Genomic DNA, 54,263 nt, shown 5'->3' with positions numbered 1-54,263 from the left:
AGGCGAAACTCAGTGCGCCGATGGCCTTTTGGGCCGCCATCTGGACGCTGGCGGGCCGCGTGCAGGCGACCCAGACCGGGGGGTGCGGCTTTTGCATCGGCTTGGGGATGACGTTGCGGGCCGGCATCTGGATGTGGTCACCCTGGAAACCGGAGAAGGGCTCCTCGATCATGCACCGGATCGCGACCTCGAGGGCCTCCTCCCACTGCGCGCGCTTGTCGGCGGGGTCGATGTTGAATCCACCGAGCTCACCGACGGAGGAGGATTCCCCGGTGCCGAACTCGACGCGTCCGTTGGACAGCAGGTCGAGGGTAGCGATGCGTTCGGCCACCCGGGCGGGGTGGTTGACGGCTGGCGGCAGGTGCATGATTCCGAAGCCCAGCCGGATGTTCTTGGTCCGCTGACTGGCCGCGGCCAAGAAGATTTCCGGCGCGGTGGAATGACAGTATTCCTCGAGGAAGTGGTGCTCGGTGAGCCAGACGGTGGAGAATCCCGCCTTGTCCGCGGCCTCGACCTCGTTCAGGCAGTCCTGCAACAGGATCCGCTCGTCATCGGGGACCCAGGGCCGAGGTAGGGCGAATTCGTAGAACAGCGAGATCTTCATGGTTACCTCCTATGAGAACTAAAGGGTCTGCTTCGCAGTCTGGGCCGCAACGTGTTTCGCTGCGACAAAACCGAACGTCATGGCCGGGCCGATGGTTGCCCCGGCCCCGGCGTAGCTGCGGCCCATGACCGGCGCGGCGGTGTTGCCCACCGCGTACAGTCCCCGCACCACGGTGCCGTCGGCCCGCAGCACCCGGGCGTGTTCGTCGGTGCGCAGGCCGCCCGACGTACCGAGATCGCCCAGCACGATCCGGAACGCGTAGTACGGCGGGTCGCCCAGCGGATACAAGTTGGGGTTGGGCAGGGTCGGATCGCCGTAGTAGTTGTCGTAGACGCTATCGCCGCGGTTGAAGTCGTCATCGTGGCCCTTGCGCGCGAGTTCGTCGAAACGGCGGGCAGTTTCGGCGAGTTGGCGCGCCGGTACACCGATCTTGGCCGCCATCTCGTCCCAACCCGTTGCCGCCTTGACCACGCCCGATTCCAGCCAGGCTTGCGGAACCTTGCGCCCGGTGGGAACCGGTGCCCCGGGGACTTTCGGTATCGGCAGATGACCGGCGACGACGTAGCGATTCCACGACCTGTGGTCGGTGATGAGCCAACACGGGATGTGGGTGACGCCGGACTTCTGGCCGTCGATCATGGCGTGACCGAAGTCCATGTAGGGCGCGGCCTCGTTGATGAAGCGCTTCCCGTCGCCGTTGACGACGAATTGCGCGGGCATCATCCGTTCGTTGAGCATGAATTGCATGCGCCCGTCCGGCCATTGGATGGCGGGGAACCACCACGCCTCGTCGAGCAACTCGGTTGCGGCGCCCACCCTTTCGCCCGCGCGGATGCCGTCGCCCGTGGCGGCCGGGTTGCCGAAGCTCCAGTCCTGGTCGACCACGGGCAGCTGTTCCTTGCGCCAGGCGAGGTCGTGGTCGAAGCCCCCCGACGCCAGGATGACCGCGTGGCGCGCGCCGATCCGCCGTGGCCTCCCGCCCTTGTGCACCACCGCGCCGGTCACCGAGCCGTCGGCATCGGTGAGCAGCTCCTCCATCGGCGAGTCCAGCCACAGGGGGATGCCGCGTTCCCTCATGGCCAGCCGCAGCCGCGCCGCCAGCGACTGCCCGATGGCCGCCATCCGCTCGCCGAACACCCTGGCCCGCACCATCCGCGAGATCAGTTTCAGCAGCATGCCTTTGCCGGCCCACGACTGCCTGATCCGGTAGAACGTGCGCAACTCCTTGGGGCCCAGCCAGATTCCCCTGGGTGCGAGGGCGAGCGGCTTCAGCAGCAGCTGTTCGTCGTCGCCCAGCGTGCGCAGGTCGATGGGCGGCACGTTGATCGTGCTGCCGAGTTCGGAGCCGCCCGGCAGTTCCGGGTAGTAGTCGGCATAGCCGGGCTTCCAGACGAACTCGAACCATCCCGAGAGGTTTTCGAGGAACTCGAGCATCTGCGGCGCGGACTCGACGTACTGCCGTATCCGCGCCTCGCTGACCAGGCCGTCGGTGATCTTCAGCAGGTATTCGACGACGCCTTCGGCCGAGGGGGTGTAGCCCTCCCTGCGTTGCGCGGGCGCCCCGGGCACCCAGATGCCGCCGCCCGAAAGAGCCGTGGAACCGCCGAAATACGACGACTTCTCCACCACCAGCACGTCGAGCCCGGATGCCTGGGCCGTCAGCGCGGCAGCCATGCCCCCGCCGCCGGACCCCACGATGAGCACGTCGACTTCGTGGTCGAAGGCGCTCATTTCGGCACCGCCGCGCGGATGGCGAAGCCGGCAATCAGCTCGGCCGCCGGCTTGTAGTAGCGCAGCTCCGTCCGGTACGGGCCCGCGGCTTCCAGCGCCGCGAAGGCGGCCACCCACGGCCTGATTTCGTGCGCCGAGCTGCCGCCCTCGTAGACCACGAACGCGTTCGACCACTGGTCAACGTCGGCGAGCCTTCCGTCGTCGATGATCTCCAGGAATCGGTGGTCCCACGCGGGATTGAGCGGTTGCAGGTCACTGTCGCCGGCTGCGAATTTTTTGGCCGCCTCGATGACGGCCTCCTGCCGGGCCCGCCGCTGGTCGATCGTCATCGGCTGTCCCTGCACGATCCGCTCCAGCACGGCGGGGGCCGCCGTCGCCAAGGTCGGCACCGGCGGGCTGTGCGAGAGCCCGCCGGATCCCACCACCAGCACCCGCTTGTCCAGGGTGGCCAGATAGGCGCCCACGGCGGTTCCCAGTGCGCGGCAACGATGCAACGGGCCCAGCGGCACGCCGATCGCGTTGACGAAAATGGGGATCACCGGGCGCGCGGTGGCGTCGCCGAAGAGTTTCTCCAGCGGCTGCACGGTGCCGTGGTCGACGTCCATGCTGGCCGATACCGCAACGTCGACACCGGCACCGAGGATGGCCTTCGCGCAGTCGGCCGCGAGGTCCTCGGGAACGTCGAGCGGACCGGCGTGGGTGCCGTAGTCTCCGACCCCGTTGGCGCGCATGCCGATACAGAACGGCGGCATCACCTTGTAGAAGAAGCCGTTGTAATGGTCCGGCGAGAAGATGACGACGAGTTCCGGGTCGTAATCCTCGACGAAGTCGCGCGCCCGCGCGATCGCGCCTTCGATGTCGTCAAGCAGGTCCCGCGACGGCCCCGGAAGATTCAGCAGCGGGCTGTGCGACATACAGCACAGAGCCAGTGACACTTTGACGATCACCCCCTCCCGGCGTGAGGGTGAGGGCGTCGAGCACCGACGCGCTCAGCTCGGGTGCCAGCTGGGCGATGCAGGCGCCCGCGATGCACCGATCGGGCCGCAAGAACAGCACCGACTCCGCATGGGTGTCGAACCAGGCCTTGACGGCGCCGCCGCGGTCCCCGACCACCACGACATCGGGATCGTCGTGGCCGGGCCAGTGCAGCTGCGTCAGCGGCCGCAGCGCAACGAAGCGCGCCCCCACCGCTTTCCAGTTCGCGAACGCCTCCTCGCCGAGGATCTGGCGCGGGTTGTTGTTCCAGCACAGCACGGCGAACCAGTCGCCCAGCACGTCGTCCAACAGCACGTCCCGCTCGGTGCGGGTGTCCACCCGGGGCTGGATGAACAGCGTGCCCACCGGCGATTCGGCCCGGCGCGGTGACGCGTGCACGACGGCGCCCTGCTCGTAGCGCGGCATCGGCTTGAACCGCATTTCCAGCACATATCGCTTGAGGGAGGGCACGATTGACGCCGACCGCACGAGCAGATCCCGCGCGGTGGCGATGCGGCGGTCGGTCGGTGAGATCACGCGGCCCACCATGGTGGAAAGGTCAATCATCGCCCGCGCGTGCTTGCGGCGCTCGATGTCATAGGTGTCCAGCAGGCGGTCGTCGGCGCGGCCGGACACCACCGCGGCGAGCTTCCAGCCCAGGTTGGCGGCGTCCCGGATGCCGCTGTTGTAGCCCTGGCCCTGCCACACCGGCATCAGATGAGCCGCGTCTCCGGCCAGCAAGAGGCGCCCGCTGCGGAACGCCCCGGCGATCCGCGAGTGGTGCGTGTAGACCCGGCGCCGGATCACGTCGACCCGGTCGGGATGCGGGACCATCCGTGCCAGCATCCGCTCCAGAAACGCCGGATCCTCGGCCTGCTCGTCGGTCTCGTCGGCGTGAATCATGAACTCGAACCGGCGAATTCCGTGCGCGATCGAAATCGACGCGTACGGGCGTTCCGGGTCGGCGCCGACCTCGCTGTTGGGGTGGCCCAGCGGATCGTTGGCGATGTCGACCACCAGCCAGCGCGTCGAGGACGTCGTCCCGTCGAAGGACACGCCCATCATGCGGCGAGTCATGCTGCGGCCGCCGTCGCATCCGACGACGTAGCGCGCCCGCACGGTGGCGGCGTCGCCGTCGGTGCCGCATTCGACGGTCACCGCGTCGTCGTCTTGCGCGCACGACACCATCGGACGGTTCCAGCGCACCTCGACGTGGTCGAACCTGTCCAAACCGCGGAGTAATTCGGCGTCGACGAGCGGCTGCACGAAGCCGTTGCGCTTGGGCCAGCCGAAACGCGCGTCGGGCGGCGCCATTTCGGCCAGCACCCGGCGCTTGGCGTCGACGAAGCGCAGGATCTGATTGGGCACGGTGTGCGGCAACACTTGGTCCACCAGGCCGATCGACTGGAAGGTGCGCAACGCCTCGTCGTCCAGTCCCACGCCGCGCGGGTAGTCGATCAGGGTGTCGCGTTCGTCGACGACCAGCGTTCGCACCCCTTGCAGGCCAAGGATATTGGCCAAGGTCAGGCCGACCGGGCCGGCGCCGACGACGACGACGTCGACGTCCGCCGGTTGGCCAGTGGCGTCCATCACCGGCCCAGCAGAAAATCGAGGTGCAGGCGGTTGAAGGTCTTGGCGTCCTCGTACTGCGGCCAGTGACCGCAGCCCGGCATCAGCTCGAACCGGGCGCCGGGGATCATCGATGCGATCCGGCGGCCTTCGGTCACGTCGGCGGTGGGGTCGTCGCTGGTCCACAGCACCAGTGTCGGGGCGGTGATGGCGCCGTATTCGTCGGGACCGAGGAGGTTGCGCGCGCGAATCTCGGTATGCTGCAACGCCATAATGTCGCGCATGGCCGCGACAAACCCCGGCTGTCGGTATACCCGCTGGCGGCTGGCGACCAGGTCGTCATAGTCCTTGGACTTGTCGGCCATCAGCCATTTGATCCGGGCTTGCACCGTTTCCCAGGTCGGGTCCTCGGCGGCCGCCATGGATAGCGTGATGATCCGCTGCATCACCGCGGGGTCGGCCTGGGACCCACCGGCGGTGTTGAGCACGAGCCGGTCGACCACGTCGGGGTGGTCGACGGCCGCGCGCGCGGCGACCCAGCCCCCGAGCGACTCGCCGCTCAAACAGGCGCGGTCGACGCCCATGGTGCGCAGCACGGCCATCAGGTGCTCGACGTAGTGGCGAACTTCCAGCGGGTGGCCCGGCTTGTCGGTGTAGCCGTGCCCGAGCATGTCGATTGACCACGTCCAGAAGTGCTCCCCGTGCGCGGCCAGGTTACGCACGTAGGCCTCGGCGTGGCCGCCGGACCCGTGCAACAGCACCAGCACCGGCTTGCCGGGATCGCCGGCGCGCAGGTAACGCGTCCGCACTCCCCCCGCCTCGAGGTAGCCCTGCTCAAACGCGACGCCCTGGAGGTCGCTCCAGATGCTCTCGAACTCCGCCACGGTTCCTCTCTGACCCTAGACGCGTGGAATCGTTGTGCTAATATCGCACACTAATGTGCGTTATATATAGAGCTTCGCTCTCGCGTCCGGGTATGTCAAGGCTGTGACCGGTTCCGGAACGGGTTCTCAGACGCTGGCCAGGGGGCTCACGGCGCTGCAAATGGTGGCCGACTCCCCCACCGGGATGACCGTGCAACAGCTCGCCGACCAAGTCGGGGTGCACCGCACCATCGCCTATCGATTGCTGTCGACGTTGGCCCAGTTCCGGTTGGTGGCCAAGGGAGAAGACGGGCGCTACCGCCCCGCGGCCGGCCTCGCCGTGCTGGGTGCGTCGTTCGACCGCAACGTGCGCCTGCTCAGTGTGCCGACGCTGCGCGCGCTGGCCGACGAGCTCGGCGCCACCGTGTCGTTGCTCGTCGCCGAGGGCGATCAGCAGGTGGCGATCGCGGTGATCGTGCCCAGTCATGTCGCGTACCAACTTTCCTTCCATGAAGGCAGCCGGTATCCGCTGGACCGCGGCGCCGCCGGGATCGCCTTGCTCGCGAGCATGCCGCCGCGCCCCGGGGAACGAGAGCTCGTCGCGCGCACCCGCGAGCGCGGGTGGGTGGTGACGCACGGGGAGATCGAACCCAACACCTACGGTCTGGCGGTGGGGGTCCGCCGCCAGGCGCCGTCCCCGCCGACGTGCATCAACCTCATCTCCCATCGGGAGGACGTCGTGATGCGCGGCAAGGACGCGGTCATCAACGCCGCCCGGCAGTTGTCCGAACTACTGAGCTGAAGGGATACCCGTGCATGCCTTTCGACCATGAAGTCGATGTCGTCGTGCTCGGCAGCGGCGCCGCCGCGCTGACGGCCGCACTCACGGCCGCGGCCGCCGGCGCCTCGGTGGAGGTCTTCGAGAAGGCCGCGACCGTCGGGGGCACCACCGCGGTGTCCGGCGGCATCGCGTGGATCCCCGCCCACAACCGTTCTCCCGAAGGGGAATTGACCGTCGCCGACGCCCTGCGTTACCTGCACGCGCAGTCGCTGGGCTCGATGGACGAGGCCCTGGTCGAGACGTTCGTGCGGACCGGGCCCGCGATGCTCGACTTCGTCGAGGCGCACAGCGGTTTGCGCTTCGAGATCGCGACCGGCTTCCCCGACTATCAGCCGGAGTTGCCGGGCGGGCAGCCGGGTGGGGGAAGGTCGCTCAGCGCGGCGCCGTTCGACCTGACGGAATTGGGCGAGTGGGGCACGCGCATCACGTCGTTTCCCGCCGATTGGTCCAACGTCGGTTTCGACGCCGAAACCAGGGCCCGCCTGCACGCGGCGATCGATGAGCGAACCAGCCACCTGTGCGTGGCCGGCACCGCCCTGATCGCGGGCCTGCTCAAGGGGCTGCTGGACGCCGGCGTGACGCCGCGGGTGAACGCGCGGGGCGAGCAGCTCGTCGCCGAGGGCGGCGAGATCACCGGGGTGCGGGTGGCGTTGCCGGACCGAAGGGTTGACGTGCGCGCCCGCCGCGGGGTCATTCTGGGCACCGGCGGCTTCGAGTGGGATCCCGTTCTGGTGCAAGCGTTTTTGCGCGGCCCCATGCACGGGTCGGTCTCGCCGCCGAACAACACCGGCGATGGGCTGCGCATGGCGATGACGCACGGCGCGGACCTGGCCAACATGGGCGAGGCCTGGTGGGTACCGATCGTGCAGATCCCGGGCGACACCATCGCGGGCAAGCAGCGCAGCCGCAGCGTCCGCCTGGAACGCACCCGGCCGCGCAGCATCATCGTCAACGCCGCCGGGCGGCGGTTCGTCAACGAGGCATGCGACTACAACTCGATGGCCGGCGCGTTCCACTATCTCGATCCCCGCGGAGGGTACGTCAACGACCGCGGCTGGATCGTTTTCGACTCAGTTCACCTGCAGCGCTACGGGTTTCTCGGCATCGCGCCCGGGCACCCCGCCCCCGACTGGTTCTGCGAATCGGCGGACCTCGCCGAGCTGGCCGCCAAGACCGGCATCCACGCCGACGGCCTCGCCCGCACCGTCGAGGACTGGAACCGCTACGTGGCGGCCGGCGTCGACCCCGAGTTCGGGCGCGGCTCCAGCGCTTACGACGGCTACTGGGGCGACGACAGCGCCACCACGCTCGCCGGAAAGACCCTCGGCCCGATCGACACCGCGCCGTTTTACGCCGTGCCGGTAAGCATCGGCGCGATGGGCACCAAGGGCGGCCCGCGCACCGATCCCGACGGCCGCGTCCTGCACGTCAACGGGGAGCCGATACCGGGCCTGTTCGCCGCCGGCAACGCCATGGCCGGCGCGACCGGGCGCGCCTACGGCGGCGCCGGCGGAACCATCGGCCCCGCAATGGTTTTCGGCTACCGCGCTGGCCACGCCGCTGCTACCGGGAAGTCGGTCGATTTGAAGTAGTCGTGGCAGTTGACTCTGCGCCCACGTAGCAGAAGTGCGAGTAGGGCCCGCCATAGGCGCAGAGTCAACTTTGCGGCCAGGACACCGGGTGAAGGCTCACGGTTGGCACTATGGGTGTATGCCGTTGCTGCTGTGGGACCAACACACCTGTCTGCCGCTACGGCCGGACGCGCCAGTCGATCCTTTAACGCGATTCCGGCGCGGCGGTGGCGCATTTGTGTCGGTCAATGCGGGGTATTCGCCGCACTCCTTCGACGACGCGATCACGCTACTGCGGCACTACCGCGCCGCGGTGGACGCCCACCCGGACATGGAGTTGGCGGACGGCCTCAGCGATGTCGATGCGATCACCGGTGCCGGCCGCATCGCAGTGGCGTTCGACCTGGAAGATTCTGGCCCCCTCGACGACGATCTCGACAACCTGGCCACCTTGGCCAGATTCGGCGTGCGCACGCTGCTGCCGACGTACAACCATGCCAATCGCGCCGGTAGCGGCTGCCTGGATACGGTGGACGGCGGCCTCACCGGCTGGGGCCGCGACATCGTTGCCGAGATGAACCGCGTCGGCATCGTTCCCGACGGATCACACTGCAGCCCCCGCACGGGACTCGACATGTGCGAGATATCTAGCGGTCCAGTCGTTTACAGTCACTCCTGCATGCGCGCGGTGTGGGATCACCCGCGCAACATCACCGACGACCAGGCCCGCGCCTGTGCCGCCACCGGCGGCGTCATCGGAATCACCGGCGTCGGAATCTTCCTGGGGCCCAACACTCCGAGCCTGGAGGCGATGGCGCGGCACCTGGAATACGCCGTCGAGCTCGTCGGCGTCGACCACGTCGGCGTCAGCACCGATTTCTCCTTCGACTTCGCCGACTTCCACGACGAGCTCATGCGCAACCCCCACCTGTTCGACGACAGCTACACCCGCTGGGGACCGATCCAGTGGATGCCGCCTGAAACCTTCCTAGGGCTCGAGGACCACCTCCGCCGACGGGGCTGGAGCAATCCCGACATCCAAGCCGTGCTCGGCGGGAACTTCCATCGCGTCGCCCGGCAGGCCTGGCACGCCTGATCAGCCCGCCGCAATCGACTGCCTTCCAAGCGCTCTGCGCCCGCTGCCCGCGGCTGTTTATTAGCCGAAAAGTAAGCTAGTTGTAGGCTAGAATTCCGGCTAATATGGGTGCATGAAGACGGTGCCGCTCAGCGAAGCCAAAGACAAACTCTCAGCATTGGTCGATGAGGCCGACGCCACCCACGAGATCATCCAGATCACGCGCCACGGCCGCGCCGTCGCCGTCCTGATGTCGGCCGATGACCTCGACTCACTCAACGAAACGCTGCACGCGCTGCGCATACCGGGCCTCGTCGACGAACTCAACCATGCAGACGCCGATTACGCCACCGGCAACACCATCACCGGCGAGGAATTGCGTAAACGCTACGGTCTGCCGTGAGCGGCGACCAGTCATGGACAGCCCGAGTGGCACCGAGCGCGGTCCGGGCGCTTGATCGACTTCCACATAAGGTTGCAGCCGCGATCGCCGAATTCGTTACCGGAACATTACCTGCGGATCCCTACCGGATGTCCAAGCCGCTCCGCCACGAGCTCACCGGCTGGCGGGTTGCGCGGCGAGGCGACTATCGCGTCACTTTTCGGATCCTCGAAGACGACCACGTGCTCCTCATCGGTCGGGTAGAGCACCGCGCGCACATTTACCGACCCACCTAATCAGTCGCCGAAATAGCCCGTGCCGCTTGGGCTATGGCGTCCGCCGAGCGGTCGATGTCGGCGTCGGTCGTCGACCAGTTCACGATCGGCACCCGCAGCACGACCCGGCCTTGCCAGGTCATGCCGCCCAGCCAGCAGGTCCCGTCGCGCTGGATGGCCGCCAGCGCGGCCCGATTGGCGTCGTCTCCACCCGGGAGGCGCACCAACACCTGGTTGAGGACGACGTCGTTGACGACAGTGGCGCCGGGAATGGCGGCCAACCGCTCGGCCATGCGCCGCGCTTGCGCGCAGTTGCGTTCGATCAGTTCGGCGATACCGGCGCGACCCAGCGATCGGATGGCGGCGTAGACCGGCACTGCGCGGGCGCGGCGGGAACTTTCGGGCACGTAGTTGGTGCTGTCGCGCTGGCCGGCATCGAGCACATAGTAGTGCCCCGCCGATCGCATTGCGGCGACGTGTGTTTCGGGGTCGACGACAATCGCCATGCCCGCGTCGTAGGGCACGTTGAGCCATTTGTGCGCATCGACGCCCCAGGAATCGGCTCGCTCGACGCCGCGGGTCAGGTGTCGGGCCGCCGGTGCGGCGGCGGCCCAGAGGCCGAACGCCCCGTCGATGTGCAGCCAGGCGTTGTGGGCGGCGCAGGCGTCGGCGATCGGCTCGAAGGCGTCGAAGGCGCCGGTGGCGGCGTTTCCGGCCTGCGCACACACGATCGTGGGTATGTCGGCCTGCGCGAGCGCGTCGCGCAGCGCGTCGGGTTTCATCCGGCCCTGGTAATCGGCGGCGATGCGGATGGGCGTGTTGGACCCGAGTCCGAGCAGTCGCAATGCGCTGTCGATGGTGTCGTGGGCCCGCTCACCGCACAGGATGCGTATCGGCGGTGCGCCGATCAGCCCGTCTCCTTCGGCGTCCCAACCGGCCCGGGCCAGCACCGCGTGGCGCGCCGCGGCCAAGCACGTGGTGTTAGCGGCCTGGCCACCCGTGACAAAGCCGACCGTCGCCGTCGCGGGCAAACCGAGCAATTCGAGTACCCACGCGGAGGTCACTTCTTCGATGGCGGCGGCTGCCGGCGACAGTGGATGGACGGCCGCACACTGATCCCACGCCGAGACCAACCAGTCCGCCGCCAACGCGGCGGGCAAGGCGCCGCCGGTGACGAAGCCGAAGTAGCGCGGCCCGGCGCTGGCCACGAGACCGTCCTCAGCGCCGGCGGCCAGCGCATCGATGACAGCGGTCGGATCCTCGCCGTGCTCCGGCACGGGCCCGCCAAGAGCCGCGCGGACACGGGACGCATCGGCTCGGGCCGCGACCGGGCGTTCGTCGAGCGAGCCGAGGAACGTGTGGGCGTGCTGCGCGGCGGCGGTGAGCCCAGCGGTGCGATCGGGCATGGTCCAAACACTAGTGGCGGAGTTCGTTGTGATTCCGTCATTCTGAATCGGTGGTTGCCTACGACCGGATCGGCACCGGATATCTCACGACACGCCGCCCCGATCCGCGGATCGCTTCGCAGATTCACTCCGCGCTGTCCACGATGGGCAGCGTCGTCGACGTCGGCGCCGGCGCCGGCTCCTACGAACCTGCTCAGACCGTCGCCGCCGTCGAGCCCAGCGTGGTGATGATCGCCCAGCGGCCACCCGGATCGGCCCCATGTCTACGGGCCGTCGCGGAGGCTTTGCCGTTGCGGGACAAGTGCGTTGACGCCGCAATGGCGATTCTTACCGTGCACCACTGGAGCGATGTCGCCGCAGGGATCGACCAGTTGCGCCGCATAGTCCGACACAGAATAGTCATCTTGACGTGGGACCAAACGGTATTCCGCGACTTCTGGTTGCTGCGCGAATACCTGCCCGCGGCCGCGCGAATCAACGACGCCTTATACGTGCCGGTAGACCGACTGGTGGAGCTGTTGGGAGGCGCACAGGTGCAGGCGGTCCCGGTGCCGCACGACTGCACCGACGGTTTCGGCGCCTCCTATTGGCGACGACCGGAGGCCTACCTCAATCCGGCGGTCCGCGCAGGCATCTCCATGCTGGCATACGCCGGCGACGCCGACCTCGACGAGGGCTTGACGCGGCTGGCAAGCGACGTCCGTTCAAGGCGATGGCATCGACACCATGCGGACCTTCTCGAGAAAGAGCGGATCGACGCCGGCTACCGCCTTCTGGTCAGCGATTAAGCGAGTTGATTCTGCACTCACGCAGTAAAAGTGCGAGTGAGCCCCGCCATGGCCGCAGAGTCAATGCGAGAGAGGTCAGCTGAACGCGCTGGTGATGGCCGCCATGTCGAAGTAGTCGCGCCACGCGACGATCCGGTCGTCCTGCACCTCGAAGACGCCCATCACCGGCAATGGGATCGTCCCGCCGTCCTTGCGGCGCATCACGTCGGTGCGTTCGTTCATCACCAGTGCGCCGTCGCTGACCTGACGGTGAACGTTGAAGTCGATCCCGTCGAACGCGGCGACGAACCCGGCGATGAATTCCCGTATCGCGTCGCGGCCTCGCACCGGGTCCATCGGGATGTTGTGGTAGACGGCGTCTTCGGTGAAATAGCCCGCGATCTCGTCCGGATCGGGGGAGGCCCACTTTTTGCAGAATTCGGTCACCAGCTCGTCGGCAGAACGTGTCATGCGTTCATGCAACACAGCGACGGGAAGCAAATCAAGGGATGTCGCTGTGAAGCCATGGCTTCGGCAGTGAATCCAGGGCGGAGAAATCGCCGAAGTCCCGCCCTACGTTCACGCTCGAAGCCATAGCTTCACACCCGATGCCCGGTCCTACTCAGACGTGGGAGAGAGCAGCTTTTCGGCCGCCGCATAGGGATCGTCGTGTCCGTCGACCACGGCCTCGGCGAGCTTGTCGAGATCCGGCTGGGTCCGCAGCCGGGTCTGGGCCAGCGACAGGATCTGCGCCCGCGCCCGCGCCAGCCGGCGCTCCCGGCTGTCGGTGCGGTGGTGGTCGTCGATGGCGGCCACCAGATCCGCGACGCCCTCGCCCCGGACGGCGACAAGGCTGACGATCGGGGCCTTGGTTTCGGCGCGCAGGTCGCGCACCGTCTGTTCGGCACCCTCCCGGTCGGCCTTATTGACGGCCACGATGTCGGCGACTTCCAGCACGCCGGCCTTGGCCGCCTGCACCGCATCGCCGGCCCCCGGGTTGAGGACCACGATGGTCGGGTCCGCGACGGCGGCGATCTCGATCTCCGACTGCCCCACCCCGACGGTCTCCAGCAGAATCACGCCATAGCCGATCGCGCCCAAGAGCCGGATGGCCGCCGGGACCGCGGCGGCCAGTCCGCCGATGTGACCGCGGGCCGCCACCGAACGGATCAGGACCTCGGAGTCGTTGATGTGCGCGGTCATTCGGATCCGATCGCCCAGCAGCGCGCCGCCACTGAACGGCGACGACGGGTCCACCGCCAGCACGGCGACCCGGCACCCACGTTCCCGGTAGGCGCCGACCAGGGCACCCACCGTCGTCGACTTACCCGCGCCCGGCGGCCCGGTGATGCCGACGACGCGGACCTCCGATGGTCCGATGCTCGCCAGCACCTCGTCGCGACGCTCGCCTTCGACCAGGCTGAGCAGCCGACCCGCCGCGCGCGGAGATCCCTTGCGCGCTCGCGCAATCAGGTCGGCGATCGTCATTTGCGCATTATGGCGCAGCGACCTCGATGACCGTCGCCGAACCCATTCCACCGCCCGCGCACATGGCCGCCACGGCTATTCCGCCGCCGCGGCGGCGCAATTCGTGCACCAGGGTGACCAGCATCCTCGCCCCGGTGGCCGCCACCGGATGGCCCAGCCCGCAGCCGCTGCCGCTGACGTTGACCTTGCCGGGGTCCAGATCGAGCAACTTGATGGTGGCCACACACATCGCCGCGAAGGCCTCGTTGATTTCGAACAGGTCCACATCCGAGGTCGAAAGCCCAGCGCGGGCAAGCGCTTTCGGTATCGCCTCCACCGGCGCCAGACCGGTGATCGCGGGATCGACCCCGACCGAGGCCCAGGACCGCACCGTGGCAAGCGCGGGCAGCCCGAGCGCGTCGCTCGCGATGGTCAGCACGGCCGCACCGTCGTTGGCGCCGCACGCGTTGCCGGCGGTGATGGAGAAGCCCTCGATCTCCGGGTGCAGCGGCTTCAGGCCCGCCAGCTTCTCCAGGCTGGTATCGCGGCGTGGGTGCTCGTCGACGGAGAACAGCCCATGCGGCGTCTCGATCGGCACGATCTCTTCTTTGAAGCGGCCCTCGTCGATCGCGGCGATCGCGTTGCGGTGTGACCGCAGCGCCCACGCGTCCATCTCCTCGCGAGTCACGCCCGCCTTGACCGCAGCGTTCCACCCCACGGTGATCGACATGTCGAGGTTCGGCGCGTCGGGGCGGTCCGGGTGGGTCGGCGGGAACCAGTCGACCCATTCGCCGTCGGCCTGGACGCGCGATCGCGGCGATGTGGACGCGGAATTGACGCCGCCGGCGATGACGAGCTGGTCCATCCCGGCGCGCACGCTCGCCGCCGCGCTCTGCACGGCCGCCTGACCCGCCGCGCAGTGCCGGTTGTTGGCCAGGCCGGGGACGTGGGGCAGCCCCGCGGTGATGGCCGCGTGGCGGGCGATGACACCGCCGCCGTAGAGCCCCTCGCCCAGAATCACGTCGTCGACCTGCGCCGGGTCCAGGTCCTTCGCCGCCTCGGCGACCACGTGGTGCCCGAGGTCGAACGCGCTGGTGTCGCGCAGCGTGCCCTTGCGGGCGGTGCCGATGGGGGTACGCAGGGCGGACACGATGACGGCTTCAGGCACGGGTCTTCTCCCAGTTCGACGAACGTTTCGCAACAAGAGAATCTTATTCTCTCATTTCGAGAGTACGAGTTGCAACAACGGTGTCGCCGATCAGTTGGAGCGGTCGGACCACCCCGGCGGCAGCTTTTCCGGTGCGGTGTCGATGACGGTCTCGTCGTCGGCCCCGACGTATTCGAACAGGGTGATGTAGGCGAACTCGGGGACTTCGAAGATGGGGTAGGTCGGCCCCTGGTCGCGGTAGGCGCGCATCTGGTCCAGGTGTTCGTTCTGGAAGCACACCGTGCGCTCACCGTGCATGCGGATCCACTGCGGAAAGAAGATCACGCCGTGGATGCGGCGCTTGGCGGGCAGAACGTTGACGGCCACACACGTACCAGTGGGTTCGGTCCACGAGATTTTGAAACTGCCTTCGTCGAGTTGGACGAGGTTCACCCGCTGGCCTTTGACCCAGCGGCCGCCCACATGTCCGGAGTGGATCCGGTAGTCGATGGTGGTGGCGTTCTTGACGTACATCTCGTACTGCCACCCGTTGGCGTAGGTGTAGATGAAGCGATGCCCGACGATTCCCGAAAAGTCCTGCGGTGGAACCGGGTTCGCGACGGTCGTCATGGCCGCTCCTCTCGAATGTGGCCCGCGGTCGTGGTGGATACCCGTCACCTGCCTACACTGCTCGAATGGCGGGCGCAATGAGTCAGGGAATGATTGCGGTCCCCGGGGGCAAGGTGTGGTTCAAGCGGGTCGGCGGAGGGGCAGGCCTGCCACTGCTCGCCGTCCACGGTGGGCCCGGGTTACCGCACGACTACCTGCGCTCGCTGGAACGGTTGGCCGACGAGCGCGAGGTGATCTTTTGGGATCAGCTCGGCTGCGGGCATTCCGAGTGCCCGCCGGACGCCGCGCTTTGGACGATGGAGCGCTCGGTGGCCGAGATGGACGCGGTCGTGCGGGCGCTGGGACTGCCCCGTTTTCATATCTTCGGTAATTCGTGGGGCGGCATGCTTGCCCAGCAGTACGTCCTCGACGTCCCGTCCGCGGCCGCCAGCCTCACCATCTCGAACAGCATCGCGTCGATACCCGAATTCTCGAAAATGGTGGCGCGCTTGAAGTCCGAGCTGGACCCGGCCACCCAGTCCGCGATCGACTGGCACGAGGCGGCGGGCACCACCTACTCGGCCGAATACCAGGCCGCCATCCGCACCTGGAACGAGACGTACCTTTGCCGCGTTCGGCCGTGGCCCAGGGAACTGGAGGACGCGTTCCGGCGCATGGGCGCCGAGATCTTCGAAACGATGTTCGGCCCCAGCGACTTTCACATCGTCGGGACCATCCGCAACTGGGACGTGTTCGGCCGGCTTGGCGAGATCGCGCTGCCGACCCTCGTCCTGGCCGGCCGTTTCGACGAATGCGTGCCCGAACACGCCTGGGAAATCCACCGGCGCATACCCAGCTCGCGCTTCGAGCTGTTCGAGTCGAGCGCTCACCTGCCGTTCATCGAGGAGCCGGACAAGTTCGATCGGGTGATGCGTGACTTCCTACGGTCAAACGACTCGCGAGCGTAACGGCACTGCGAAAACGAGGCTTGGAATTCGCAGTGAGGTTACGCTCGCGGCATTTGGCAACTCAGTTCTTGCCCTCGTTCAGCTTGGTGACGATAGTCCGGAAGTCGTCAGTCGTCATCGACTGGTGCTCGGCGGACAACGCATAGTCCAGGCTGGCCAGCACCGCGCGCTCGAGATGGATGTTGAGCACCCGCTTGGTGCTCTCGACCGCCTGCTGGGGGAGCTCCAAAATCTTTTTGGCGCAGGCGATCGCCTCGGCGACGGGGTCGGCGACCACGTGGTTGGCCAGCCCGAGTTCGACGGCGCGCTCGGCGCGAATCCGGGTGCCCGTCAGCGCGTACTCCTTGGCCAGCAACAGGCTGATGTGCAGCGGCCAGGTCAGCGGTCCGCCGTCGGCGGCCACCAGGCCCACCTGCACGTGCGGGTCGGCGAGAAACGCGTCCTCGGCGATGTAGACGATGTCGCTGAGCGCGACCAGGCTGCAACCCAGCCCCACCGCGGGCCCATTGACGGCCGCCACCACCGGAATTCGGCACCGCGCCATGCCCAGCACGATCTCGCGCCCGTCCCGGATGGTCTTGGCGCGCAGGTCGGCGTCTTGAGACAGTTCCTTGAGGTACGCGAAATCGCCGCCGGCCGAGAAAGCCTTGCCCGCGCCGGTGATGACGGCGGCGCGCGCGGTGGCGTCGTCGGTCAGTCGTTGCCACAGCCGCGCGAGCCCGACGTGCAGGTTGTCGTTGACCGCGTTGAGATCGTCGGGCCGGTTCAGGGTGATGATCCGCAGCGGTCCGTCGGCGCGGACGTCGATTTCGGCTGGCATGTCGTACATTTAGACTCCTTCGATGGTCGTGACCCGCTTCACCCGGGCTTCGCCCGCGTTCGCGATCACTCCTCCTTCAATGGTCGTGACCCGCTTCACCCGGGCTTCGCCCGCGTTCGCGATCACTCCTCCTTCAATGGTCGTGACCCGCTTCACCCGGGCTTCGCCCGCGTTCGCGATCACTCCGACAATCCCAAGATGCGTGAAGCGATGATGTTCTTCTGTATCTGCGAGGTACCGCCCATCACGCTCTGCGCGCGGCTGTACAGGTAGGCGCTGAGCAGGTCCGGATCGCGGGTCCCGGTGACCGCCAGCGCGGCGTGCCCGACCGACTGCTCGACCCAGGTCATCAGGAGTTTGTCGAGCGACCCTTCCGGGCCGTGGGAGATGCCGTCCAGCTGCTCGGACAGGCGCCGCCGCACGTGATGGGTCAGCATCTCCGACTGGACCGCCGCCCACGCGAGCTCTTCGGGAACCTGTCCTTCGTTGCGCTGGTAGAGATTTCGGACCAGTTTTCCGTACCTGGCCGCGTAGCCCAGCGTGGACGGCTCGCGCTCGTGGCCGACGACGGTCATCGCGACGGCCCAGCCTTCGCCCGGAGCGCCGACCATCCGGTCGGCCGGCACCGTCGCGCCGTCGAAGAACACCTGGCCGAACTCGTTGGTGACGCCGTTCATCATCTGCAGCGGGCGCTGCTGCACCCCAGGCTGTTTCATGTCCAGCACGAACGCCGACAGGCCCCGATGGCGTTTCGCCTCGGGATCGGTGCGGGCCAGCAACAGGCACCGGTCGGCGACATCGGAGTAGCTCGTCCAGATCTTGTGCCCGTGCACCACATAGTTGTCGCCCTCACGGGTGGCGGTGGTGGTCAGCGACGCCAGATCCGAGCCGGCGCCAGGTTCGCTGAAGCCCTGGCACCACCGCTCGCTGCCGCTGATGATGCCCGGCAGAAACCGCTTGCGCAGCTCGTCGCTGCCGTGCCGCCCGATGCCGAAGACCAGGTAGCCCACGCTGGGCCGCGGCGGGGCCCCGGCGCGGACCAATTCTTCGTCCACGATGACGTCGTACACCGGCGGCAGGTCCTGTCCGCCGTAGTCGCGGGGCCAGGACAGCCCGAAGAAGCCGTTGTCGTACAGGGCCCGGTGCCAGTCGGCCATACGAACCCAATACTCATCTCCGGAGCCCGAATATTCCTTGGCGTGCACCGAAAGCCAGGAGCGCAGCCGCTCCCGGAAGGCGGCCTCGTCGGGTGAGTCACGAAAGTCCAAAGTCGATCTCCTTCAGCGTCACGGGCCACAGCTCGGTCGATGTCAGCGCACGGCGCAGGTAGACATGAGCCAGGCACTCCCAGGTGTTGCCGATGCCGCCGTGCACCTGCACGGCGGTCTCGCAGACGGTGCGCGTGGCGCGCGCGCAGTAGACCTTGGCCACCTGGGCGGCCCGAACGGCCTCGCCCGGCGGCAGTTCGTCGACGGCCCACGCGGCATGGCGCGACACGCTCACCGAACCTTCGATCAGGGCGAGGCTTTCGGCCAACAGGTGCGCGATGGCTTGGTAGGACCCGATCGCTTTGCCGTATTGCTCGCGGATCTTGGCGTAGTCACACGCGACGGCGTGCGCGCCGCGGGCGATGCCGACCAGGTCCGCCGACGTGGTGACGAGCGCGAGGGCCAGCCAGCGCGCGGCGGCGTCGGCGGACACCTCGCCGAGAGTCGTTGGGGTTCCGACGATGTCGGCCTCGGCGCGAGTGAGGTCGGCGCCGGCGCGCCAGGCGTCGACGTCGGCCGTCAGGACCGTGTTACCGGAGAGCGACAGGGCCCGCCGGGCACCGCGGGCGTCGACCACGCGGTCGTCCACGGACACGGTCGCGTCCGCGGCGTCGCCACCGACGTGCCGGGCGAGGTCGTCGGCCAATACCGGTCCGAGGAACGGTGCGTCGACCAGTCGGCGACCGAATTCCTCGGCGACGATGGCGACTTCGACGCCGGAGGCGCCGTCGGACCGCAGCGACCGCCACCCCGTCGTCTCGATCTGCCTGTCCAGCCGCGCGATTCGGGACTCGTCGTCGAGTTCCTGAACCGCTCCGGGGCCGAGGTCGTCGGCCAGCTTGGCCGCGGCGTCCCGAAGCTGCTGCTGTTCAGACGTCAGACGTACATCCATAGGTCTCCTTCAAAACTCGGCGCAGCACCTTGCCCGACGGCAGGCGAGGAATGTCGTCCACGAATACGACGCGGCTCAGGTGTTTGTAGGACGCTAGCTTCTCGTCCACCAGGGCGGTGAGGTCGCCCGCATCGACAGCGACGTGCACGGAGACGGCGGCAACGATCGCCTCCCCGTTGATGCCGTCGGGCACGCCAAACACCGCGCAGTCTTTGACCGCCGGATGACCGTGCAGCACCGTCTCGATTTCGGCCGGCGCAACCTGGAAGCCGCGCACCTTGACCATCTCTTTGAGACGGTCGGTGATGCGCAGCCAGCCGTCGTGGTCCAGCCAGCCGACGTCGCCCGTGCGATACCAGCCGTCGCAGATGGCCTCGGCGGTCGCCTCGTCCGGTAGGTAGCCGGCCATGATCGACAGTGACCGGGCCTGGATTTCACCGACCTCTCCCGGCCCCACCGGCCGGCCGCTGTCCAGGGTGACCACCCGCACGTCCACCCCGGGCACCGGGCGCCCGACCGAGTCAAGCCGGGCCCCCCGCAACGGATTACACGCGATGACGGGCAATTCCGTGGTCCCGTAGGCGGGCACCCAACCGACGCCGGTCCGCCGGGTCACCGTCTCGGCGACGTTGGGGCTGACCGGCGTCGCCCCCCACATGATGAAGCGCAGCGACGACAGGTCGAAGGATTCGAGCTCGGGGTGCGACGCGATGGCCAGCGCGATCGGCGCAACCGCCATTTCGACTGTGACGCGGTCGCTTTCGATGTGCCGCAGCATCCGCTCGATGTCGAACCGGCGATGCAGCCGCATCCACGCACCGGTCCGCAGCGCCGTGAGGATGTTCAGCAGGCCGAGTATGTGCGACGGCGGCGTGGCGACCTGGATCCGGTCGCGACGGGTCAGCTGGAGCGCGGCGCGCCAATGCCCCACGGCCTCGTCCAACGCGGCATGGGTGTGCCGGACGGCCTTCGGCAGGCCGGTGGTGCCCGAGCTGAACACCAGCACGGCGTCGGCCCGCGGCGGGAGCGCACGCGATACCGGCGACCCGGGAGCGACAGGCTCGTCCAGGTGCAGCATGGGCATCAGTCCGGCCAGCACCGGTTGATCCCCGACGGCATGCGCGGGATCGGTGAGCGCTAGCGCGTGCTCCACCTCGTGGCGCTTCCACGCGGGGCTGATCAGGACCGCGGTGGCACCGAGCCGCCAGATCCCCAGCAGGAGGGCCACGAACTCCGGCCGATTGGAAGCCATGACCGCGACGCGCTGACCTGCGGTGACGCCCCGTTTGGTCAGGGTCGCCGCCAGCCCGTCGGCCAGCGCGTCGAGCTCGGGCAGGCTGAAGCGCCGTTCCTCGAACACGAGCGCCGCCGGCTCGGCCACGTCCCAGTTCCTTCCAGCATTCCCCAGCGTCTTGAGAAGTCCCTATCGCTTTGTGAGAATAGTATTCTCTATACTGAAGAATGCAAGTACGGGAGGGGGCGGTCAAGTGACGGTCACCGAGATCATCGAGGAGACTCCGCGGGTGACAGATCCCGGATCCAACTCCGCGCCGAACGCGGACGTCGGCACGGTGACGATCCACCTGGACCGCAAGAAGGTGTCGGTGCCGCAGGTCCCCGGCGAGACCCTGTTGGAGACCGCGCGACGGGCAGGCCTGGAGCCGCCGTTCAACTGCGAGGCCGGCAATTGCGGCACCTGCATGGCCAAGCTGGAGGAGGGCCACGCGACCATGCGGGTCAACGACGCTCTCGATCCGGACGAGGTGGAAGAGGGCTACATTCTGACGTGCCAGGGCGTACCCGACACCCCGTCGGTCACGGTGCGCTACGAGTAGCCACACGAGAGGCGGCGCAGATGGCCAAGGGCATCATGTACGTCGAGAGTCAGCCCAGCTCGCCCGACCGCGAGCAGGAGTACAACACCTGGTACGACCAAGTGCATCTGCCCGAACTTCTGGCGCTCGACGGAATCGTCTCGGCCCGCCGGCTGCGCCCGGTCGACGGGAACGGTCCCTACGTCGCCATCTACGAGATCGAGGGCGACGACCTGCAGGCCGTCCTGGACAACATGATCGCCAACGCCGGGCAGCTACACATGTCCGACGCGCTGCAGCTGGACCCGGCGCCGGTTCCCCGGCTGCTCGAAACCACCACCGAGTGCGGGAGCTGACCGATGAATGTCGACGACCTGATCCTGGTGAGCATCGACGACCACGTGGTCGAGCCGCCGGACATGTTCCTGCGCCACGTGCCGGCCAAATACAGGGACGAGGCCCCGATCGTCGTGGTCGACGACAAGGGCGTCGACCAATGGATGTACCAGGGCCGCCCGCAGGGCGTGAGCGGACTGAACGCCGTGGTCTCGTGGCCGGCCGACGAATGGGGCCGCGACCCAGCCGGTTTCGCCGAAATGCGCCCCGGCGTCTACGACGTCCACGAACGCGTCCGCGACATGAACCGCAACGGCATCCTGGCTTCGATGTGCTTTCCGACGTTCACCGGCTTCTCCGCGCGGCATCTGAACATGCACCGCGAGGAGGCGACGTTGGTGATGGTGTCGGCCTACAACGACTGGCACATCGACGAGTGGGCGGGCTCGTATCCGGACCGGTTCATCCCCATCGCCATCTTGCCGACGTGGAATCCCGAGGCCATGTGCGCCGAGATCCGCCGGGTGGCGGCCAAGGGCTGCCGGGCGGTGACGATGCCGGAATTGCCTCACCTGGAAGGGCTTCCGAGCTACCACGACGGCGGCTACTGGGGTCCGGTGTTTCGCACGTTGTCGGAGGAGAACGTGGTGATGTGCCTGCACATCGGTACCGGGTTCGGGGCGATCAGCATGGCCCCCGACGCGCCGATCGACAACCTGATCATCCTGGCCACCCAGGTCTCGGCGATGTGCGCCCAGGATCTGTTGTGGGGCCCCGCGATGCGCGACTACCCCGACCTGAAGTTCGCGTTCTCCGAGGGCGGAATCGGCTGGCTTCCCTTCTATCTCGACCGCAGCGACCGCCACTACACCAACCAGAAGTGGTTGCGCCGCGACTTCGGCGACAAGCTGCCCAGCGACGTGTTCCGGGAACACTCGCTGGCGTGCTACGTCACCGACAAGACCTCGCTGAAGCTGCGTCACGAGATCGGCATCGACATCATCGCCTGGGAGTGCGACTACCCGCATTCGGACTGCTTTTGGCCCGACGCACCCGAGCAGGTGCTGGCCGAGCTCAACGCCGCGGGGGCGTCGGATTCGGACATCAACAAGATCACCTGGCAGAACTCCTGCCGCTTCTTCTCGTGGGATCCTTTTGCGCGCAAGGCGAAAGCCGAGGCGACGGTCGGCGCGCTACGGGCCCAGGGCGCCGACGTCGACACCTCCATCCGGCCCCGAGCCGAATGGGCGCGCCTGTACCAGGAAAAGCAGCTGGCCACGCCCGCCCCGTGACGTCGAACGTCGACTTGTTGGGCGAAAGCGAGCGATTCTGCCGCCACAACTCGACGTTCGGCGGTGGCTAGTCCGGCAGCTCGGGCGGCGGGGGCTACTCGGCCAGCTCCGGTGGCGGTCGGTACTCGGGCGCGTAACCCGAGACGTGGATGGGACTGCCGACGAGGCGGAAATCGCCCGCGCTGACAACGACTTCGGGGGTCGCCTTCAGCGCCTCGGGCAGCGTGCGAACGGCCGCGGCCGGGACGCCGAGGGGACGCAGTCGTCGTTCCCATCCGGCGGCGGTGTCGGTCGCCAGCATCGCGGTGACCACTGCGAGCACCTCGTCGCGGCGGGCGACTCGCTCGGCCATGGTCTCGAATCCGCCGATGCCCGCCTCCGTGGCGAACGATTTCCAGAATCCGTCGTGCGTGATGAACAGCGCCAGGTATCCGTCGGCGGTGGGAAAGAGTTGCGCCGGGACGTAATACGAGTGCGCCCCGTATGGCCGGCGCTGAGGTTCGACGCCGTTGTTGAGATAGGCCGACGCGTGGTAGTTCAGCTGCGACATCATGACATCGCGCAGCGACACGTCCACCTGCCCGCCGGTGCCGGAGATGATCTTGGCCAAAAGCCCCAGCGCCGCGCACATCCCGGTGGAGTTGTCCGCCGACGAATAGCCGGGCAACGTCGGCGGGCCCTCCGGGTCGCCCGTCAACGCCGCGGTGCCGACACCGGCCTGAACCACGTAGTCGAAGGCCGGATCGTCGCCGCCGTACAGCCCGAAGCCGGTGATCGCCACACAGACGATGCGCTCGTTGTGACGCCGCAACTGCTCGTAGGTGAGCCCCAGCCGGCGGATGGCCGACGGCTTGAGGTTCACCAGCAGCGCGTGGGAGTCCGCGACCAGCTCGCCCAACCGACCCTGTCCGGCTTCGGAATTGAGGTCCAGGCAGATGCTGGACTTGTTGCGGTTGAGGCTCGCGAAGTAGCTGGCCCCGACCCCGCGGGAGATCTCGCCGCCGCGCGGCTCGATCTTGGTGACCTCGGCGCCGAGGTCGGCGAGCAGCATCGTGGCGTACGGCCCCGCGAGCATGGTGCCGACTTCGAGGATCCGGATTCCCGCCAACGGCCCGCCGGCCGTCACCGCAATTCCTTGGCCAGGTCGGCGATCATCTCCCGGGTGCGACGCTTGGAGGCGACCAGTTCGTCGCGGTTGTCGCCGATCGGCAGCAGCCGCACCGACAGGTCGGTCACCCCGGCGTCGGCGAAGCGGCGCATCCGGGCCAGGATCTGCTCCTCGTCGCCGGCCGCGCACAGGTCGCCGACGTCGCGGGCGTCGCCGCGTTCGAGCAGGCGCTGGTAGTTGGGCGACACCTCGGCCTCGCCCAGGATGCGGTTGGCCCGCTCCTTGGCTTCGTCGACTTGCGAAGGGGCACACAGGCATACCGGGATGCCGGCGACGACCCGCGGCGCGGGCCGCCCGGCGTCGGCGGCGGCCTTGGTGATCTTCGGCGCGATGTGATCGCCGATCGCGCGCTCGTCGGCCATCCACAACACGGTGCCGTCGGCGAGTTCACCGGCGAGCTGCAGCATCACCGGGCCGAGCGCGGCGACCAGCACCGGCATCGGGGTGTCGGCCCCGATCGCCAGCGGGTTGTGCACCGTGAACGAATCGTTCTCGACGTCAACGGATCCGGGCCCGGCGATGGCGGCGTTGAGCACCTGCAGGTAGTCGCGGGTGTAGGCGGCGGGCTTGTCATACGGCAGGCCGAGCATGTCCCGGATGATCCAGTGGTGCGACGGCCCGACGCCCAGCGCCAGCCGCCCGCCGGCCACCGCGTGCGTCGAAAGCGCCTGGCGGGCAAGGGCGATCGGATGCTGGGCCTGCAGCGGCACCACCGCGGTGCCCAGCTCGATGCGCGAGCTGTGCGCGGCCATCAGCGACACCATGGTCAGGCAGTCGAAGTCGTTGGGCACCTGCGGCATCCACGCGGTGTCCAGGCCCGCGGATTCCGCCCATTCGATGTCGGAGGCCAGCCTGCTGACCTTGCGGGCCATGTCGCCGCGCTCGGCGCCGATCATTACTCCGACGCGCATGGTTCCTCCGTGACTGGTTCTGGCGTGCCGGTCAGGGCGCGGATCTCGCGCACGAGCACGTCCAGCGGCGTCCCGGTGGGAAACACCGCGGCGGCGCCGGCAGAGAGCAGCTTGGGCACGTCGGCGTGCGGGATCGTGCCACCGACGACGACGGCGATATCGGCGGCGTCGGCGGCGCGCAGCGCCTCGATGGTCCGCGCGGTGAGCGTCACGTGCGCCCCGGACAGGATGCTCAGGCCGACGACGGCCACGTCCTCCTGGACGGCGATGGACGCGATGTCCTCGATGCGCTGCCGGATGCCGGTGTAGATGACCTCGAAGCCGGCGTCACGCAGGGTCCGGGCAACGATCTTCGCGCCGCGGTCGTGCCCGTCAAGCCCGGGCTTGGCGACCAGAATGCGAACGGCCATCTAGAACACCACCGGTTGCTGGAATTCGCCCCACACCCCTTTGAGCGCGGAGACCATTTCCCCGACCGTGCAGTAGGCGTTGGCGCAGTCGATCAATTTGTGCATCAGGTTGTCGGTTCCTTCGGCCGCGCGCGACAGCTCGGCGAGCGTGGATTTCACAGCGGCCGAATCCCTTTCGGCCTTGACCTTGGAGAGCCGCTTGAGCTGCAGATCGCGGCCCTCGGCGTCGAGTTCGTAGGTGACGACATCGGGCTCGGGCTCTTCGGAGACGAATCGGTTGACCCCGACGACGGGGCGGGTGCCCGCCTCAATGTCCTTGTGCATGCGGAAGGCCTCGTCGGCGATCAGGCCCTGCAGGTACCCGTCCTCGATCGCTTGGACCATGCCGCCGTGGCGCTCGAGGTCGGACATGATCTCGAGGATGCGCGCCTCGGTGGCGTCGGTCAGCGCCTCCACGAAGTAGGAGCCGCCCAGCGGGTCGGCGACGCTCGCCACCCCGGTTTCGTGGGCCAGGATCTGCTGGGTGCGCAACGCCAGCGTCGTGGTTTCCTCGGTGGGCAGGGCGAACGGCTCGTCCCAGGCCGCGGTGAACATCGACTGGACGCCGCCCAGCACGGCGGCCATGGCCTCGTACGCCACGCGGACGATGTTGTTGTGGGCCTGCGGCCCATACAGGGACGCGCCGCCGCACACGCAGCCGAAGCGGAACATCGCGGCCTTGGCCGTCTCCGCCCCGTAGCGTTCTTTCACGATCGTCGCCCAACGGCGCCGTCCGGCACGGTATTTCGCGATTTCCTCGAAGAAGTCGCCGTGGGTGTAGAAGAAGAAGGAGATCTGCGGGGCGAACTGGTCGATCGTCATCCGGCCGCGTTCCACCACGGTGTCGCAATAGGTGACGCCGTCGGCCAGGGTGAAGGCCATCTCCTGCACGGCGTTGGCCCCGGCGTCGCGGAAGTGCGCGCCGGCCACCGAGATCGCGTTGAACCTGGGGACCTCGGCCGCACAGAACTCGATGGTGTCGGCGATCAGCCGCAGCGACGGCTCCGGCGGCCAGATCCAGGTGCCGCGCGAGGCGTACTCCTTGAGGATGTCGTTCTGGATGGTGCCGGTGAGCTTGGCACGCGGAATGCCTTTGCGCTCGGCGGCGGCGACGTAGAACGCCAGCAGGATGGCCGCCGTCCCGTTGATCGTCATGCTGGTGCTGAGCTTGTCCAGCGGGATGCCGTCGAACAGGATCTCGAAGTCGGCCAGGGTGTCCACCGCGACACCGACGCGGCCGACCTCCTCCCCGAAGTCGGGATCGTCGGAGTCGTATCCGCATTGGGTCGGCAGGTCCAGCGCCACCGACAGCCCCGTCCCGCCCTGTTCGAGCAGGTATCGGTACCGGCGGTTGGACTCCTCGGCGGTGCCGAAGCCGGAATACTGCCGGAAGGTCCACAGCTTGCCCCGGTAGCCCGATGCGAAGTTGCCCCGGGTGAACGGATATTCCCCGGGGGCCGGCGGTTCGGCGGCTATATCCCCTGGTCCGTACACGGGCTGCAGCGGGATACCCGACGGTGTCTGAGCAGCGTTGTCCATCGACTGATAACGTACTTGCAAAAAAAGAGAATGCCAATACCGCACTCTGACCAGGCAAAAGGAGACCAATGCCCAACGGTATGCTCGCCGACCGCACCGTCGTCATCTCCGGCGGCAGCCGCGGCATCGGCCTCGCGATCGGCGTGGCGGCGGCCAGGCAGGGCGCCAATGTGGTGCTGCTGGCCAAGACCGACACCCCGCATCCCCGCCTGCCCGGGCCGTGCACACCGCGGCCGCCGACGTCGAGGCCGCCGGCGGCAAGGCCCTGGCCGTCGTCGGCGATGTCCGTCGCGAAGAGGACGTGCAGCGGCTGGTCGACGCCGCGGTGCAGCGGTTCGGCGGCATCGACGTGTGTGTGAACAACGCCAGCGCGATCGCCACCCAGCCGACCGGGGAGCTGTCGGCCAAGAAGTTCGACCTGATGCAGGAGGTCAACATTCGTGGCACGTTCCTGCTGACGAAGGCGTGTCTGCCCCATCTTCGCGCGTCGGCCAATCCGCATGTGCTCACCATTTCGCCGCCGGTCAACATGAATCCCCGCTGGCTCGGTGCCCATCCTTCCTACACGCTGTCCAAATACGGGATGACATTGCTGTCGTTGGGCTGGGCGACCGAATTCGCCGAAGACGGGATAGCGGTGAATTGCCTTTGGCCGCAGACCTATATCGCGACCGCCGCCGTGGCGAACATGGCCGACGGTGATCGCCTGGCCGCGTCGTCGCGCAGCCCCGAGATCATGGCCGACGCCGCCGTCGAGATCATCTCCCGACCGGCCCGGGAGGCGACCGGCGCCTGCCACATCGACGCCGCAGTGCTGCAGTCCGCCGGGGTTGCGGACCTGTCCAGATACGGCGGCGGCGACCAGCCGATCCCCGACCTCTTCCTCGACTAAGCCTATGCGCGGCAAAGGATTTCGCCGTGCGGGATCGACAGCCAGCCGTCCGGGGCCGCCGCCCAGGCCCGCCACGCCGCGGCGATCTCCTCGAGTTGCGCGGCCGTGGCCAGACCCCGGTCCAGCAGGTCGCGCGCCACACCCGAATGCAGGATGCGGTCGGCCCACATTCCGCCCCACCAGTCGCGGGTTTCGGGCGTCGCGTAGCACCAGGCGCTGCCCGTCGGGGTGACGTCGTCGAAACCGGCTTGCAGGGCCCAGGACAGCAGCCGCCGGCCGGCGTCCGGCTCGCCGCCGTTGGCGCGTGCGGCCTGCCGGTACAGGTCCCGCCACAGATCCAGCGCGGGAAGCCGTGGGAACCAGATGAAGCCGGCGTAATCGGCGTCGCGCGCCGCGACGATCCCGCCGGGCCGGCACACCCGCCGCATCTCGTGCAGCGCGCGCACCGGGTCGGCGACGTGCTGCAGCACCTGGTGCGCATGGACGACGTCGAACGCGTCGTCGGGGAAGTCGAGCCGGTGCACGTCGGCAATCGCGAACGTGACGTTCGACAGGTTGCGCCGGAGGCTTTCGGCGCGGGCGGCGTCGAGGACGTCGGCGAACCGGTCGACCGCCAGGACCGCCCCGGGCGCGACCCGCGCGGCGATGTCGGCGGTGATGGTCCCGGGGCCACACCCGATGTCCAGCACCGACACCCCGGGCTGCAGGTGGGCCAGCAAATAGCCCGCGGAGTCTTCCGCGGTGCGTCGCCGATGGCTGCGCAGCACCGACTCGTGATGGCCGTGCGTGTACCTGGCCGGGTCCGCGTCGTTCACGGATCGAAGCTTACGAGCTAGTCGACCGGGACGTTCAGGATCGGGCGGTCGACTGCCGCGCCCGGGCCGTCGAAGTGCCACCACTCCCCCGAGTACGGGGCCAGCCCGCCGTACTTCATCGCATCCCGTAACCGGGCGCGGTTCGCCTGCTGGTCGGCGCTGACGCCCTGGGTGGCGAATGCCGTTGCGCGCGAGGAGAAGTCGTCGAAGTCGGTACCCATGTCGGCCATGCACAGCCCGTCGACCTGCCGCTGGGTCGGGCACTGCGGCTGCACGGCGGTGAAGGTCACGTCGACCGAACGGCCGGATTCGTGGCTGTGCGCGTAGGGGCCGGGGCGGGCCACCCAGGCGGGGTTGGGGACCACGCTGAACATCTTGACCTGGACGTCGTGGGGCCGGTAGCAGTCCCAGAACACCAGCACGTGGCCCTGCGGGCGCAGCGCCGTCGCGGCGGCCGCCAGCCCCGGAGCCAGATCCTGATGCACCAGGCAGCGGGCGTCGGAGGGATACAGCTGGGTGTGGGTGAAGTTGTTGGTGGTCGCATACCGCAGGTCGATGATGGCGTCGGGGACCACGGTGCGGACGTCGACGAATCCGGCCGCGCGCGCCGCGTCGCTCACGGGCGGGACCTCGGGGCCGGCGCGGGCGGTGGCGGCGCAGCAGGCCGCAACCGCATTGACGGCTACCGCGAGCGCGAGGAGCGGGCGCATGGGACGCATTTAAGTCGTTGTCGCGGTTCGCCGGCGGGAACCACGCCGATGATCCCGGCGCTCGGGTGGCCATCGATGGGCCGGTGATCTATCGTCGTCCCGGATAGCCGATCGGCTAGCGTCTGGTTGCGGGTTCGAAGAGGGCGGGTGTGGTGCTGCGATGCCGATGATCGACCTGACGTTCGTGCGTGATTCCATCGACGATCGAGCGCTCCACCGGCTGGCCGACGAGCTGGTGGCCGCGCTGCTGCGCGCCGAACGCGCGCCGGACACCGCTTTCCTGCGGGACAACACGTGGGTCTACCTGCATCCGACGGAGGCCGGCGAGCTCTTGGTGGGCGGCCGGGAATCCGGCGAGCCTCGGTTCAGGGTCGATCTGACGGTGTTCCAGGGAGCGTTGGACCAGCAGCGCAAGGAGCAACTGGCCGCCGACGTGCACGCCGCGGTCTGCGCAGCGGCGGGCATCGAGCCGCAGGGTTCGCGGGCGTTTCACGTGTGGACGTTGATCCACGAGATCCCCGAGGGCAATTGGGCAGGCGGCGGAAAAGTCGTTTATCACCAGCAGGTGAAAGCCCTTGTGGCAGAAGACATGCCGGACGAGCGCCTAGCCTGAGCTACGCCCTGTTGAAGGCTGGGCTGGTGCGAGAGACCGCACCAGCCCACCGCGACGTCGCTGGAAATTCCTAGACGGCGGTGACTCCCACCGCCTGCGGGCCCTTCGCCCCCTGCTCGACCTCGAACTGAACGCGCTGGTTCTCCTCGAGGGTGCGGTAGCCGCTGCCCTGGATCTCGGAGTAGTGGACGAAGACGTCCTTCGCACCGTCGTCGGGGGTGATGAAGCCGAAGCCCTTGTCACCGTTGAACCATTTCACAGTTCCCTGTGCCATTTGATTACTTCTCTCATTCAAAATGCCGATGTACCAAAAACATCCGCGCGATCAGGCTAGCACGGGCGGGTCATCTTGCCGAAATATATCGAAACCTGTTGTGCGGCAGTGTTATCAGCGTCTGGCAGAGCCGGAACGCCGACCGCGTCCGCGGCTGGAGCCTGTCCGGCGCGGCCGCGGCGGCGGATTCGGCACGGCCGCTTTCTGCGGCGCCGGAGCGCGATACGGCGCCACCTCACCGGCCACCGCATGCACCGCGGCCGAGTCGACGGTGACCTCCTGGGGAGTGACACGGATGCCCGCGCGGCGCATCAGCGCATGCGTGTCCTTGCGCTGCTCGGGCAGGACAACGGTCACGACGTCGCCCGCGTTTCCGGCCCGCGCCGTTCGTCCGGAGCGGTGCAGGTAGGCCTTGTGCTCGGCCGGCGGGTCGATGTGCACCACCAATTCGATGCCGTCGACATGCACGCCGCGCGCGGCGATGTCCGTGGCCACCAGCACCGTCGCCTCGCCCGTGCTGAAGGCGGCGAGGTTTCGGTCGCGGGCGGGCTGGGACAGGTTGCCGTGCAGATCGACAGCCGGCACACCGGATTGGGTGAGCTGCCGGGCGAGCTTGCGCGCTTGATGTTTGGTGCGCATGAACAGGATTCGGCGGCCACTGCCCGAGGCGAGCCGGTGTACCAGTTCCTTCTTGGCCTGCGCGTCGGAGACGTGGAACACGTGGTGGGTCATCTCGGACACCGGCGAGTTGGAGCCGTCGACGGAGTGCAGCACGGCGTCGCGCAGGAACCGATTGACGAGCTTGTCTACGCCGTTGTCGAGCGTCGCCGAGAACAGCAGCCGCTGACCGCCGCCCGGCGTGGCCGCCAGGATGCGGGTGACACCGGGCAGGAAGCCGAGGTCGGCCATGTGGTCGGCCTCGTCGATCACCGTGACCTCGACCGAGTCGAGGCTGATCAGGCCTTGCTTCATCAGGTCTTCGAGCCGGCCGGGGCAGGCCACGACAATGTCGACGCCAGACTTCAGCGCGCCCACCTGCCTGCTTTGCGGTACCCCGCCGAAGATCGTGGCCACGCGCTGGCCGTGGGCGGCGGCCAACGGCTGAAGCGTCGCGGTGATCTGGGTGGCCAACTCCCGGGTGGGGGCCAGGACCAGGCCCGACGGCCGGGACGCCCGGCGCGGCTGTCCGGCCAGCCTGCTGACCATGGGGATGGAGAAGGCCAGCGTCTTGCCGCTTCCGGTCTTGCCGCGGCCCAGGACGTCACGTCCGGCGAGGGTGTCGGGAAGGGTTGCGATTTGGATGGGGAACGGATGGGTGACCCCGCATGAGGCGAGCACTCCGATGAGTGGCTCAGCCACGCCGAGGTCGGCAAAAGTCTTGCCAGTATTCACTTTGATGTCTTTCAGCATCGGTTGTGCCGAGCGGGCGGCGCGATACGCGCGGTCGGTCAGCACAAGGTGGCGAGATTGCCGGTAGGCAAAATCGATCGCCGCGATAAAAGCTTGGGGAGGATGTCACGACGTGCCGGCCATCGACTCAGACGGCCAACGTTGCCCACCAGCATAGCAGCACGTAAGCCCGGCCCGGGCAATGCCGGACGGCGGCGCCCGCGCGACCTGTACAGTCGAGGGTGAACCGCGCTCTAGCGGTCAGCGAATTGTCAACGCATTGCCAGAGAGAAGCGTCCGATTCGATCGTCGTCCGTGCGTCCATCACCGTGCGTACCGGCCGACTTCATCCTTTGTGTAAGGACACCACATGGACAACTCGAACTTGTTCTCCCATCCCGACGCACCGGAATATGTCGCGTCGCGCGACACATCGGCAAAACCGGTTGAGTACCCGAAGTTTTCGGACCGGCCCGAAACCGACGCGGGAGCCGCGACCCGACGATCGTGAACCGCCGGAGCCGATCGGCGCGAAAACCCTTGCCCCCCAACAGATACGGGGTCAGCGGTACCTGTGGACCAGGTCGTCTTCGCCGAACGTCGTCGTGTGCTGCAGGCCATTGGCGTCGCGGCCGAAGAAAGTCCAGCGCCGGGGGGTTGTGTGCGGCTCGCTGATCAGCTTGACCGCGTAGCGCAGCCCGGCAGGCTGCGTCGTTCCGATGATGTCACCGACCCGGACCTTCGATGGATGAATCTGCGTTGCGTCGCCGGGATTGTGTATGGCTATGACTTTGCCCACCTGTTCTCATATGTGTGGGCGCCACGCTACCCCCCATTCTCGTACTTCGCTGCCACACGCGTCAGCACAGCGCCGGTGGTGGCGTAGCCTCGGAGTTGAGCCGCTTCGTTTTCAGCGTTGGTTCACCGCGACTCGCCACGGGTTAGCCCACGGGCAATCGTGATTCCTCCGCGTCCGCCCCGCTTGCGGGGCGCACGATGCCGACCGTGAAGGATCCGCCCGTGAATGGTGAATACCCCGCCGTAGTGGAATCGCGATGATGTATCCGATCGGAGTCCGTCGCCAGGCCAATCCCGTTCGGGTGTCGGTGGCCAGCGAGCTCGGCCGCGACATCGACGGCGCGTGGTGGCCCCGCGCCGATCGCATCACCAATGAATTGCCGAACCTCATTGCGACCCTGACGCCGCTGCTGGGTGAAGTCAGCACCATCAACGTCAACTGGTCACCGTTGCAACGACCACCCGACCTCAACTGGCCCGGCTGGGAACGCAAACTGCAGCACGTCATGACCGTCGGCGGCACGAACGCCTGCGTCAACCTGCTGGTCATCTCGTATGCGACCCACAGCGCGCTGGCCCTGATGGTGATGCGCTGCGCGGCGAACCTCCCCGTCGCCGCCGCGGACCGCGACAAACCCGCATTCCTCACCGCGGGCTCGATCGTGCGGGCCGCCCAACACCAACGTGAGCGCGCTTGCGGTCGCTAGTTGCGCTTGCCGGCTGCCAATTGACCGATCTTGGTGGCCAGGGGCGGGATCGAACCGCCGACCTTCCGCTTTTCAGGCGGACGCTCGTACCGACTGAGCTACCTGGCCGGAAGGCAGAAAGTGCCTCGCCGTGCTGGCGACCCTGACGGGACTCGAACCCGCGACCTCCGCCGTGACAGGGCGGCGCGCTAACCAACTGCGCCACAGGGCCTCACTCGTTGCTCCGCGTCACCGCGTCGCAGGTACCCCCTACGGGATTCGAACCCGCGCTACCGCCTTGAAAGGGCGGCGTCCTAGGCCGCTAGACGAAGGGGGCCAGAACCGAATCTCTCCGGGGTACTCGCAACGCAGTTACCGTTGGGAGCCACGCCAGCTTAGGTCACCGCAGGCCAAATCCTCAAACGAGCGCCGTCGGGCGCCCTCCGGGGGCCGCCTCAGGCACAGTATCCTGAACCTTCGCGCCCCTATAGCTCAGTTGGTAGAGCTACGGACTTTTAATCCGCAGGTCCTAGGTTCGAGTCCTAGTGGGGGCACCGAAAATGCCCGCGGCGCGAAGCGTGCGGTCGCCGACCGCGCTCCCCCGGATCGCTGGCGGCGGGTGCGCGGCGTGGCCCCGTTTTGGCCGAAGAACGCCTTGACTATGCTTCGCAGGATGAGTGTCGATGCGGCTTACCCCAATGCGCCAGTAGCCCTGGTAACCATGGAAATCCGTCACCCAGCAACGGATTCCCTCACCGAGACATCGAGCGCGGAGCTCAGACGCCTGCTCGCCGACTTGCTGCCCATCGAGCGGCAGGCGCAGGACGTGGCCTGGGCGATGGGGGCCGGCGGGCAACCTCAGCCGGCCGCCGAGCGCTTCGTTCGGTACGTCAACCGGGACAACACGCTGGCCGCCTCGATGAAGACCCAGGCCGTCGTCATCGAGACCACCGCGTACACCAACTTCGAGGCGCTGGTGGACGTGGCGATGCGGGTCATCGACGCCCGTTCGGAGTTCTCCTCGATCGTCGGCGTGGAGCGGCTCGGACTGCGCTACGTCCTGGAGATCCGCGTCCCGCAGGGCGTGGACGGCCGGATCGAATGGAGCAACTGGATCGCCGAGCCGCTGCTCGGACCGCAACGCATCGCCCCGGCCGGCCTTGTCCTGACCGAATGGCAGGGCGCGGCGGTCTATCGCGAGGCGCAACCCGGCAAGTCGATGATCGTGCGATACGGCCCGGGCGTGGGTCAGGCGCTGGACGCGAGCTACCACCTGCGCCGCACGATGCCGGCCGCACAGGGACCGTTCTTCCTGATGGACATCGACAGCTTCTGGACGCCGACCGGCGCCATTCCCGAGTACGACCGGAATGCCGTGCTGACCACCTTCCAGGACCTTTACGACCCGGCTCGCACCGTGTTCCAGGAGATGCTCACCAGTCGCCTGAAGGACGACCTGCTCAGCCGGTAAGCACCGCGCTGCTATAGGTCACGTCGGCGAAGGCCTCGGCGACCTCGTCGTCGGGGTAGACGAAGCCGTTGGCCGCGTGCAGCTCCTTGACGGTTTGCGACGACGTCCGCCAGCCGCGCTCGGTCAGGTAGTCGAGGATGTGGCTGCGGTGGCCGTGGTAGACGAGGTCGTTGAAGTCGATCTCGAACCCGAGTTCGCTCATCCGGTCGTGGTGTGCGCGCCACCGGCTGTCGGCGAAAACGGCGGTGTCGGGCACGAATTCGAATGCCAGGCGGCTGCCGGGGGCGCTCAGCGCGGTGACGTTGTCGAACAGCGCGTCCTGGGCTTCGTCGGGGAGGTACACCAACAAGCCTTCGGCGCTCCACGCCGCGGGGGACTGTGGATCGAAGCCGGCGTCCCGCAGCGCGGCGGCCCAGTCGTCGCGCAGGTCGATGGCGACGGCGCGCCGCTCGGCGGTCGGCTCGGCGCCCAGGTCGCTGAGCGTCAGCGTCTTGAACTCGATCACCTCCGGCATGTCGACCTCGTAGACGACGGTGCCCGCCGGCCACGGGAGCCGGTAGGCCCGCGCGTCGAGCCCCGATGCGAGGATGACCACCTGGTCGATGCCGCTCCGCGCCGCCTCGAGGAAGAACCGGTCGTAAAACCTGGTGCGGCACGCCATCCCCTGCGCCATCCGCCGTGGATCGAACTCCGAGTCCCCGCCGACCGGAATCTGGCCGTTCACCAGCCGGACGTAGACGTCGATTCCGACCGCGCGCACCAGCGGCGCCGCGTACGGGTCGTCGATCAACTTCTCGTCGCTCGACAGCGCCCGCTGGGCGGCGACCATGGTCGCCGTCGCACCCACGCTCGTCGCCAGATCCCAACGATCACGATCGGTGCGCGCCATGGTGTCCCCTCATCGAGCCGAGAAATATAGTTAGTCTAGTTACTATCACAGCGCCGATCGCCGCTCGTCCGGACTACGCTCGGAGCGCGTGACGAACTTCGCCCAACGCACGATCGACCTCGCCCGGCGCAACGTCGCCGGAGGCGGCCGCCCGTTCGCGACCGTGATCGTCAAGGAGGGGGCGGTGCTCGCCGAGAGCGCCAACCGGGTGGCCCAGACCAACGACCCGACCGCGCACGCGGAGATCCTGGCCATCCGCGAGGCCTGCATGAAGCTGGGCACCGAGCACCTGGTCGACACCACCATCTACGTGCTGGCCCACCCGTGCCCGATGTGTCTGGGCTCGCTGTATTACTGCTCGCCCAAAGAAGTCGTCTTCTTGATCACCCGCGAGTCGTATGAGCAGTACTACCTCGACGACCGAAAGTACTTCGAGGTCTCCACGTTCTACGACGAGTTCGCCAAGCCCTGGGACCACCGCCGCCTGCCGATGCGCTACCAGCCCCGTGACGACGCGGTGGACGTCTACCGGTTGTGGAACGAACGCAACGGCGGCCAGCGCCGGTCGACGGCCGTCCCGCCGGGCTGAGCGCGCCGGCATTGCCCCTGCACCGGTCGTTCGCTAATATCTGCGTATGCATGCAGATAATGGCGAAGGGCGCCTGCCCGACGACCAGGCCAGTCTCGTCGTCGAGGTTTTTCGGATGCTCGCCGACGCCACCCGCGTGCAGGTGCTCTGGTCGCTGACGCATCGCGAGATGTCGGTCAACGAGCTCGCCGAACACGTGGGAAAGCCCGCGCCGTCGGTCTCCCAGCACCTCGCGAAGCTGCGCATGGCGCGCCTGGTCCGCACCCGGCGCAACGGGACCACGATCTTTTACAGCCTGGAGAACGACCACGTCCGCCAGCTCGTCATCGACGCGGTCCGCAACGCCGAGCACGCCGGCCCCGGAGTCCCGCCGCACCACCGCCGCGAGGGCGGGCTGAAGGTGGCCGAGTAGCCAAGCACCCCATCACATTTCAGGAAGGTGAGATCATGACCGAACAGCACAGCCACGAGGCACCGCACGCGCACGAACACCGCCACGCCGACGGCGCGCACTCACACGCGCACACCACGCACGAGCACGACCACGTCGCGCACGAGCACTCCCACACCCACGAGGACGGAACCGAGCACACGCACCAGCACGTGCACCAGTCCGATCTCGAGGGAGTGCACGCCCACGCCCACGGGTAGGGCCGCGCGTCTCGCCCGGGAGGCGGCCGACTAGGAAACCTTCGGGCAGTAGTGCTTCGGGTTGTCGCGCTCGTCCACCGGCGGCAGGTTGCGCGCGGGCGTCTGCACCAGCGGCGAGTCGGCCGGGATGCGCCCAGCGACCCGATCCCAGCCGGCGCGGGCCCGCGGGTGTTTGCGGTATCGCCTTGGGACGCAGGCAAACACGAGACGGACGACGTCACCGAAGCGCCGGTGCAGCCATTCGTCACGGCGCGACCACCGGTAGCCCATCAACTCGCGCACCGGCGGATCGTAGAGGCCGACGGTGAGCCACAGGAAGAACGGGCTCAGCAGCCTGCGCTGCGCCGCCCAGAGCGGATCCGGAAGCCATTGCGCGAACGGCGGTTTGGGCAGCTCGGTCAGGTCCAGGACCGCACGTGCGGCCCAATTGCTCTCCAACACGTTGCGGCACATGTGATCCCAGTAGACCTGGAATTCTTCCCAGGACGCCGGGACCGGCCGCATGCTCATGCCGTACATGCGGTACCAGTCGACGTGTTCGTCGAAGAGCTGGCGCCGCTGCGCGTCGGTCAGCCCGCCGCAAAACCGTTCGGCCACATGGATGGTGCCGACGAAGAAGGTGGCATGCGCCCAGTAGAAGACGTCGGGATTCAGCGCGTGGTAGCGCCGGCCCCGTTCGTCAACGCCCTTGATGTCGGTGTGGTAGTCGCGCACCTCGGCGCCGGTGACCGGGGCCCGGTCGCCGTCGAACACCACCCCGCCGATCGGGTAGAGCGAGCGGAGCAGGCGCGGCCAGCGCTCCCGGAAGAACGTCGAGTGGTCGATGACCGCCGCGCCCAGCTGCGGGTGCATGTTTTGCATCGAACCCGCCCAGGGACCCTGCAGCATGCCGCGCCAGTCCCCGAAGTACCGCCACGTCAACGAGTCGGGGCCGAGGGGGGTCGGCGGCGCCGCGTAGCCCAGCGGCGACACCGGGCAACCGGAGGCCACGCCCTCCGGCCCGGCGGTGGTCAGCGGGCGGGCTGCGGACGTATCTTGGGTCACTATTAGATTCCTGGTGAGTATCGGCAATTCTGACTACAAGCGTTGTCAGTTTTCAGCTTAGGAGGGAAGTGCCAACCGGTCAACGACGGGGCCGTTGGACCGGCGTCCCCCTCGAGAGTCGCTCCGCCCTCCGCCGCGACAATCTCATCACCGCCGGCGTGCAGCTGCTCGGCAGCGACCGCGGTCCCGCGCTGACCGTCCGGGCGGTGTGCCGCAAGGCCGCGCTCACGGAGCGCTACTTCTACGAAAGCTTTTCCGACCGAGACGAATTCGTGCGCGCGGTCTATGACGACGTGTGCACGCGGGCGATGAACACGCTTACCTCGGCGAAGACGCCGCGCGAAGCCGTCGAACAATTCGTCGAGCTGATGGTCGACGACCCGGTCCGCGGGCGGGTGCTGCTGGTGGCGCCCGCGGTGGAGCCGATCCTGACCCAGTCGGGCGCGGAGTGGATGCCCAACTTCATCGACCTGCTGCAGCGCAAGCTGTCCCGGATCGGGGATTCGGTGCTGCAGAAAATGATCGCCACCAGCCTGGTCGGCGGCCTGACGAGCCTGTTCACCGCCTACCTCAACGGCCAGCTCGGGGCGACTCGAAAACAGTTCATCGACTACTGCGTCAACATGCTGTTCACCGCGGCGGCGCCGTACGTCGCCCCTGCCGACCAGGCATAATCCGCATCGACCGCACCGACCGTCCGATGTGTCGATCTGTGACATGCCGCGCGCCGAACAAACTTGATGCTACCGGGGGGCACAGATATATTGAGTGCTACCCGCCGACACAGATAACTGGAGGCTTTATGTCAGCCGAGCTGACCGACCTACAGCTGCTGCACGAACTCGAGCCGGTGGTGGAGAAATACCTGAACCGGCACCTGAGCGTGCACAAGCCGTGGAACCCGCACGACTACATCCCGTGGTCGGACGGCAAGAACTACTACGCCCTCGGGGGCCAGGACTGGCACCCCGAGCAGAGCCAGCTGTCCGACGTCGCCCAAGTCGCCATGGTGCAGAACCTGGTCACCGAGGACAACCTGCCGTCGTACCACCGCGAGATCGCGATGAACATGGGCATGGACGGCGCCTGGGGGCAGTGGGTGAACCGCTGGACGGCCGAGGAGAACCGGCACGGCATCGCGCTGCGCGACTACCTGGTGGTGACGCGCGCGGTCGACCCCGTCGAGCTGGAGAAGCTTCGCATCGAGGTGGTCAACCGGGGCTTCAGCCCGGGCCAGAACCACCAGGGCGAGTACTTCGCCGAAACGCTGACCCACTCCGTCCTCTACGTCAGCTTCCAGGAACTGGCCACCCGGATCTCGCACCGCAACACCGGCAGGGCCTGCAACGACCCCATCGCCGACCAGCTGATGGCCAAGATCTCGGCCGACGAGAACCTGCACATGATCTTCTACCGCGACGTCAGCGAGGCCGCGTTCGACCTGGCGCCCAACAAGGCGATGAAGTCGCTGCACCTGATCCTGCGCAACTTCCAGATGCCCGGCTTCCAGGTGCCCGAGTTCCGCCGCAAGGCCGTCTTCATCGCCGTCGGGGGGGTCTACGACCCGCGCATCCACCTCGACGAGGTCGTGATGCCGATCCTGAAGAAATGGCGCATCTTCGAGCGCGAGGACTTCACCGGCGAGGCTGCCGCGTTGCGCGACGACATTGGCCTGCTGATCAAGGAGCTCGAGCAGGCCTGCGACAAGTTCGAGGTGTCCAAGCAGCGCCAACTCGAGCGGGAAGCCCGGACCGGCAAGCGGGCCACCGCCGTCGAACTGCACAAGACCGCGGGCAAGCTGGCGATGAGCCGCCGGTAATCCGGCTCGGGAACACATTGCGCATCGGTCCGATCACGCTCGCCAGCCCGGTGGTGCTGGCCCCGATGGCCGGGGTGACCAACGTCGCCTTCCGGACGCTGTGCCGCGAACTGGAGCTCGCCAAGGTCGGCACGGTCAGCGGACTGTACGTCTGCGAGATGGTGACCGCGCGTGCGCTCGTCGAGCGCCATCCGGTCACCATGCACATGACGACGTTTTCCCCGGATGAGTCGCCGCGCTCGCTACAGCTCTACGCCGTCGACCCGGCCACCACGTACGCCGCGGCCAGGATGATCGCCGACGAAGACCTGGCCAACCATATCGACATGAACTTCGGCTGCCCGGTGCCCAAGGTCACCAAGCGCGGCGGCGGGGCGGCGCTGCCCTACAAGCGGCGGCTGTTCGGTCAGATCGTCGCCGCGGCCGTGCGCGCCACCGAAGGCACCGGCATACCGGTGACGGTCAAATTCCGCATCGGCATCGACGACGAGCACCACACGCACCTGGACGCCGGCCGCATCGCCGAGGCCGAGGGAGCGGCCGCGGTCGCCCTGCACGCGCGCACGGCGGCGCAGCGTTATTCCGGCACCGCCGACTGGGAGCAGATCGCGCAGCTCAAGCAGCAGGTGCGGACGATCCCGGTGCTCGGCAACGGCGACATCTACGACGCCAGCGACGCCCTGGCCATGATGGCCAGCACCGGCTGCGACGGGGTGGTCATCGGGCGCGGCTGCCTGGGCCGGCCGTGGCTGTTCGCCGAGCTCTCGGCGGCGTTCACCGGCGGAACCGCACCGGTCCCGCCGACGCTGGGCGAGGTCGCCGACATCGTGCGCCGGCACGGCCGGCTGCTGGCCGCGCATTTCGGCGAGGACAAGGGCATGCGCGACATCCGCAAGCACATCGCCTGGTACCTGCACGGCTTTCCCGCGGGCTCCGAGCTCCGCCGCGCGCTCGCGATGGTCAAGACGCTCGACGAACTGGACTGCCTGCTGGACCGGCTGGACGGCGCCGTCCCCTTCCCCGACGCCGCCACCGGTCCGCGGGGCCGGCAGGGCTCACCCGCCCGCGTGGCCCTGCCCGAGGGCTGGCTGGCCGACCCGGATGACTGCACGGTGCCCGCCGGGGCGGACGTCATGCACTCGGGCGGCTGAAGGTTTACAAACTCGAAATCGCTTCCGGCGCGATAACTCAGTACGATGTGGACCTTGCCGCATTGCGCCTCGGTCGCGGGGCGCGAGAACTGCTAACGGCGGCGTTGCGCTGACACTGTGCGGACGGTTACCCCTGACGTCGCATCCGGATTGCGTGAGAGCTTTGGAGGCCGATAGGACATGAGTGATGGCGGCACCGACGCCACTCTTGACCATCGGCGCAGTCGGCAGTCCACGCTGGGCGCCGCTCCCTGGGAGCGGTTCGCCGAGCCGCCGCCCGACGGCAGCGTCCACCGGTGGCAGGCCGAACCGGCCCTGATCGCGCCCGTCGACCCGGCCGCCGACGACACCGAGCGGGCCGGAAGCCACACCGAGGGCGGGCTCACCGTCGCCGATTTGATCGCCAAGGTCGGGGCCCCGACCGCCACCCGGCCCCGTCGCAGGCACGGCGCCCCCGACGACGAACCGCCCGAGGTCGCGCCGGAGCCTGCCGTGGACCTGCGGGACACGCAGGTGATCGACACCCCGGCCTACTCGTTCGACCCCGCTTCGGAGGCCCTCGACCTCGAGGCCGCCAACTACCCGAGCGACGGCGACTTCGAATCCGACGAGGCCACGAGGAAACGCGAATCCGAACCCAGGCCGCGGCGCCGACCGATACTGCTGGCCGCGCGCTCGCTGGCCGCCTTCCTCGCCGTGCTGGCACTGGTCATGACCGGTGGCGCGTGGCAATGGAGCGCGTCGAAGAACCATCGGCTCAACATCATCAGCGCGCTCGACCCGAACTCGAGCGACGTCCGCGACCCCGGTGGGCAGTACGGCGATGAAGACTTCCTGATCGTCGGTGTCGACTCGCGCGCCGGGGAGAACGCCGACATGGGCGCCGGCAGCACCGATGACGCCGACGGCGCACGCTCGGACACCGTCATGCTCGTCAACATCCCGGCCAACCGCAAACGCGTGGTCGCGGTGTCGTTCCCGCGCGACCTGGCGATCACCCCGTTGCAGTGCGAGGCGTGGAACCCGAACACCGGTAAGTACGGACCCATCTTCGACGAGAAGACCAAGAGCTGGGGCCCCAAGATGGTCTACACCGAGACCAAATTGAACTCGGCGTTTTCCTTCGGCGGGCCGAAGTGTCTGGTGAAGCAGATCCAGAAGCTTTCCGGACTGAACATCAACCACTTCATCGCCGTCGACTTCGCCGGCTTCGCGAAAATGGTCGACGCCCTCGGCGGCGTCGAGGTGTGCAGCAGCACGCCGCTGCACGACTACGAGCTGGGCACCGTGCTGGAACGCGGCGGACGCCAAGTCGTCGACGGCTCAACCGCTTTGAACTACGTGCGGGCCCGCCAGGTCACCACCGAGACCAACGGCGACTACGGCCGGATCAAGCGCCAACAGCGGTTCCTGTCGTCGCTGCTGCGGGCGTTGATCTCCGAGGACACGTTGCTCGACCTCAACAAGCTCAACAACGTGGTGAATCTGGTCATCGGCGACACCTACGTCGACAACGTCAAGACCAAAGACCTCGTCCAGTTGGGGCAGTCGTTGCAGGGCATGGCCGCGGGGCACATGACATTTGTAACCGTGCCGACCGGCATCACCGACCAAAACGGTGACGAGCCGCCGCGGATGGCCGACATGCGCGCGCTGTTCGACGCGATCATCAACGACGACCCGCTGCCCGAGGAAAACGACCAGAACGCCACGGCTTTGGGCGGCTCCTCGCAAAACTCGACCGCGACCAAGGCGCCCACCACCAAGAAGGCGCCGACCCCGGCGCCAACTCCCGAGGCACAACACCAACAGGTGACGACGACCTCGCCCGGCGACGTCACGGTGCGGGTATCCAACGCGACGGCGCAGAGCGGGCTGGCTGCCACCGCGACCCGTCAGCTCAAGCGCAACGGCTTCAACGTGATGACGCCGGACGACTACCCGAGCTCGGTGAACACGACGACGGTGTTGTTCTCGCCCGGCAACGAGCAGGCGGCCGCCACGGTGGCGTCGTCGTTCGCCAACGCGAGGGTCCAGCGGGTCTCGGGTTATGGGCAGGTCATTCAGGTGGTGCTGGGGCCGGACTTCAACTCCGTCGCCACCCCCGCGCCCAGCGGCTCGGCGATCAACATGCAGATAGAACGGGGAACGGCCAGCGCGCCGCCCAAGCTGCCCGACGACTTGACGGTCACCAACGCCGCCGACACCACCTGCGAATAAAGGTTTTTGGCGTACCGCTGCGCGTCTTTTCAGCGGTGAGAACGTACGCTAAACGGCATGCGGACTGCCTACCACGAGCAGCTCTCCGAGTTATCGGAGCTGCTCGGCGAGATGTGCGGGCTGGCCGGGATCGCCATGGAGCGGGCCACCCAGGCCCTGCTGCAGGCCGATCTGGTACTGGCCGAACAGGTGATTTCCGACCACGAACAGATCGCGACGCTCAGCGCCCGCGCCGAGGAAAGCGCCTTCGTGCTGCTGGCCCTGCAGGCGCCGGTCGCCGGTGACCTCAGGTCGATCGTGAGCGCGATCCAGATGGTGGCCGACATCGACCGGATGGGCGCGCTGGCCCTGCACGTGGCCAAGATCGCCCGCCGCCGGCACCCCCAACACGCGCTGCCCGAAGAGGTCAACGGGTATTTCGCCGAAATGGGCGGCATCGCAGTCGAATTGGGTAACGCCGCGCAAGAGGTCGTGCTGTCGCGGGATCCGGAGAAGGCCGCCAGGATTCGCGAAGAAGACGACGCCATGGACGACCTGCACCGGCACTTGTTCTCGGTGCTGATGGACCGCGAATGGAAGCACGGCGTGGCGGCGGCCGTCGACGTGACATTGTTGGGCCGTTTCTACGAACGCTTCGCCGATCACGCGGTGGAGGTGGCCCGGCGCGTCATCTTCCAGGCGACCGGCAGCCTGCCCGGCGAGGACCCGAAGAACGTCCGCAAGCCGGACGCGGGCGCCCCCGACCCGCCCGTCGGGGGTTAGCCGAAGCGGCCGGAGATGTAGTCCTCGGTCGCCTTCTGGGTCGGGTTGGAGAAGATCTTCTCGGTGTCGTCGATCTCGACCAGCCGGCCGGGCTTTCCCACCGCTTCGAGGTTGAAGAACGCCGTCAGATCGCTCACCCGGGCCGCCTGCTGCATGTTGTGGGTGACGATCACGATGGTGTAGTCCTGCTTGAGCTCGCTGATCAGCTCCTCGATGGCCATCGTCGAGATCGGGTCCAGCGCCGAGCACGGCTCGTCCATCAGCAACACGTCGGGTTGCACGGCGATCGCGCGGGCGATGCACAGCCGCTGCTGCTGACCGCCGGACAGCCCGCCGCCGGGCCGGTCCAGCCGGTCCTTGACCTCGTCCCACAGGTTCGCGCCGCGCAGCGAGGACTCGGCCGTCTCGTCGAGCAGCTTGCGGTTGCGCACCCCCTGCAGCTTCAGGCCCGCGACCACGTTGTCGCGAATTGACATGGCGGGGAACGGGTTCGGCCGCTGGAAGACCATCCCGATCGCCCGCCGCACCCCGACCGGGTCGATACGCGACCCGTAGATGTCCTGGTCGTCGAGCAGCACGCTGCCCTCGACCCGGGCGCCCGGGATCACCTCGTGCATCCGGTTGAGCGTACGCAGCACCGTCGTCTTGCCGCATCCCGATGGACCGATGAACGCCGTCACGCTGCGGGGCAGAACCGACATGGTCACATCCGCGACCGCCTGGAACGCCCCGTAGTAGATGTTGACGGCTTTGAGGTCCAACCGCTTGGCCACTACTGCTCCTACCTACTTCCTGTGCCCATTGGCTACTGGATGGCGTCGATCGCGGTAACCAATCGCTCCTTGACTTTATCCGGCAGCGGGACGTATCCGGCGGACGGAAGTCCGGACTGCCCGTTGCCGGCGGCCACGCCGAGGAACGACTTGATCGCGGTGGAGGTGTCCGGGTCGTAGCCCTTCGAGCACACGATCTCGTAGGTGGCCAGCACCAACGGGTAAGCGCCCGGCTGTCGCGCCGCGTACATCGCGTTCAGGTCGAGCACCAGATCGTTGCCGTCACCCAGGAAGCCGGCCGCCTGGGTGGCCTTGCCGGCGCTGTCGTTGGTGAGCGCGACGACGCCGTTGCCGGTGTCGAGCTGGGCGTAGGGCATCCGGGCGTGGTCGGCCAGCCCTTTTTCGACGTAGCCGATGGCGCCCGGGGTGGCTCGGACGGCGTCGATCACGCCGGCCGACTTGGTGGCCCCTTGCCCGACACCGCCCTGAAACTCCGTGCCCACCCCCCGGGTCCAGCTCTGCGGCGCCGCGGCGGTCAGGTACTTCTGCACGTTGTCGGTCGTTCCCGACGAGTCCGCGCGGTAGATCGGCGCGACTTTCGTGTCGGGCAGAGCCACGCCGGGATTGAGCGCCTGCAGTATCGGGTCGTTCCAGGCGGTGATCCTGCCGCTGAAGACTCTGGCCAGGGCGTCACTGCTGAGGACCAGCTTGGGCAGGCCCGGCAGGTTGTACACCAGCGCGATCGGCCCGAAGACCAGCGGCAGGTCCCAGGCCGGGTTCCCGTCACAGCGCTTGGCCGCGGGGCCGATCTGGTCGGCGACCAGCGGCGAGTCGGCCCCCGCGAAGTCGACGTGGCCCGCGATGAACTGCTCGCGGCCGGCGCCCGACCCGGTCGCGTTGTACGACACGCCCTTACCCGGGCAGGACTGCCCCCAGGCCTGGGTGAACACCAACATCGCGTTCTGCTGCGCGGTCGAGCCCTCCGCCGTCAGCGCGTTCTTGCCGCCGCATTCCGCGGGGCCGGCGCTTCCGGGCTTGGCGCTCGCCGCACCGCCGCGGCGGCCGCCGTCCCCGCCGCAGGCGGTCACCGTCCCCGCGCAGATCGCCGCCGCCAACGCCACGGCCGCCAGCGCCCTGCCCTGCCTGTCGAGCCTCACCGATCTCGCTTTCTGACACATCGCGGCCGACTTCCCCAAGGAAGGTTTCCAGGGCACCGCGAAAGTATGCGCCGACCGCACCTAGAGAACCCGGCACAGATGAATGCATTGTGAACGACCGGGTTCACGCGGCCCCATCAGCCGGCGAAGGGCGCCGGGGCGTAGGCGGTGTCGATGCTGTAGGTGGTGAAGCCCAGGCGCTCGTAGGTCCGCAGCGCCGCCGTGTTGTCGGACTCGACGTACAGCAGCACGGTCGGTTCGGCCGCCGCGGCCAGCCGGTCGGCCAGTGACCGGATTCCGACGGCCGTCAACGCCTGCCCCAGTCCACGGCCCTGCGCCGACGGGTCGACGCCGACGACGTAGACCTCGCCGAGTCCCGGCTGGTCGAGGTGCACCTTGGTCCAGTGGAACCCGAGGAGCCTGCCCGCCTCGTCGCTGCCGGGGGCGCCGACCGCCAGGAACAGGCCCGCGGGGTCGAACCACGGTTCGCGGCGCCGCTCGGCCAGCTCGGCTTCCGTCCACCCGCCCTGCTCGGGGTGGTAGGCGAAGGCGGCGTTGTTGACGCGCAGCAGCTCCGCGTCGTCGGCCGTGCCGTCGTAGGTGCGGATCTGCACCCCGGGAACCGGGCGCACGGACTCGGGGACGTCACGCAGGGTGCGCCGCATCTGGACCAGTTCGCGCACCACCACCAGGCCCAGCGCCGCGGCGGTCGCGCGGGCCGGCTCGAGGGTGCCGTGCGCCCAGAAGTGGTTGCGCCCGGCGGTCTTGGCCACCGCGGCGCGTCCCATCGCCGCGCCGATGCCGCGCCGGCGGGACTGCGGGTGCACCACCAGTTCCGCCATCCCCGCCCCGCCGTCGCGGGGCGGGCTGAGGTTGAGGTAGCCGACGACCGCGCCCGGTTGCGAACCGGTGACCAGCAGGTGCTCGGTGCGGTCGTGCCCGAGTTCGCGCAACACCTGTTCCCCGACGGGCGCCACGCCGTCGAATTCGGTTGCGGCCGAGACGAGTTCGCGCACCGCCCGCTGCTCGTCGGCGGTCAGGCCGGCGCGCCAGTCCGGCGGGGTCACTGACTGCGCAACGGGTCGCGCAGCGGCTCTTGCAACTCCTCGACGTCCGGCTCGGCGTCGTCGGCGGCTTCGGCGTCGGTGGACTCGGCGATCGGCACGCGGCCGCGCGCCGGCCGGACCGCCTTGTAACCCACGTTGCGCACCGTGCCGATCAGCGCCTCGTGTTCGGGCCCGAGCTTGGCCCGCAGCCGTCGTACGTGCACATCGACCGTGCGGGTGCCGCCGAAGAAGTCGTAGCCCCACACCTCGTGCAGCAGCTGCGCGCGGGTGAACACCCGCCCGGCGTGCTGGGCCAGGTACTTCAGCAGCTCGAATTCTTTGTAGGTCAGGTCGAGGGGGCGGCCGCGCAGCCGGGCGGTATAGGTGCCCTCGTCGATCACCAGCTCACCGAGGCTCACCTTGCCCGCGCTCTCCTGATCGGCGAGCCCGCCGCGCCGGCCGACCACCAGCCGCAGCCTGGCGTCGATCTCGGCGGGCCCCGTGCTGGGCAGCAGGATCTCGTCGAGGCCCCAGTCGGAGCTCACGGCCACAAGCCCGCCTTCGGTGACCACGGCCAGGACGGGGACCGAACGGCCCGCGGTGCTCAATAGCCGGCACAGGCCGCGCGCCGAGGACAGGTCGGTGCGCGCGTCAACGAGCACGGCGTCCGAGGTTCCGGCCTCCAGCAACGAGGAAGGTTCTGGCGGCGCCGTCCGCACGATGTGGGGAAGCAGCGACAGCGACGGCAGGACCGGGTCGGGGTGCAGCTCCGAGGTCAGCAGTAGTAGCTCCAACAAGCCCCTCCAGCTCGGGGGGAAGGCATCTCCCAAATTCGTAACGCCACGCCGCGTTGGTTGCCAGGTATTTAACGATAACTTGACATCCGGTTTTTCCGCGTGGCGACAATGCGCTGCGAGCGGAGGTGTGAGCGCCGCCACCAGGCGGTCCGCGGCGCGGCGGCCGGGCGCCTACGGGACAATGTGCCGATGCGCAAGGTGCTGATCGGCGTCACGGCGGCAGCTGTCGCCGCGGGCGTGGCCGTTGTCGGCGCCGTCGGCGTCGACTACGGGACCAGCATCTACGCCGAGTACCGGCTGTCGACCACCGTGCGCAAAGTGGCGAATCTCGGGACCGACCCGTTCGTCGCCATCGTGGCCTTCCCTTTCATCCCGCAGGCCGTCCGCCGCCACTACAACCAGCTGGAGATCAAGGCCAACGCCGTGGATCAGGCGCGGGTCGGCACGGCCACGCTGGAAGCCACGATGTACTCGGTGGACCTGACGGATGCGTCGTGGTTGATCAGGCCCGACGCCAAGCTCCCGGTGGGCAGGCTGGAGAGCCGCATCATCATCGACTCGACCCACCTGGGCCGCTACCTGGGCATCCCGGACCTGATGGTCGAGGCACCGCCGCGGGAAACCAACACCGCCACCGGCGGGGTGACCGCGTCGGGGATCTCCGACAGCCACGGCCTGGTGTTCAGCGGCACGCCGCACACGGCCGGTTTCGAGCGTCGGGTCAGCGTCTCGGTGGACCTCTCCATCGCCCCCGACGACCCCGCGGCGCTGGTGATCACCCCCACCGGCGTCCTCACCGGGCCCGACACCGCCGACCAAACCGTCCCCGATGACAAGCGGGACGCGGTGCTGCACGCCTTCAGCGCCCGGCTGCCCGAGCAGCGGCTCCCGTTCGGCGCCGCGCCCACCTCCGAGGGCGCGCGCGGCTCCGACGTAATCATCGAGGGCGTAGCCCGGGGAGTAACGCTGCGGCTCGACGGGTTCAAGCAGTCGTGATCACCGTTGCGGTCGCGATAGTCGCGGCCCTCGTCGTGGCGAGCCTGGCCGGATGGTTGTTGACGCGCCGCTCGGGACGCGTCCGCGCGATCGACCCTGGCCCGGGCGCCGCCGCCGACACCGCCGACCTGGGCCTTTCTCGCAGCGGGCCCACCATCGTCCACTTCAGCGCCCCGTGGTGCGGACCCTGCGACCGGGTGCGCCGCGTGGTCGGCCAGGTGTGCGAGGACATGGGCGACGTCGCGCACGTCGAGATCGACCTCGACGCGAATCCGGCCACGGCCCGGCGGTTTTCGGTGCTGTCGCTGCCCACCACGTTGATCTTCGACGTCGACGGGCGCCAGCGGTACCGGGCCTCCGGCGTGCCCAAGGCCGCCGACCTGCGCTCGGCGCTGCTACCGCTGTTGGCTTGAGCGCGGCGTCATTGGGTAAGCTAGCCGTCGTGTCAGCCCCCCTCGAGCCCCTGCTCACCAAGCGTCGCGCAGTCGATCTGTGCCGGCTCGCGGGCTGTCGCTGTTGCTGTAGCTGCTGAGTAGCGGCGCCCCTGCGCGCACTCGGAGCAGCTTGGGACCCCACCGGATTCCCATAGGCGTGCGTCCCCCGGTCTTCCGCGCAACAAGATTTCTAGGAGTACAACCGTGCCGAGCAGCAACACCGCCGTGGCGCCGGACCGCGTCGACGTCCGCGGACCCAGGTTCGCCGCCTGGGTCACGACCGCGGTCCTGGTACTCGCGCTCATCGCCTCAGCCGCCAGCCCCCTGGCGGCTGCGGCCATTCTCGGGGTACAGGCCGCGATCTTCGCCGTCGGCGCCGTCGGCGGGCCGCGCCGGCACCCCTATGGGCGGGTGTACGCCGCCGTCGTGGCGCCCCGGCTGGGACCCGTCACCGAGCGTGAACCCGTCGCCCCGCTGAAGTTCGCCCAGCTCGTCGGCCTGATCTTCGCCGTCGTCGGCGTGGCGGGATTCGCGACCGGCGCCCTGCTCGTCGGCGTCATCGCTACGGCGGCCGCGCTGGTCGCGGCGTTTTTGAACGCGGCCTTCGGCATCTGCCTGGGCTGCCAGTTGTATCCGCTGGTCGCACGCTTTCGTCCGACTACCTGTTAACCCCGATTCGTCAGCAGCAATCGAAAGGAACACCCACCATGGCACGCTCCGACGTCCTGGTCTCCGCGGACTGGGCCCAGAGCAATCTCGACGCCGCGAACGTCGTCTTCGTAGAGGTCGACGAGGACACCAGCGCGTACGACACCGGCCACATCGCCGGCGCGGTCAGGCTGGACTGGCGCACCGATTTGCAGGATCCGGTCAAACGCGACTTCGTCGACGCGCAGCAATTCTCCAAGCTGCTGTCCGACCGCGGCATCTCCAACGACGACACGGTGATCCTCTACGGCGGCAACAACAACTGGTTCGCCGCCTACGCCTACTGGTATTTCAAGCTGTACGGCCACGACAAGGTCAAGCTGCTCGACGGCGGCCGCAAGAAGTGGGAGCTCGACGGGCGCCCGCTGTCCACCGACCCCGTCGGCCGGCCGGCCACCACCTACACCGCGGCCCCGCCGGACAACAGCATCCGGGCCTTCCGGGATGAGGTCATCGGGGCCATCAACGTCAAGAACCTCGTCGACGTGCGCTCCCCCGACGAGTTCTCGGGCAAGATCCTCGCGCCGGCGCACCTGCCGCAGGAACAGAGCCAGCGCCCCGGCCACGTCCCCGGCGCGATCAACGTGCCGTGGAGCAAAGCGGCCAACGAGGACGGCACCTTCAAGTCGGACGCGGAGCTGGCCAAGCTCTACGCCGACGCCGGGCTCGACGGCACGAAGGAAACCATCGCGTACTGCCGGATCGGGGAGCGCTCGTCGCACACCTGGTTCGTGCTGCAGGAATTACTCGGGCATAAGAACGTCAAGAACTACGACGGCAGTTGGACGGAATATGGCTCCCTGGTGGGGGCCCCGATCGAGTTGGGAAGCTGATATGTGCTCTGGACCGAAGCAAGGACTGACGTTGCCCGCCAGCGTCGACCTGGAGAAGGAGACGGTCATCACCGGGCGCGTCGTCGACCGCGACGGCCAGGCCGTGGGCGGCGCGTTCGTCCGCCTGCTGGACTCGTCCGACGAGTTCACCGCCGAGGTGGTCGCGTCGGCCACCGGTGACTTCCGGTTCTTCGCCGCGCCCGGGTCCTGGACGCTGCGCGCGCTGTCCCCGGTCGGCAACGGCGACGCCGTCGTGACCCCGTCCGGCGCCGGCATCCACGAGGTGGACGTCAAGATCGCCTGACGGGCGGGGGCGAATAGACTCGTCCCCGTGGTGCTGTTCTTCGAGATCATGCTGGTCGTGGCCGTCGTGGTCATCGCCTGGTTCGCGCTGTACACGCTCTACCGGCTCATCACCGACGAATCGTGACCTCCCGCGAGGGCCCCGACGGACCGGCCGGTCCCGCGGGTTCGGGCGACCGCGCCGTGGCTGCCGCCGCCGAGCGCGCCAAAGTGACCGCCTCCCGCAACATTCCCGCCTTCGACGACCTGCCGGTCCCCGCCGACACCGCGAACCTGCGCGAAGGCGCCAACCTCAACGACGCGCTGCTGGCGCTGCTGCCGCTGGTGGGCGTGTGGCGCGGCGAGGGTGAGGGCCGCGGGCCCGACGGGGACTACCGGTTCGGGCAGCAGATCGTGGTCTCCCACGACGGCGGCGACTACCTGAATTGGGAAGCGCGGTCCTGGCGGCTCGACGACAACGGCGAGTACCAGGAGCCGGGCCTACGTGAGGCGGGCTTCTGGCGCTTCGTCACCGATCCGGACGATCCGAGCGAGTCGCAGGCAATCGAGTTGCTGTTGGCCCATTCGGCCGGCTACGTCGAGCTGTTCTACGGGCGCCCGCGCACCCAGTCGTCGTGGGAATTGGTGACCGACGCGCTGGCCCGCAGCCGGTCGGGCGTGCTGGTCGGCGGCGCCAAGCGGCTCTACGGCATCGTCGAGGGCGGCGACCTGGCCTACGTCGAGGAACGGGTGGACGCCGACGGTGGCCTGGTGCCGCACCTTTCGGCGCGGCTGTCGCGGTTCGTCGGATAGCGGTTGGGTGCCCTGACATGGAGCGGCCCCCGAGCGCATCTCCGGTTGGACTGACCGGAACTCGGGGGCCGGGTGGCTACGGGGAATTCGCCAGCTGCGTTGCTCGCTGACTCTTCCGAGCCGCGCTGCTTAGCGCGTAGCCACCTCACATGTCCATGAAGCTATCAATTTCGCGGACCACCTCCTTCCTTGTGTACGGCCGACGCTACCTGCCATCCCGCAGGGCCACAACTGAATTCAGCGCTCAGCGATCACCGGCGATGGCGGCGTCGACCAGTTCGGCGAATTCGGCGGCGATCCGAGACCGGCCCAGTGCCCGCCCGTCGAGCGTGTGCACCCGGGCGGCCAGGGTCATGCTGGACACCAGCCAAATGCCTTGGGCGGCATGCAGATCCGCGACCCGCAGCGCGCGGTAGTCGCAGTCGTAGCCCTTGGCCCGGGCCACCTCGAACAGGGCCTGCTGCGTGGTGCCGCGCAGGATCGGATACCACGGCGGCGGCGTCAGCAGGCACGGAGTCCCCGCGTCCGAGTCGGTGGCGATCACCACCGTCGAGCGTGGGCCTTCCAGGATGTAGCCGTCGGAGCTGACGAAGACGACGTCGCCCGCGCCCTGCCGGGCGGCGTGGCGCAGGGCGGCCATGTTGACCGCGTACGACAGCGTCTTGGCGCCGGCCAGCAGCCAGGGCATCGTGTCGGCGGCGTTGGCGGGCAGCCCGCGGTCGAGCGTGATCGCGGAGATCCCGTCGCGGCGCACCGCGGTCACCCGGTCCGGGACGGCGGTCACCATCACGTAGGACGTCGGCGCCGAACCGCCCTCGCGGCCGCGGCTGTAGATCAACCGCATGGCGCCCTCGTCGGCGGCACCCGCGGCCCACCGCCGGGTCGCCTCGCCGATGGCGTGCCGCCAGCTCGGCAGGTCGGGCGCCGGCAGGTCCATCGCCTTGGCCGACTGGGTCAGCCGCTGCAGGTGCGACTCGACCAGGCAGGCCCGGCCGGCGCGCACCAGCAAGGTCTCGAAGATGCCGTCGCCGCGGACGGCCGCCAGGTCATCGGCGTGCAGTAGCGGCTCCCCCGGCGGATGTGTCTCGCCGTCCAGCGTGACGATCACGCCCATCGGGTCGGCCATGGACAGCAAGCCTAGTGGCGAGTGTGCGGCCGGCCGCACCGTCGTGGTCGAGTGTGCGCCTGGCCGCACTTTGGGTGAGAGCGCGCCGCCGGTACGTAGAGTTGACCAGGTGAACGCCGTCCCCGCACCCGATACCGGACCCGATGCCGGCGCGGTCTGGCACTACGGCGATCCGCTGGGCGAGCAGCGGGCGGCCGAGACCGACGCCGTGGTGATCGACCGCTCACACCGCGCGGTGCTCACCCTGGCCGGCAAAGACCGGCGGAGCTGGCTGCACAGCATCTCCACCCAGCACGTCAGCGAACTCCACGAGGGTGCCAGCACGCACAACCTCAGCCTCGACGGGCAGGGCCGCGTCGAGGACCACTGGATCCAGACCGAGCTGGGCGGCATCACCTACCTCGACACCGAACCGTGGCGCGGCGAGCCGTTGCTGGAGTACCTGCGCAAGATGGTCTTCTGGTCGGAGGTCACCCCGGCCGGCTCGGAGCTGGCGGTGCTGTCGCTGCTGGGCCCGCGGCTGGCCGACCGGGCGGTGCTCGACGCGCTCGGCCTGGACGCCCTGCCCGAGGCGACCGCGGTCCCCGTCGGCCCGGACGGCTTTCTAAGGCGGATGCCGGGGGCGCCCGCCGGGCAGATCGAACTCGACCTGCTGGTCCCGCGGGACGAATCGGCCGGGTGGCGCGACCGCCTGGCGCGGGCCGGCGTGCGGGCCGCGGGGGTGTGGGCCTTCGAGGCCCACCGGGTGGCGGCGCTGCGCCCGCGGCTCGGCGTCGACACCGACGAGCGCACGATTCCCCACGAGGTGGGCTGGATCGGCGGGGCCGTGCACCTGGACAAGGGCTGCTATCGCGGGCAGGAAACCGTCGCGCGGGTGCACAACCTGGGCAAACCGCCGCGGATGCTGGTATTGCTGCACCTGGACGGCTCGGTGGAGCGGCCCTCGACGGGTGACGCGGTGGTCGCGGGCGGTCGAGCCGTCGGGCGCCTCGGAACCGTGGTCGACCACGTGGACCTCGGGCCGGTGGCGCTGGCGTTGGTCAAGCGCGGGCTGCCCGCGGACACGCCCGTGGCGACCGGCCCCGAGGCGGCCGTCGCGGCGGCGATCGACGCCGATTCCCTGCCCGTCGCCGACCACGTCGGGGCGGGGCGGTTGGCCGTTGAACGGTTGCGGGGCGGTGCGGGATAATGGTCGGCGACGTCCGCCACAGCGGATAGGGGCCGCCGACGCCCGGCCATGAGGCACGGTAAACTGTCGGCAGGACAAAAACGACACCAAGAGATCGGAGCCGCCTACTCGTTAGGCCGCTCCGTTATTGCGCGAGGGGGTTCCCCCATGGGCCGCGGCCGGGCTAAGGCAAAGCAGACCAAGGTTGCACGAGAACTCAAATACAGTTCCCCGCAGACCGACTTCCAGCGGCTACAGCGCGAGCTGTCGGGAACGAGCGCAGACGAATCCGACGGGCTGGACGACTCCGAGGATTCTGGCCCGGACAATTCCTGGGACGATCACGACGGCTGGCGTCGCTAGAACCCAAACCCCGTGCCGATGCTCTGAGCATCGGCACAGTCTTTAGGACCGGCCCTCAGAACCTCGGGTGCTGCCCGACCAGCTTGGCCCGGGGCCCATCTTTGCCGCCCTTGCCGACGGTGCCCAACACCCAGCAGTCCAGGTGCCGCGCGGTCAGGATCGCCAGCGCGCGATCGGTGTCCTCGGGGGCGACGACGGCGATCATGCCGACGCCCATGTTGAACGTCTTTTCCATCTCCTCGCGCGTCACCCGGC

At 68.3% G+C, this 54,263-nt stretch carries 61 protein-coding genes, 4 tRNA genes and 2 pseudogenes (2 of these 67 only partly in view); 32 read left to right on the top strand and 35 right to left on the bottom strand.

Going from position 1 to position 54,263, the window contains the following annotated elements; translation table 11 throughout:
- From AC5Y4Z_RS09365 to AC5Y4Z_RS09345, 5 genes and pseudogenes are all read right to left on the bottom strand, one after another.
- Positions 1-604: the beginning of an LLM class flavin-dependent oxidoreductase gene (locus AC5Y4Z_RS09365; RefSeq protein WP_499962872.1), read on the bottom strand. The gene continues 716 nt to the left of window position 1, outside the view; the window shows 604 of its 1,320 coding nt (coding positions 1-604); the start codon lies at positions 602-604; its stop codon lies beyond the left edge, outside the window.
- Between the two features lie 2 nt (positions 605-606).
- Positions 607-2,335 (bottom strand): annotated as a pseudogene (locus AC5Y4Z_RS09360) (FAD-binding protein).
- Positions 2,332-3,249 (bottom strand): 3-carboxyethylcatechol 2,3-dioxygenase, encoded by a 918-nt coding sequence (locus AC5Y4Z_RS09355; protein WP_499962870.1) that lies wholly within the window; start codon positions 3,247-3,249, stop codon positions 2,332-2,334. The pseudogene AC5Y4Z_RS09360 and the gene AC5Y4Z_RS09355 overlap by 4 nt, the downstream one beginning before the upstream one ends.
- The gene (locus AC5Y4Z_RS09350; RefSeq protein ID WP_499963310.1) at positions 3,197-4,900 is read right to left on the bottom strand and encodes a bifunctional 3-(3-hydroxy-phenyl)propionate/3-hydroxycinnamic acid hydroxylase; all 1,704 of its coding nucleotides are present in this window, start codon (positions 4,898-4,900) and stop codon (positions 3,197-3,199) included. Before AC5Y4Z_RS09350 ends, AC5Y4Z_RS09355 begins: the two co-directional genes overlap by 53 nt.
- On the bottom strand, positions 4,900-5,763 hold the full coding sequence (locus tag AC5Y4Z_RS09345) for an alpha/beta fold hydrolase (protein ID WP_499962868.1): 864 nt from the start codon (positions 5,761-5,763) through the stop codon (positions 4,900-4,902). The genes AC5Y4Z_RS09350 and AC5Y4Z_RS09345 overlap by 1 nt, the downstream gene beginning before the upstream one ends.
- Positions 5,764-5,866: 103 nt before the next feature.
- Here AC5Y4Z_RS09345 and AC5Y4Z_RS09340 point away from each other — a divergent pair, with 103 nt between their 5' ends.
- From AC5Y4Z_RS09340 to AC5Y4Z_RS09320, 5 genes are all read left to right on the top strand, one after another.
- Positions 5,867-6,544 carry an IclR family transcriptional regulator gene (locus AC5Y4Z_RS09340; RefSeq protein WP_499962866.1) on the top strand — a complete coding sequence of 226 codons (678 nt, stop codon included), beginning with the start codon at positions 5,867-5,869 and terminating at the stop codon, positions 6,542-6,544.
- 14 nt (positions 6,545-6,558) lie between these two features.
- Complete coding sequence (locus tag AC5Y4Z_RS09335) at positions 6,559-8,175, top strand: FAD-binding protein (protein WP_499962864.1); 1,617 nt, start codon at positions 6,559-6,561, stop codon at positions 8,173-8,175.
- 118 nt (positions 8,176-8,293) lie between these two features.
- Positions 8,294-9,250, top strand: coding sequence for a dipeptidase (locus AC5Y4Z_RS09330; protein ID WP_499962862.1), 957 nt, complete (start codon positions 8,294-8,296; stop codon positions 9,248-9,250).
- Positions 9,251-9,362: 112 nt separating this feature from the next.
- The gene (locus tag AC5Y4Z_RS09325) at positions 9,363-9,632 is read left to right on the top strand and encodes a type II toxin-antitoxin system Phd/YefM family antitoxin (protein ID WP_499962859.1); all 270 of its coding nucleotides are present in this window, start codon (positions 9,363-9,365) and stop codon (positions 9,630-9,632) included.
- Positions 9,629-9,907, top strand: a complete 279-nt coding sequence (locus AC5Y4Z_RS09320) for a type II toxin-antitoxin system RelE family toxin (RefSeq protein ID WP_499962857.1) — start codon at positions 9,629-9,631, stop codon at positions 9,905-9,907. Before AC5Y4Z_RS09325 ends, AC5Y4Z_RS09320 begins: the two co-directional genes overlap by 4 nt.
- Here AC5Y4Z_RS09320 and AC5Y4Z_RS09315 read toward each other — a convergent pair.
- Entirely contained in the window at positions 9,904-11,292 is a 1,389-nt protein-coding gene (locus AC5Y4Z_RS09315) for a pyridoxal phosphate-dependent decarboxylase family protein (RefSeq protein ID WP_499962855.1), read from the bottom strand. The two genes, AC5Y4Z_RS09320 and AC5Y4Z_RS09315, sit on opposite strands and share 4 nt — an antisense overlap.
- A gap of 50 nt (positions 11,293-11,342) precedes the next feature.
- Between AC5Y4Z_RS09315 and AC5Y4Z_RS09310 the strand changes: the two genes are divergently transcribed.
- Entirely contained in the window at positions 11,343-12,080 is a 738-nt protein-coding gene (locus AC5Y4Z_RS09310; protein WP_499962853.1) for a class I SAM-dependent methyltransferase, read from the top strand.
- Between the two features lie 75 nt (positions 12,081-12,155).
- Here the strand turns inward: AC5Y4Z_RS09310 and AC5Y4Z_RS09305 are convergent, their stop codons facing one another.
- From AC5Y4Z_RS09305 to AC5Y4Z_RS09290, 4 genes are all read right to left on the bottom strand, one after another.
- Positions 12,156-12,530 (bottom strand): nuclear transport factor 2 family protein, encoded by a 375-nt coding sequence (locus AC5Y4Z_RS09305; protein WP_499962851.1) that lies wholly within the window; start codon positions 12,528-12,530, stop codon positions 12,156-12,158.
- A 147-nt stretch (positions 12,531-12,677) separates the two neighbouring features.
- Positions 12,678-13,547, bottom strand: a complete 870-nt coding sequence (gene meaB, locus AC5Y4Z_RS09300) for a methylmalonyl Co-A mutase-associated GTPase MeaB (protein WP_499962849.1) — start codon at positions 13,545-13,547, stop codon at positions 12,678-12,680.
- Positions 13,548-13,554: 7 nt separating this feature from the next.
- On the bottom strand, positions 13,555-14,694 hold the full coding sequence (locus AC5Y4Z_RS09295) for a thiolase family protein (RefSeq protein ID WP_499962847.1): 1,140 nt from the start codon (positions 14,692-14,694) through the stop codon (positions 13,555-13,557).
- A gap of 90 nt (positions 14,695-14,784) precedes the next feature.
- On the bottom strand, positions 14,785-15,303 hold the full coding sequence (locus tag AC5Y4Z_RS09290; RefSeq protein ID WP_499962845.1) for a phenolic acid decarboxylase: 519 nt from the start codon (positions 15,301-15,303) through the stop codon (positions 14,785-14,787).
- Between the two features lie 89 nt (positions 15,304-15,392).
- Here AC5Y4Z_RS09290 and AC5Y4Z_RS09285 point away from each other — a divergent pair, with 89 nt between their 5' ends.
- A complete protein-coding gene (locus AC5Y4Z_RS09285; RefSeq protein WP_499962843.1) occupies positions 15,393-16,250 on the top strand; it encodes a proline iminopeptidase-family hydrolase in 858 nt (285 codons plus the stop codon).
- A 61-nt stretch (positions 16,251-16,311) separates the two neighbouring features.
- Here the strand turns inward: AC5Y4Z_RS09285 and AC5Y4Z_RS09280 are convergent, their stop codons facing one another.
- Genes AC5Y4Z_RS09280 through AC5Y4Z_RS09260 form a run of 5 tightly spaced genes read right to left on the bottom strand, consistent with a single transcriptional unit; the run spans position 16,312 to position 20,611 of the window.
- Positions 16,312-17,079, bottom strand: coding sequence for an enoyl-CoA hydratase/isomerase family protein (locus AC5Y4Z_RS09280; RefSeq protein WP_499962841.1), 768 nt, complete (start codon positions 17,077-17,079; stop codon positions 16,312-16,314).
- Positions 17,080-17,253: a hypothetical protein gene (locus AC5Y4Z_RS09275; protein WP_499962839.1), complete on the bottom strand. Its 174-nt coding sequence runs from the start codon at positions 17,251-17,253 to the stop codon at positions 17,080-17,082. It abuts the gene before it with no gap.
- Positions 17,250-18,338 carry an acyl-CoA dehydrogenase family protein gene (locus AC5Y4Z_RS09270; RefSeq protein WP_499962837.1) on the bottom strand — a complete coding sequence of 363 codons (1,089 nt, stop codon included), beginning with the start codon at positions 18,336-18,338 and terminating at the stop codon, positions 17,250-17,252. The genes AC5Y4Z_RS09275 and AC5Y4Z_RS09270 overlap by 4 nt, the downstream gene beginning before the upstream one ends.
- Positions 18,325-19,230, bottom strand: coding sequence for an acyl-CoA dehydrogenase family protein (locus tag AC5Y4Z_RS09265; RefSeq protein ID WP_499962835.1), 906 nt, complete (start codon positions 19,228-19,230; stop codon positions 18,325-18,327). Before AC5Y4Z_RS09265 ends, AC5Y4Z_RS09270 begins: the two co-directional genes overlap by 14 nt.
- Positions 19,208-20,611: a class I adenylate-forming enzyme family protein gene (locus tag AC5Y4Z_RS09260; protein WP_499962833.1), complete on the bottom strand. Its 1,404-nt coding sequence runs from the start codon at positions 20,609-20,611 to the stop codon at positions 19,208-19,210. Before AC5Y4Z_RS09260 ends, AC5Y4Z_RS09265 begins: the two co-directional genes overlap by 23 nt.
- 106 nt (positions 20,612-20,717) lie before the next feature.
- On the opposite strand from AC5Y4Z_RS09260, the gene AC5Y4Z_RS09255 reads away from it, so the two are divergent.
- The 3 genes from AC5Y4Z_RS09255 to AC5Y4Z_RS09245 are packed head-to-tail and all read left to right on the top strand — an operon-like array spanning position 20,718 to position 22,672.
- The gene (locus tag AC5Y4Z_RS09255) at positions 20,718-21,065 is read left to right on the top strand and encodes a 2Fe-2S iron-sulfur cluster-binding protein (protein ID WP_499962831.1); all 348 of its coding nucleotides are present in this window, start codon (positions 20,718-20,720) and stop codon (positions 21,063-21,065) included.
- Positions 21,066-21,085: 20 nt separating this feature from the next.
- A complete protein-coding gene (locus AC5Y4Z_RS09250) occupies positions 21,086-21,400 on the top strand; it encodes a hypothetical protein (protein ID WP_499962829.1) in 315 nt (104 codons plus the stop codon).
- 3 nt (positions 21,401-21,403) lie between these two features.
- Positions 21,404-22,672 (top strand): amidohydrolase family protein, encoded by a 1,269-nt coding sequence (locus AC5Y4Z_RS09245; protein WP_499962827.1) that lies wholly within the window; start codon positions 21,404-21,406, stop codon positions 22,670-22,672.
- A 94-nt stretch (positions 22,673-22,766) separates the two neighbouring features.
- On the opposite strand, the gene AC5Y4Z_RS09240 is transcribed toward AC5Y4Z_RS09245, so the two are convergent.
- The 4 genes from AC5Y4Z_RS09240 to AC5Y4Z_RS09225 are packed head-to-tail and all read right to left on the bottom strand — an operon-like array spanning position 22,767 to position 26,739.
- Positions 22,767-23,798, bottom strand: a complete 1,032-nt coding sequence (locus AC5Y4Z_RS09240) for a CaiB/BaiF CoA transferase family protein (RefSeq protein ID WP_499962824.1) — start codon at positions 23,796-23,798, stop codon at positions 22,767-22,769.
- Positions 23,795-24,751 carry an LLM class F420-dependent oxidoreductase gene (locus AC5Y4Z_RS09235; protein WP_499962822.1) on the bottom strand — a complete coding sequence of 319 codons (957 nt, stop codon included), beginning with the start codon at positions 24,749-24,751 and terminating at the stop codon, positions 23,795-23,797. Before AC5Y4Z_RS09235 ends, AC5Y4Z_RS09240 begins: the two co-directional genes overlap by 4 nt.
- On the bottom strand, positions 24,736-25,161 hold the full coding sequence (locus AC5Y4Z_RS09230) for a cobalamin-dependent protein (RefSeq protein WP_499962820.1): 426 nt from the start codon (positions 25,159-25,161) through the stop codon (positions 24,736-24,738). The genes AC5Y4Z_RS09235 and AC5Y4Z_RS09230 overlap by 16 nt, the downstream gene beginning before the upstream one ends.
- Entirely contained in the window at positions 25,162-26,739 is a 1,578-nt protein-coding gene (locus AC5Y4Z_RS09225; RefSeq protein ID WP_499962818.1) for a methylmalonyl-CoA mutase family protein, read from the bottom strand.
- 68 nt (positions 26,740-26,807) lie between these two features.
- Between AC5Y4Z_RS09225 and AC5Y4Z_RS09220 the strand changes: the two are divergent.
- Positions 26,808-27,631: pseudogene (locus AC5Y4Z_RS09220) on the top strand (SDR family oxidoreductase).
- 2 nt (positions 27,632-27,633) lie between these two features.
- Here AC5Y4Z_RS09220 and AC5Y4Z_RS09215 read toward each other — a convergent pair.
- Entirely contained in the window at positions 27,634-28,446 is an 813-nt protein-coding gene (locus tag AC5Y4Z_RS09215) for a methyltransferase domain-containing protein (RefSeq protein ID WP_499962816.1), read from the bottom strand.
- Positions 28,447-28,463: 17 nt separating this feature from the next.
- On the bottom strand, positions 28,464-29,156 hold the full coding sequence (locus AC5Y4Z_RS09210; protein WP_499962814.1) for a M15 family metallopeptidase: 693 nt from the start codon (positions 29,154-29,156) through the stop codon (positions 28,464-28,466).
- A 160-nt stretch (positions 29,157-29,316) separates the two neighbouring features.
- On the opposite strand from AC5Y4Z_RS09210, the gene AC5Y4Z_RS09205 reads away from it, so the two are divergent.
- The gene (locus tag AC5Y4Z_RS09205; RefSeq protein WP_499962812.1) at positions 29,317-29,769 is read left to right on the top strand and encodes a tautomerase family protein; all 453 of its coding nucleotides are present in this window, start codon (positions 29,317-29,319) and stop codon (positions 29,767-29,769) included.
- 70 nt (positions 29,770-29,839) lie between these two features.
- On the opposite strand, the gene cspE is transcribed toward AC5Y4Z_RS09205, so the two are convergent.
- From cspE to AC5Y4Z_RS09190, 3 genes are all read right to left on the bottom strand, one after another.
- Positions 29,840-30,043: a transcription antiterminator/RNA stability regulator CspE gene (gene cspE, locus AC5Y4Z_RS09200; RefSeq protein WP_499962809.1), complete on the bottom strand. Its 204-nt coding sequence runs from the start codon at positions 30,041-30,043 to the stop codon at positions 29,840-29,842.
- Between the two features lie 114 nt (positions 30,044-30,157).
- Complete coding sequence (locus AC5Y4Z_RS09195) at positions 30,158-31,435, bottom strand: DEAD/DEAH box helicase (RefSeq protein ID WP_499962807.1); 1,278 nt, start codon at positions 31,433-31,435, stop codon at positions 30,158-30,160.
- Positions 31,436-31,994: 559 nt separating this feature from the next.
- On the bottom strand, positions 31,995-32,219 hold the full coding sequence (locus AC5Y4Z_RS09190) for a hypothetical protein (RefSeq protein WP_499963308.1): 225 nt from the start codon (positions 32,217-32,219) through the stop codon (positions 31,995-31,997).
- 271 nt (positions 32,220-32,490) lie between these two features.
- Between AC5Y4Z_RS09190 and AC5Y4Z_RS09185 the strand changes: the two genes are divergently transcribed.
- Positions 32,491-32,937 (top strand): DUF5994 family protein, encoded by a 447-nt coding sequence (locus AC5Y4Z_RS09185; protein WP_499963306.1) that lies wholly within the window; start codon positions 32,491-32,493, stop codon positions 32,935-32,937.
- 31 nt (positions 32,938-32,968) lie between these two features.
- Here the strand turns inward: AC5Y4Z_RS09185 and AC5Y4Z_RS09180 are convergent.
- The 3 genes from AC5Y4Z_RS09180 to AC5Y4Z_RS09170 all read right to left on the bottom strand — a co-directional run bounded on the left by AC5Y4Z_RS09180 (position 32,969) and on the right by AC5Y4Z_RS09170 (position 33,253).
- Positions 32,969-33,045, bottom strand: a tRNA-Phe gene (locus AC5Y4Z_RS09180).
- A gap of 26 nt (positions 33,046-33,071) precedes the next feature.
- A tRNA-Asp gene (locus AC5Y4Z_RS09175) sits at positions 33,072-33,148 on the bottom strand.
- Between the two features lie 32 nt (positions 33,149-33,180).
- A tRNA-Glu gene (locus AC5Y4Z_RS09170) sits at positions 33,181-33,253 on the bottom strand.
- A 144-nt stretch (positions 33,254-33,397) separates the two neighbouring features.
- Between AC5Y4Z_RS09170 and AC5Y4Z_RS09165 the strand changes: the two genes are divergently transcribed.
- Positions 33,398-33,470 (top strand) — tRNA-Lys (locus AC5Y4Z_RS09165).
- Positions 33,471-33,589: 119 nt separating this feature from the next.
- Positions 33,590-34,387, top strand: coding sequence for a TIGR04255 family protein (locus AC5Y4Z_RS09160; protein WP_499962805.1), 798 nt, complete (start codon positions 33,590-33,592; stop codon positions 34,385-34,387).
- Here AC5Y4Z_RS09160 and AC5Y4Z_RS09155 read toward each other — a convergent pair.
- Entirely contained in the window at positions 34,377-35,276 is a 900-nt protein-coding gene (locus AC5Y4Z_RS09155) for a class I SAM-dependent methyltransferase (protein ID WP_499962802.1), read from the bottom strand. The two genes, AC5Y4Z_RS09160 and AC5Y4Z_RS09155, sit on opposite strands and share 11 nt — an antisense overlap.
- An 88-nt stretch (positions 35,277-35,364) precedes the next feature.
- Between AC5Y4Z_RS09155 and AC5Y4Z_RS09150 the strand changes: the two genes are divergently transcribed.
- From AC5Y4Z_RS09150 to AC5Y4Z_RS09140, 3 genes are read left to right on the top strand one after another with little or no spacing between them, the layout of a single operon-like run.
- Positions 35,365-35,865 (top strand): nucleoside deaminase, encoded by a 501-nt coding sequence (locus AC5Y4Z_RS09150; RefSeq protein WP_499962798.1) that lies wholly within the window; start codon positions 35,365-35,367, stop codon positions 35,863-35,865.
- Positions 35,866-35,911: 46 nt separating this feature from the next.
- Complete coding sequence (locus AC5Y4Z_RS09145; RefSeq protein ID WP_499962796.1) at positions 35,912-36,277, top strand: ArsR/SmtB family transcription factor; 366 nt, start codon at positions 35,912-35,914, stop codon at positions 36,275-36,277.
- A gap of 35 nt (positions 36,278-36,312) precedes the next feature.
- Complete coding sequence (locus AC5Y4Z_RS09140) at positions 36,313-36,516, top strand: zinc transporter Slc39a7 (RefSeq protein WP_499962794.1); 204 nt, start codon at positions 36,313-36,315, stop codon at positions 36,514-36,516.
- A gap of 30 nt (positions 36,517-36,546) precedes the next feature.
- Here AC5Y4Z_RS09140 and AC5Y4Z_RS09135 read toward each other — a convergent pair whose 3' ends face one another.
- Positions 36,547-37,560, bottom strand: a complete 1,014-nt coding sequence (locus tag AC5Y4Z_RS09135; protein WP_499962792.1) for an oxygenase MpaB family protein — start codon at positions 37,558-37,560, stop codon at positions 36,547-36,549.
- A 68-nt stretch (positions 37,561-37,628) separates the two neighbouring features.
- Between AC5Y4Z_RS09135 and AC5Y4Z_RS09130 the strand changes: the two genes are divergently transcribed.
- The 5 genes from AC5Y4Z_RS09130 to phoU all read left to right on the top strand — a co-directional run bounded on the left by AC5Y4Z_RS09130 (position 37,629) and on the right by phoU (position 43,512).
- Complete coding sequence (locus AC5Y4Z_RS09130; RefSeq protein WP_499962790.1) at positions 37,629-38,234, top strand: TetR/AcrR family transcriptional regulator; 606 nt, start codon at positions 37,629-37,631, stop codon at positions 38,232-38,234.
- A 128-nt stretch (positions 38,235-38,362) separates the two neighbouring features.
- Positions 38,363-39,379, top strand: coding sequence for an acyl-ACP desaturase (locus AC5Y4Z_RS09125; protein ID WP_499962788.1), 1,017 nt, complete (start codon positions 38,363-38,365; stop codon positions 39,377-39,379).
- A 17-nt stretch (positions 39,380-39,396) separates the two neighbouring features.
- A complete protein-coding gene (gene dusB, locus AC5Y4Z_RS09120; RefSeq protein ID WP_499962786.1) occupies positions 39,397-40,530 on the top strand; it encodes a tRNA dihydrouridine synthase DusB in 1,134 nt (377 codons plus the stop codon).
- A 180-nt stretch (positions 40,531-40,710) separates the two neighbouring features.
- Positions 40,711-42,750 carry an LCP family protein gene (locus AC5Y4Z_RS09115; RefSeq protein ID WP_499962784.1) on the top strand — a complete coding sequence of 680 codons (2,040 nt, stop codon included), beginning with the start codon at positions 40,711-40,713 and terminating at the stop codon, positions 42,748-42,750.
- A gap of 57 nt (positions 42,751-42,807) precedes the next feature.
- Positions 42,808-43,512: a phosphate signaling complex protein PhoU gene (gene phoU / locus AC5Y4Z_RS09110; protein ID WP_499962782.1), complete on the top strand. Its 705-nt coding sequence runs from the start codon at positions 42,808-42,810 to the stop codon at positions 43,510-43,512.
- On the opposite strand, the gene pstB is transcribed toward phoU, so the two are convergent.
- From pstB to AC5Y4Z_RS09090, 4 genes are all read right to left on the bottom strand, one after another.
- Positions 43,509-44,285 carry a phosphate ABC transporter ATP-binding protein PstB gene (gene pstB / locus AC5Y4Z_RS09105; protein ID WP_499962780.1) on the bottom strand — a complete coding sequence of 259 codons (777 nt, stop codon included), beginning with the start codon at positions 44,283-44,285 and terminating at the stop codon, positions 43,509-43,511. The two genes, phoU and pstB, sit on opposite strands and share 4 nt — an antisense overlap.
- 32 nt (positions 44,286-44,317) lie before the next feature.
- The gene (gene pstS / locus AC5Y4Z_RS09100; protein ID WP_499962778.1) at positions 44,318-45,442 is read right to left on the bottom strand and encodes a phosphate ABC transporter substrate-binding protein PstS; all 1,125 of its coding nucleotides are present in this window, start codon (positions 45,440-45,442) and stop codon (positions 44,318-44,320) included.
- A gap of 137 nt (positions 45,443-45,579) precedes the next feature.
- Positions 45,580-46,509, bottom strand: coding sequence for a mycothiol synthase (gene mshD, locus AC5Y4Z_RS09095; protein ID WP_499962776.1), 930 nt, complete (start codon positions 46,507-46,509; stop codon positions 45,580-45,582).
- Complete coding sequence (locus tag AC5Y4Z_RS09090; RefSeq protein ID WP_499962774.1) at positions 46,506-47,285, bottom strand: winged helix-turn-helix transcriptional regulator; 780 nt, start codon at positions 47,283-47,285, stop codon at positions 46,506-46,508. Before AC5Y4Z_RS09090 ends, mshD begins: the two co-directional genes overlap by 4 nt.
- Positions 47,286-47,468: 183 nt before the next feature.
- On the opposite strand from AC5Y4Z_RS09090, the gene lmeA reads away from it, so the two are divergent.
- From lmeA to AC5Y4Z_RS09055, 7 genes are all read left to right on the top strand, one after another.
- Positions 47,469-48,281 (top strand): mannan chain length control protein LmeA, encoded by an 813-nt coding sequence (gene lmeA, locus AC5Y4Z_RS09085; protein ID WP_499962772.1) that lies wholly within the window; start codon positions 47,469-47,471, stop codon positions 48,279-48,281.
- Positions 48,278-48,694, top strand: coding sequence for a thioredoxin family protein (locus AC5Y4Z_RS09080; protein ID WP_499962770.1), 417 nt, complete (start codon positions 48,278-48,280; stop codon positions 48,692-48,694). The genes lmeA and AC5Y4Z_RS09080 overlap by 4 nt, the downstream gene beginning before the upstream one ends.
- A 29-nt stretch (positions 48,695-48,723) precedes the next feature.
- Positions 48,724-48,813 (top strand): Ms5788A family Cys-rich leader peptide, encoded by a 90-nt coding sequence (locus tag AC5Y4Z_RS09075; RefSeq protein WP_499962768.1) that lies wholly within the window; start codon positions 48,724-48,726, stop codon positions 48,811-48,813.
- Positions 48,814-48,919: 106 nt separating this feature from the next.
- A complete protein-coding gene (locus tag AC5Y4Z_RS09070) occupies positions 48,920-49,384 on the top strand; it encodes a DUF4395 domain-containing protein (protein ID WP_499962766.1) in 465 nt (154 codons plus the stop codon).
- A gap of 38 nt (positions 49,385-49,422) precedes the next feature.
- The gene (locus AC5Y4Z_RS09065; protein ID WP_499962764.1) at positions 49,423-50,256 is read left to right on the top strand and encodes a sulfurtransferase; all 834 of its coding nucleotides are present in this window, start codon (positions 49,423-49,425) and stop codon (positions 50,254-50,256) included.
- A 1-nt stretch (position 50,257) separates the two neighbouring features.
- Positions 50,258-50,560, top strand: a complete 303-nt coding sequence (locus AC5Y4Z_RS09060) for a DUF1416 domain-containing protein (protein WP_066937000.1) — start codon at positions 50,258-50,260, stop codon at positions 50,558-50,560.
- 119 nt (positions 50,561-50,679) lie between these two features.
- Entirely contained in the window at positions 50,680-51,351 is a 672-nt protein-coding gene (locus tag AC5Y4Z_RS09055) for a nitrobindin family protein (protein ID WP_499963304.1), read from the top strand.
- Positions 51,352-51,595: 244 nt separating this feature from the next.
- On the opposite strand, the gene AC5Y4Z_RS09050 is transcribed toward AC5Y4Z_RS09055, so the two are convergent.
- On the bottom strand, positions 51,596-52,459 hold the full coding sequence (locus AC5Y4Z_RS09050; RefSeq protein WP_499963302.1) for an aminodeoxychorismate lyase: 864 nt from the start codon (positions 52,457-52,459) through the stop codon (positions 51,596-51,598).
- A 127-nt stretch (positions 52,460-52,586) separates the two neighbouring features.
- On the opposite strand from AC5Y4Z_RS09050, the gene ygfZ reads away from it, so the two are divergent.
- Both ygfZ and AC5Y4Z_RS09040 read left to right on the top strand, forming a co-directional pair.
- Positions 52,587-53,666 carry a CAF17-like 4Fe-4S cluster assembly/insertion protein YgfZ gene (gene ygfZ, locus AC5Y4Z_RS09045; RefSeq protein WP_499962762.1) on the top strand — a complete coding sequence of 360 codons (1,080 nt, stop codon included), beginning with the start codon at positions 52,587-52,589 and terminating at the stop codon, positions 53,664-53,666.
- Between the two features lie 147 nt (positions 53,667-53,813).
- The gene (locus AC5Y4Z_RS09040) at positions 53,814-54,008 is read left to right on the top strand and encodes a DUF3073 domain-containing protein (protein WP_499962760.1); all 195 of its coding nucleotides are present in this window, start codon (positions 53,814-53,816) and stop codon (positions 54,006-54,008) included.
- 55 nt (positions 54,009-54,063) lie between these two features.
- On the opposite strand, the gene purM is transcribed toward AC5Y4Z_RS09040, so the two are convergent.
- Positions 54,064-54,263, bottom strand: partial view of a phosphoribosylformylglycinamidine cyclo-ligase gene (gene purM, locus AC5Y4Z_RS09035; RefSeq protein WP_499962757.1) — the 3' end only. It continues 895 nt past the right edge of the window; only the last 200 of its 1,095 coding nucleotides appear in the window; its start codon lies beyond the right edge, outside the window — the gene reads right to left on this strand; it ends in the stop codon at positions 54,064-54,066.

The sequence above is a fragment of the Mycobacterium sp. NGS63 genome, from assembly GCF_059812295.1.
The sequence above is the reverse complement of the archived record's forward strand: the minus strand, read 5'-3'. Positions and strand labels throughout refer to the sequence as shown.

Bases quoted from the DNA above. Each gene is read 5' to 3' on its own strand.
- AC5Y4Z_RS09355 (WP_499962870.1), bottom strand. From the start codon at position 3,249: ATGTCGCACAGCCCGCTGCTGAATCTTCCGGGGCCGTCGCGGGACCTG.
- AC5Y4Z_RS09350 (WP_499963310.1), bottom strand. From the start codon at position 4,900: ATGGACGCCACTGGCCAACCGGCGGACGTCGACGTCGTCGTCGTCGGC.
- AC5Y4Z_RS09335 (WP_499962864.1), top strand. From the start codon at position 6,559: ATGCCTTTCGACCATGAAGTCGATGTCGTCGTGCTCGGCAGCGGCGCC.
- AC5Y4Z_RS09330 (WP_499962862.1), top strand. From the start codon at position 8,294: ATGCCGTTGCTGCTGTGGGACCAACACACCTGTCTGCCGCTACGGCCG.
- AC5Y4Z_RS09325 (WP_499962859.1), top strand. From the start codon at position 9,363: ATGAAGACGGTGCCGCTCAGCGAAGCCAAAGACAAACTCTCAGCATTG.
- AC5Y4Z_RS09315 (WP_499962855.1), bottom strand. From the start codon at position 11,292: ATGCCCGATCGCACCGCTGGGCTCACCGCCGCCGCGCAGCACGCCCAC.
- AC5Y4Z_RS09305 (WP_499962851.1), bottom strand. From the start codon at position 12,530: ATGACACGTTCTGCCGACGAGCTGGTGACCGAATTCTGCAAAAAGTGG.
- meaB (WP_499962849.1), bottom strand. From the start codon at position 13,547: ATGACGATCGCCGACCTGATTGCGCGAGCGCGCAAGGGATCTCCGCGC.
- AC5Y4Z_RS09290 (WP_499962845.1), bottom strand. From the start codon at position 15,303: ATGACGACCGTCGCGAACCCGGTTCCACCGCAGGACTTTTCGGGAATC.
- AC5Y4Z_RS09285 (WP_499962843.1), top strand. From the start codon at position 15,393: ATGATTGCGGTCCCCGGGGGCAAGGTGTGGTTCAAGCGGGTCGGCGGA.
- AC5Y4Z_RS09280 (WP_499962841.1), bottom strand. From the start codon at position 17,079: ATGTACGACATGCCAGCCGAAATCGACGTCCGCGCCGACGGACCGCTG.
- AC5Y4Z_RS09265 (WP_499962835.1), bottom strand. From the start codon at position 19,230: ATGGATGTACGTCTGACGTCTGAACAGCAGCAGCTTCGGGACGCCGCG.
- AC5Y4Z_RS09250 (WP_499962829.1), top strand. From the start codon at position 21,086: ATGGCCAAGGGCATCATGTACGTCGAGAGTCAGCCCAGCTCGCCCGAC.
- AC5Y4Z_RS09245 (WP_499962827.1), top strand. From the start codon at position 21,404: ATGAATGTCGACGACCTGATCCTGGTGAGCATCGACGACCACGTGGTC.
- AC5Y4Z_RS09235 (WP_499962822.1), bottom strand. From the start codon at position 24,751: ATGCGCGTCGGAGTAATGATCGGCGCCGAGCGCGGCGACATGGCCCGC.
- AC5Y4Z_RS09230 (WP_499962820.1), bottom strand. From the start codon at position 25,161: ATGGCCGTTCGCATTCTGGTCGCCAAGCCCGGGCTTGACGGGCACGAC.
- AC5Y4Z_RS09225 (WP_499962818.1), bottom strand. From the start codon at position 26,739: ATGGACAACGCTGCTCAGACACCGTCGGGTATCCCGCTGCAGCCCGTG.
- AC5Y4Z_RS09210 (WP_499962814.1), bottom strand. From the start codon at position 29,156: ATGCGCCCGCTCCTCGCGCTCGCGGTAGCCGTCAATGCGGTTGCGGCC.
- AC5Y4Z_RS09205 (WP_499962812.1), top strand. From the start codon at position 29,317: ATGCCGATGATCGACCTGACGTTCGTGCGTGATTCCATCGACGATCGA.
- cspE (WP_499962809.1), bottom strand. From the start codon at position 30,043: ATGGCACAGGGAACTGTGAAATGGTTCAACGGTGACAAGGGCTTCGGC.
- AC5Y4Z_RS09185 (WP_499963306.1), top strand. From the start codon at position 32,491: ATGTATCCGATCGGAGTCCGTCGCCAGGCCAATCCCGTTCGGGTGTCG.
- AC5Y4Z_RS09160 (WP_499962805.1), top strand. From the start codon at position 33,590: ATGAGTGTCGATGCGGCTTACCCCAATGCGCCAGTAGCCCTGGTAACC.
- AC5Y4Z_RS09155 (WP_499962802.1), bottom strand. From the start codon at position 35,276: ATGGCGCGCACCGATCGTGATCGTTGGGATCTGGCGACGAGCGTGGGT.
- AC5Y4Z_RS09145 (WP_499962796.1), top strand. From the start codon at position 35,912: ATGCATGCAGATAATGGCGAAGGGCGCCTGCCCGACGACCAGGCCAGT.
- AC5Y4Z_RS09140 (WP_499962794.1), top strand. From the start codon at position 36,313: ATGACCGAACAGCACAGCCACGAGGCACCGCACGCGCACGAACACCGC.
- AC5Y4Z_RS09125 (WP_499962788.1), top strand. From the start codon at position 38,363: ATGTCAGCCGAGCTGACCGACCTACAGCTGCTGCACGAACTCGAGCCG.
- AC5Y4Z_RS09115 (WP_499962784.1), top strand. From the start codon at position 40,711: ATGAGTGATGGCGGCACCGACGCCACTCTTGACCATCGGCGCAGTCGG.
- phoU (WP_499962782.1), top strand. From the start codon at position 42,808: ATGCGGACTGCCTACCACGAGCAGCTCTCCGAGTTATCGGAGCTGCTC.
- AC5Y4Z_RS09065 (WP_499962764.1), top strand. From the start codon at position 49,423: ATGGCACGCTCCGACGTCCTGGTCTCCGCGGACTGGGCCCAGAGCAAT.
- AC5Y4Z_RS09060 (WP_066937000.1), top strand. From the start codon at position 50,258: ATGTGCTCTGGACCGAAGCAAGGACTGACGTTGCCCGCCAGCGTCGAC.
- AC5Y4Z_RS09040 (WP_499962760.1), top strand. From the start codon at position 53,814: ATGGGCCGCGGCCGGGCTAAGGCAAAGCAGACCAAGGTTGCACGAGAA.